General features: G+C 56.0%; 54 protein-coding genes and 2 pseudogenes (1 of these 56 running past the window's edge). 33 read left to right on the top strand and 23 right to left on the bottom strand.

Translation table 11 applies throughout. The annotated features are described in order from the left end of the window. From ACR0DG_RS20415 to ACR0DG_RS20385, 7 genes are all read right to left on the bottom strand, one after another. Positions 1 to 849, bottom strand: the 5' portion of a protein-coding gene (locus ACR0DG_RS20415; protein WP_480700199.1) for a relaxase/mobilization nuclease domain-containing protein. The gene continues 459 nt to the left of window position 1, outside the view; only the first 849 of its 1,308 coding nucleotides appear in the window; the start codon lies at positions 847 to 849; its stop codon lies off the left edge, out of view. 6 nt (positions 850 to 855) lie between these two features. Next, positions 856 to 1,272 (bottom strand): plasmid mobilization protein, encoded by a 417-nt coding sequence (locus ACR0DG_RS20410; RefSeq protein WP_480700198.1) that lies wholly within the window; start codon positions 1,270 to 1,272, stop codon positions 856 to 858. A gap of 324 nt (positions 1,273 to 1,596) precedes the next feature. After that, on the bottom strand, positions 1,597 to 2,328 hold the full coding sequence (locus ACR0DG_RS20405; RefSeq protein ID WP_480700197.1) for an amino acid ABC transporter ATP-binding protein: 732 nt from the start codon (positions 2,326 to 2,328) through the stop codon (positions 1,597 to 1,599). Further along, positions 2,325 to 3,185, bottom strand: a complete 861-nt coding sequence (locus ACR0DG_RS20400; RefSeq protein WP_480700196.1) for an amino acid ABC transporter permease — start codon at positions 3,183 to 3,185, stop codon at positions 2,325 to 2,327. Before ACR0DG_RS20400 ends, ACR0DG_RS20405 begins: the two co-directional genes overlap by 4 nt. Then, the gene (locus ACR0DG_RS20395) at positions 3,186 to 4,010 is read right to left on the bottom strand and encodes an ABC transporter substrate-binding protein (RefSeq protein ID WP_480700195.1); all 825 of its coding nucleotides are present in this window, start codon (positions 4,008 to 4,010) and stop codon (positions 3,186 to 3,188) included. Between the two features lie 97 nt (positions 4,011 to 4,107). Further along, on the bottom strand, positions 4,108 to 4,830 hold the full coding sequence (locus ACR0DG_RS20390) for a glutathione S-transferase family protein (RefSeq protein ID WP_480700194.1): 723 nt from the start codon (positions 4,828 to 4,830) through the stop codon (positions 4,108 to 4,110). Further along, positions 4,817 to 5,425: an NAD(P)H-dependent oxidoreductase gene (locus ACR0DG_RS20385; protein ID WP_480700193.1), complete on the bottom strand. Its 609-nt coding sequence runs from the start codon at positions 5,423 to 5,425 to the stop codon at positions 4,817 to 4,819. Before ACR0DG_RS20385 ends, ACR0DG_RS20390 begins: the two co-directional genes overlap by 14 nt. Before the next feature lie 114 nt (positions 5,426 to 5,539). Between ACR0DG_RS20385 and ACR0DG_RS20380 the strand changes: the two genes are divergently transcribed. From ACR0DG_RS20380 to ACR0DG_RS20360, 5 genes are all read left to right on the top strand, one after another. After that, the gene (locus tag ACR0DG_RS20380; protein ID WP_480700192.1) at positions 5,540 to 5,914 is read left to right on the top strand and encodes a winged helix-turn-helix transcriptional regulator; all 375 of its coding nucleotides are present in this window, start codon (positions 5,540 to 5,542) and stop codon (positions 5,912 to 5,914) included. A 235-nt stretch (positions 5,915 to 6,149) separates the two neighbouring features. Beyond that, positions 6,150 to 7,100, top strand: a complete 951-nt coding sequence (locus ACR0DG_RS20375) for an ABC transporter substrate-binding protein (protein ID WP_480700191.1) — start codon at positions 6,150 to 6,152, stop codon at positions 7,098 to 7,100. 84 nt (positions 7,101 to 7,184) lie between these two features. After that, a complete protein-coding gene (locus ACR0DG_RS20370; RefSeq protein WP_480700190.1) occupies positions 7,185 to 8,222 on the top strand; it encodes a quaternary amine ABC transporter ATP-binding protein in 1,038 nt (345 codons plus the stop codon). Continuing rightward, positions 8,215 to 9,804: an ABC transporter permease gene (locus ACR0DG_RS20365; protein WP_480700189.1), complete on the top strand. Its 1,590-nt coding sequence runs from the start codon at positions 8,215 to 8,217 to the stop codon at positions 9,802 to 9,804. Before ACR0DG_RS20370 ends, ACR0DG_RS20365 begins: the two co-directional genes overlap by 8 nt. A gap of 50 nt (positions 9,805 to 9,854) precedes the next feature. Continuing rightward, positions 9,855 to 10,829 (top strand): arginase family protein, encoded by a 975-nt coding sequence (locus ACR0DG_RS20360; protein WP_480700188.1) that lies wholly within the window; start codon positions 9,855 to 9,857, stop codon positions 10,827 to 10,829. On the opposite strand, the gene ACR0DG_RS20355 is transcribed toward ACR0DG_RS20360, so the two are convergent. Beyond that, the gene (locus ACR0DG_RS20355; protein WP_480700187.1) at positions 10,826 to 11,794 is read right to left on the bottom strand and encodes an agmatinase; all 969 of its coding nucleotides are present in this window, start codon (positions 11,792 to 11,794) and stop codon (positions 10,826 to 10,828) included. The genes ACR0DG_RS20360 and ACR0DG_RS20355 overlap by 4 nt on opposite strands. A 60-nt stretch (positions 11,795 to 11,854) precedes the next feature. After that, the gene (locus ACR0DG_RS20350; RefSeq protein WP_480700186.1) at positions 11,855 to 13,372 is read right to left on the bottom strand and encodes a trimethylamine methyltransferase family protein; all 1,518 of its coding nucleotides are present in this window, start codon (positions 13,370 to 13,372) and stop codon (positions 11,855 to 11,857) included. Between the two features lie 182 nt (positions 13,373 to 13,554). Between ACR0DG_RS20350 and ACR0DG_RS20345 the strand changes: the two genes are divergently transcribed. Further along, positions 13,555 to 15,990, top strand: coding sequence for a GcvT family protein (locus ACR0DG_RS20345; protein WP_480700185.1), 2,436 nt, complete (start codon positions 13,555 to 13,557; stop codon positions 15,988 to 15,990). Between the two features lie 90 nt (positions 15,991 to 16,080). Next, on the top strand, positions 16,081 to 17,052 hold the full coding sequence (locus tag ACR0DG_RS20340; RefSeq protein WP_480700184.1) for a LysR family transcriptional regulator: 972 nt from the start codon (positions 16,081 to 16,083) through the stop codon (positions 17,050 to 17,052). Here ACR0DG_RS20340 and ACR0DG_RS20335 read toward each other — a convergent pair. Then, positions 17,049 to 18,074 (bottom strand): LacI family DNA-binding transcriptional regulator, encoded by a 1,026-nt coding sequence (locus ACR0DG_RS20335; protein ID WP_480700183.1) that lies wholly within the window; start codon positions 18,072 to 18,074, stop codon positions 17,049 to 17,051. The two genes, ACR0DG_RS20340 and ACR0DG_RS20335, sit on opposite strands and share 4 nt — an antisense overlap. A 138-nt stretch (positions 18,075 to 18,212) precedes the next feature. Here ACR0DG_RS20335 and ACR0DG_RS20330 point away from each other — a divergent pair, with 138 nt between their 5' ends. From ACR0DG_RS20330 to ACR0DG_RS20265, 14 genes are all read left to right on the top strand, one after another. Continuing rightward, the gene (locus ACR0DG_RS20330) at positions 18,213 to 18,398 is read left to right on the top strand and encodes a hypothetical protein (protein WP_480700182.1); all 186 of its coding nucleotides are present in this window, start codon (positions 18,213 to 18,215) and stop codon (positions 18,396 to 18,398) included. A 25-nt stretch (positions 18,399 to 18,423) separates the two neighbouring features. Further along, positions 18,424 to 19,569 carry a TRAP transporter substrate-binding protein gene (locus ACR0DG_RS20325; protein ID WP_480700181.1) on the top strand — a complete coding sequence of 382 codons (1,146 nt, stop codon included), beginning with the start codon at positions 18,424 to 18,426 and terminating at the stop codon, positions 19,567 to 19,569. Positions 19,570 to 19,669: 100 nt separating this feature from the next. Further along, on the top strand, positions 19,670 to 20,182 hold the full coding sequence (locus ACR0DG_RS20320) for a TRAP transporter small permease (RefSeq protein ID WP_480700180.1): 513 nt from the start codon (positions 19,670 to 19,672) through the stop codon (positions 20,180 to 20,182). Positions 20,183 to 20,193: 11 nt separating this feature from the next. Continuing rightward, on the top strand, positions 20,194 to 21,522 hold the full coding sequence (locus ACR0DG_RS20315; RefSeq protein WP_480700179.1) for a TRAP transporter large permease: 1,329 nt from the start codon (positions 20,194 to 20,196) through the stop codon (positions 21,520 to 21,522). 12 nt (positions 21,523 to 21,534) lie between these two features. Continuing rightward, positions 21,535 to 22,842 (top strand): histidinol dehydrogenase, encoded by a 1,308-nt coding sequence (gene hisD, locus ACR0DG_RS20310; protein WP_480700178.1) that lies wholly within the window; start codon positions 21,535 to 21,537, stop codon positions 22,840 to 22,842. Next, positions 22,835 to 23,596: an SDR family NAD(P)-dependent oxidoreductase gene (locus ACR0DG_RS20305; protein ID WP_480700246.1), complete on the top strand. Its 762-nt coding sequence runs from the start codon at positions 22,835 to 22,837 to the stop codon at positions 23,594 to 23,596. The genes hisD and ACR0DG_RS20305 overlap by 8 nt, the downstream gene beginning before the upstream one ends. Next, positions 23,593 to 24,573, top strand: a complete 981-nt coding sequence (locus ACR0DG_RS20300) for an alcohol dehydrogenase catalytic domain-containing protein (RefSeq protein WP_480700177.1) — start codon at positions 23,593 to 23,595, stop codon at positions 24,571 to 24,573. The genes ACR0DG_RS20305 and ACR0DG_RS20300 overlap by 4 nt, the downstream gene beginning before the upstream one ends. 23 nt (positions 24,574 to 24,596) lie before the next feature. Next, on the top strand, positions 24,597 to 25,007 hold the full coding sequence (locus ACR0DG_RS20295; RefSeq protein WP_480700176.1) for a universal stress protein: 411 nt from the start codon (positions 24,597 to 24,599) through the stop codon (positions 25,005 to 25,007). Positions 25,008 to 25,057: 50 nt separating this feature from the next. Continuing rightward, positions 25,058 to 25,564 carry a sulfopyruvate decarboxylase subunit alpha gene (comD, locus tag ACR0DG_RS20290; RefSeq protein WP_170385740.1) on the top strand — a complete coding sequence of 169 codons (507 nt, stop codon included), beginning with the start codon at positions 25,058 to 25,060 and terminating at the stop codon, positions 25,562 to 25,564. Continuing rightward, positions 25,561 to 26,115, top strand: coding sequence for a sulfopyruvate decarboxylase subunit beta (gene comE / locus ACR0DG_RS20285; protein ID WP_480700175.1), 555 nt, complete (start codon positions 25,561 to 25,563; stop codon positions 26,113 to 26,115). The genes comD and comE overlap by 4 nt, the downstream gene beginning before the upstream one ends. A gap of 349 nt (positions 26,116 to 26,464) precedes the next feature. Then, entirely contained in the window at positions 26,465 to 27,763 is a 1,299-nt protein-coding gene (locus ACR0DG_RS20280; RefSeq protein ID WP_480700174.1) for a hypothetical protein, read from the top strand. A gap of 15 nt (positions 27,764 to 27,778) precedes the next feature. Beyond that, positions 27,779 to 28,900, top strand: coding sequence for a cytochrome-c peroxidase (locus ACR0DG_RS20275; RefSeq protein WP_480700173.1), 1,122 nt, complete (start codon positions 27,779 to 27,781; stop codon positions 28,898 to 28,900). Next, the gene (locus ACR0DG_RS20270) at positions 28,900 to 29,634 is read left to right on the top strand and encodes an MbnP family protein (RefSeq protein WP_480707305.1); all 735 of its coding nucleotides are present in this window, start codon (positions 28,900 to 28,902) and stop codon (positions 29,632 to 29,634) included. Before ACR0DG_RS20275 ends, ACR0DG_RS20270 begins: the two co-directional genes overlap by 1 nt. Before the next feature lie 178 nt (positions 29,635 to 29,812). Further along, positions 29,813 to 30,268 (top strand): hypothetical protein, encoded by a 456-nt coding sequence (locus tag ACR0DG_RS20265; protein ID WP_480700171.1) that lies wholly within the window; start codon positions 29,813 to 29,815, stop codon positions 30,266 to 30,268. Positions 30,269 to 30,298: 30 nt separating this feature from the next. Here ACR0DG_RS20265 and ACR0DG_RS20260 read toward each other — a convergent pair whose 3' ends face one another. Next, positions 30,299 to 31,051 (bottom strand): porin family protein, encoded by a 753-nt coding sequence (locus ACR0DG_RS20260; protein WP_480700170.1) that lies wholly within the window; start codon positions 31,049 to 31,051, stop codon positions 30,299 to 30,301. Positions 31,052 to 31,090: 39 nt separating this feature from the next. Continuing rightward, positions 31,091 to 32,335: a DUF3179 domain-containing (seleno)protein gene (locus ACR0DG_RS20255; RefSeq protein ID WP_480700169.1), complete on the bottom strand. Its 1,245-nt coding sequence runs from the start codon at positions 32,333 to 32,335 to the stop codon at positions 31,091 to 31,093. Between the two features lie 419 nt (positions 32,336 to 32,754). Between ACR0DG_RS20255 and ACR0DG_RS20250 the strand changes: the two genes are divergently transcribed. After that, positions 32,755 to 32,934 carry a hypothetical protein gene (locus tag ACR0DG_RS20250; RefSeq protein ID WP_480700168.1) on the top strand — a complete coding sequence of 60 codons (180 nt, stop codon included), beginning with the start codon at positions 32,755 to 32,757 and terminating at the stop codon, positions 32,932 to 32,934. Positions 32,935 to 33,047: 113 nt separating this feature from the next. Here the strand turns inward: ACR0DG_RS20250 and ACR0DG_RS20245 are convergent, their stop codons facing one another. The 7 genes from ACR0DG_RS20245 to ACR0DG_RS20215 all read right to left on the bottom strand — a co-directional run bounded on the left by ACR0DG_RS20245 (position 33,048) and on the right by ACR0DG_RS20215 (position 41,660). Next, entirely contained in the window at positions 33,048 to 34,145 is a 1,098-nt protein-coding gene (locus tag ACR0DG_RS20245) for an ABC transporter ATP-binding protein (RefSeq protein ID WP_480700167.1), read from the bottom strand. Then, the gene (locus tag ACR0DG_RS20240; protein WP_480700166.1) at positions 34,142 to 35,152 is read right to left on the bottom strand and encodes an ABC transporter ATP-binding protein; all 1,011 of its coding nucleotides are present in this window, start codon (positions 35,150 to 35,152) and stop codon (positions 34,142 to 34,144) included. The genes ACR0DG_RS20245 and ACR0DG_RS20240 overlap by 4 nt, the downstream gene beginning before the upstream one ends. Position 35,153: 1 nt before the next feature. Next, positions 35,154 to 36,296, bottom strand: a complete 1,143-nt coding sequence (locus ACR0DG_RS20235; RefSeq protein WP_480700165.1) for an ABC transporter permease — start codon at positions 36,294 to 36,296, stop codon at positions 35,154 to 35,156. Positions 36,297 to 36,299: 3 nt separating this feature from the next. Then, complete coding sequence (locus ACR0DG_RS20230; RefSeq protein WP_480700164.1) at positions 36,300 to 37,307, bottom strand: ABC transporter permease; 1,008 nt, start codon at positions 37,305 to 37,307, stop codon at positions 36,300 to 36,302. A gap of 72 nt (positions 37,308 to 37,379) precedes the next feature. Then, on the bottom strand, positions 37,380 to 39,434 hold the full coding sequence (locus ACR0DG_RS20225) for an ABC transporter substrate-binding protein (RefSeq protein ID WP_480700163.1): 2,055 nt from the start codon (positions 39,432 to 39,434) through the stop codon (positions 37,380 to 37,382). A gap of 84 nt (positions 39,435 to 39,518) precedes the next feature. Further along, positions 39,519 to 40,427, bottom strand: coding sequence for a LysR substrate-binding domain-containing protein (locus ACR0DG_RS20220; RefSeq protein WP_480700162.1), 909 nt, complete (start codon positions 40,425 to 40,427; stop codon positions 39,519 to 39,521). A 177-nt stretch (positions 40,428 to 40,604) separates the two neighbouring features. Continuing rightward, complete coding sequence (locus ACR0DG_RS20215) at positions 40,605 to 41,660, bottom strand: LacI family DNA-binding transcriptional regulator (RefSeq protein ID WP_480700161.1); 1,056 nt, start codon at positions 41,658 to 41,660, stop codon at positions 40,605 to 40,607. A gap of 181 nt (positions 41,661 to 41,841) precedes the next feature. Between ACR0DG_RS20215 and ACR0DG_RS20210 the strand changes: the two genes are divergently transcribed. From ACR0DG_RS20210 to ACR0DG_RS20180, 7 genes are all read left to right on the top strand, one after another. Continuing rightward, positions 41,842 to 43,158: an ABC transporter substrate-binding protein gene (locus tag ACR0DG_RS20210; protein ID WP_480700160.1), complete on the top strand. Its 1,317-nt coding sequence runs from the start codon at positions 41,842 to 41,844 to the stop codon at positions 43,156 to 43,158. 128 nt (positions 43,159 to 43,286) lie between these two features. Next, the gene (locus ACR0DG_RS20205) at positions 43,287 to 44,234 is read left to right on the top strand and encodes a carbohydrate ABC transporter permease (RefSeq protein WP_480700159.1); all 948 of its coding nucleotides are present in this window, start codon (positions 43,287 to 43,289) and stop codon (positions 44,232 to 44,234) included. Further along, positions 44,231 to 45,169, top strand: coding sequence for a carbohydrate ABC transporter permease (locus ACR0DG_RS20200; protein ID WP_480700158.1), 939 nt, complete (start codon positions 44,231 to 44,233; stop codon positions 45,167 to 45,169). Before ACR0DG_RS20205 ends, ACR0DG_RS20200 begins: the two co-directional genes overlap by 4 nt. Further along, a complete protein-coding gene (locus ACR0DG_RS20195) occupies positions 45,166 to 45,354 on the top strand; it encodes a hypothetical protein (protein ID WP_480649893.1) in 189 nt (62 codons plus the stop codon). Before ACR0DG_RS20200 ends, ACR0DG_RS20195 begins: the two co-directional genes overlap by 4 nt. Before the next feature lie 4 nt (positions 45,355 to 45,358). Further along, entirely contained in the window at positions 45,359 to 46,456 is a 1,098-nt protein-coding gene (locus ACR0DG_RS20190) for an ABC transporter ATP-binding protein (protein WP_480700157.1), read from the top strand. Next, positions 46,449 to 47,444, top strand: coding sequence for an ABC transporter ATP-binding protein (locus ACR0DG_RS20185; protein ID WP_480700156.1), 996 nt, complete (start codon positions 46,449 to 46,451; stop codon positions 47,442 to 47,444). The genes ACR0DG_RS20190 and ACR0DG_RS20185 overlap by 8 nt, the downstream gene beginning before the upstream one ends. Positions 47,445 to 47,455: 11 nt before the next feature. Further along, positions 47,456 to 49,078, top strand: coding sequence for a dihydroxyacetone kinase subunit DhaK (locus ACR0DG_RS20180; protein WP_480700155.1), 1,623 nt, complete (start codon positions 47,456 to 47,458; stop codon positions 49,076 to 49,078). A gap of 39 nt (positions 49,079 to 49,117) precedes the next feature. On the opposite strand, the gene ACR0DG_RS20175 is transcribed toward ACR0DG_RS20180, so the two are convergent. Next, positions 49,118 to 49,933, bottom strand: coding sequence for a DeoR/GlpR family DNA-binding transcription regulator (locus ACR0DG_RS20175; RefSeq protein ID WP_480700154.1), 816 nt, complete (start codon positions 49,931 to 49,933; stop codon positions 49,118 to 49,120). Positions 49,934 to 50,079: 146 nt separating this feature from the next. Between ACR0DG_RS20175 and pyk the strand changes: the two genes are divergently transcribed. From pyk to eno, 3 genes are read left to right on the top strand one after another with little or no spacing between them, the layout of a single operon-like run. Then, positions 50,080 to 51,528, top strand: a complete 1,449-nt coding sequence (gene pyk, locus ACR0DG_RS20170) for a pyruvate kinase (protein ID WP_480700153.1) — start codon at positions 50,080 to 50,082, stop codon at positions 51,526 to 51,528. Between the two features lie 33 nt (positions 51,529 to 51,561). Further along, the gene (gene gap / locus ACR0DG_RS20165; RefSeq protein WP_480700152.1) at positions 51,562 to 52,563 is read left to right on the top strand and encodes a type I glyceraldehyde-3-phosphate dehydrogenase; all 1,002 of its coding nucleotides are present in this window, start codon (positions 51,562 to 51,564) and stop codon (positions 52,561 to 52,563) included. 11 nt (positions 52,564 to 52,574) lie between these two features. After that, positions 52,575 to 53,852 carry a phosphopyruvate hydratase gene (gene eno, locus ACR0DG_RS20160; protein WP_480707303.1) on the top strand — a complete coding sequence of 426 codons (1,278 nt, stop codon included), beginning with the start codon at positions 52,575 to 52,577 and terminating at the stop codon, positions 53,850 to 53,852. Positions 53,853 to 54,000: 148 nt separating this feature from the next. Here the strand turns inward: eno and ACR0DG_RS20155 are convergent, their stop codons facing one another. The 3 genes and pseudogenes from ACR0DG_RS20155 to ACR0DG_RS20145 form a co-directional block, all read right to left on the bottom strand. Then, positions 54,001 to 55,713: an adenylate/guanylate cyclase domain-containing protein gene (locus ACR0DG_RS20155; protein WP_480700150.1), complete on the bottom strand. Its 1,713-nt coding sequence runs from the start codon at positions 55,711 to 55,713 to the stop codon at positions 54,001 to 54,003. 44 nt (positions 55,714 to 55,757) lie between these two features. Beyond that, on the bottom strand, positions 55,758 to 55,982 hold the full coding sequence (locus ACR0DG_RS20150; RefSeq protein ID WP_480700149.1) for a hypothetical protein: 225 nt from the start codon (positions 55,980 to 55,982) through the stop codon (positions 55,758 to 55,760). Between the two features lie 195 nt (positions 55,983 to 56,177). Continuing rightward, positions 56,178 to 56,462 (bottom strand): annotated as a pseudogene (locus ACR0DG_RS20145) (integrase core domain-containing protein); the annotation flags it as partial. A gap of 78 nt (positions 56,463 to 56,540) precedes the next feature. On the opposite strand from ACR0DG_RS20145, the pseudogene ACR0DG_RS20140 reads away from it, so the two are divergent. Further along, a pseudogene (locus ACR0DG_RS20140) lies at positions 56,541 to 56,642 on the top strand (transposase); the annotation flags it as partial. Between the last annotated feature and the right edge of the window lie 21 nt (positions 56,643 to 56,663).

Genomic DNA, 56,663 nt, shown 5'->3' with positions numbered 1-56,663 from the left:
TTCGACTTTGATGCGCTGGCGTTGTTGTTCTTCGCGCTTGATCTCATCGAGGCGTTCGGCAATCACATCCTTTGCGGCGTGTTGTGCTTGCTGAACCGACGGCAGATCATCAAGATCGCCAATTCGCGCTCGAACTTCTTTGGCCTTCACACCCGACCATCGCGAAACCGGATAAACCTCGCCTTTGAAATCAACCGCGACATGCCCACGCCGATCACCGCGCGCCAGATGAAAGCCGCGTTCACGCAAAGCATTCTCAAATGCCTGCTTTGAGTCCGACATCGCCCAACAATCCTGAAACATCGCCTTGAGTTTGGCAGGGTCTTTCTCGGCGCGCTTGGCTTGTTGCCATTCGGCAAGGCTGTAATTGCGCGGATCACGAAACTCCGTGCGCTCAAACCCGCGCGGCATGGTCCAGCCATGCTCGCGGTATAGCTCTCGCGATAACTCCTGCATTTTGCGCTTGGTGAAAGAAAGCTGGACAGCCCTCATGTTCTCAGTGTCGATCCGACACCAGACCGCATGCGCATGAGTACGCCCATTCTTGGTGTGCAAAACGATTGCGCGCGGCTGACCTGCAAGGCCGAGGCGATCCTCGGCGCGATCCGCCGTGACTTCAAATTCTTCCGCCGACACATCAGCATCATGGGGTGGGTTGAGGCTTAAGCTGAAAAGGTGTTGCTTGCACCGCGTTGCACGCGACATTGCGTAGGATTCCTGAAAGGCTGATTGCAGATCATCCGAAGCAAAGCCACGGATTTGATGAACCTGCACGTGTTCATTCTCATCCTTCATCAAATGAAGGGCGAGGTTCTTGCCTCCACCACGCTGATTGCCAACTAGGATCATGAGCACTCAACCTTTCAGACCGAGCGCTTTAATGAGTTCGGCACGAATAGTGCACACCGTCGTACAGGCATCGCGAATATCGGCTTCCACCTCGGCAGACGCTTCAAGTTTTTGTTGTTCGATAGCCAGCACAAGCGCAGACAAGCTCGTATAGATATCGGAGCGGCCCATGAGGCTAAGTGCCCGTGCCAATGCCTCATAGTCTTTAATAGGGGCTCTGCCGCGCGTTCGGGCGGGTGTGTCGTCTGAAAACAATCGTGCGCGTATATAGCTATTTACCGAGCGCCCCGCAGCATCTCGCGTGAGACGTTCGCGCTCTTCTTCACTCACGCGCACCGATATCGGAGCGGGGCGCTTCTTCTTTACTACCTTGAGTTTTGACGTTTGAGCAAACGATTGAGAAAGGGAAGTGGCGTGCTTCATGGCTCCAGATCCCGCAATTCAACACCGCTTGCTTCGAGCAGTTGCTGGCAGTCTTGGAGTGCTTCAAAGACCTCGTTGATGTCACCATTGAATGCGTTTTGGAGATCGTGTTTGGAGTTCGATGTAGTTCCCTTTGGGGGCACCATTCCCAACAGGTAAGCTACTGTTTCCCTTCAGCTTTAACTGGAGCTGACCAAGGGCGTAGTACATGCTGGAGCACAAAACTGCTCGGATGCCGCCATTAGACTGATATGTTCCGATGGAATCCACAATGTTTGTGAATGTCAAAATACGACACGCCCGAAAAGAACCTTAAACGCCATGCTAAAGAACCCGCGACAAAAACGCCTTGGTGCGCGCTTCGCGTGGGTTGGTGAAAAGCTCTTGGGGTGGGCCTTGTTCCAGGATGCGTCCGGCATCCAGGAAGCACACTTTGTCAGCAAGCTCTCGGGCAAAGCCCATTTCGTGGGTGGCAAGAACCATCGTCATGCCCTGCTTGCGTAAGTCGCGAAGAACGTCCAGGACTTCACCGACCAGTTCGGGATCCAGAGCGCTTGTGATCTCGTCGAAAAGCATGATCTGGGGTTCCATCGCAAGTGCACGAATGATTGCCACGCGCTGCTGCTGACCGCCGGATAGCTGGTCCGGGTAGTGTTGCATCCGGTCGCCCAAGCCAAAGCGTGTGAAAAGCTGCGTCACCTTTGGGCGCAGGGCGTCTCGGCTTAGTCCGTGTACACGTCGGGGGGCAAGCATTACGTTTTCTGCGGCGGTCATGTGAGGGAAGAGGTTATAGCTTTGAAACACAATGCCGATCTTTTGGCGTACGGGTTGGGGATCCAGGCCGGGTTCGGAGATATCAGTTCCATCCAACCAGATCGTCCCGTCATCAATTGGTTCCAGCAGGTTCATGCAGCGCAGAAGTGTGGATTTGCCAGAGCCGGATGCGCCTATCAGGCAGACCATCTCGCCTTCGGCGACATCGAGATCGATGCCCTTACATACCTCGTGATCATCGAACCGCTTTCGAACGCCGCGCAAAGATAGCTTTGCCTTCATGTGCGCGCCTTGTTTTGTTTGTTCATCAGATAGTCAGCGTATCGCGTGGCCGGGATGGTCAGCGCCAGAAAGATCAATGCGGCGCCAACATATGGTGTGAAATTGGCGTACAGGGACTTGTAGACACCGGCCTGACGAAAAATCTCAACCGGGCCGATGAATGACAAAAGTGCCACGTCTTTTTGCAAGGCGATGAACAGGTTCATATTGGCGGGAACCACGTTGCGTATCGCCTGTGGCAACACCACATACCGCATCGTGTCGCTGTCACTTAGGCCGAGCGATGCCGCGGCGGATCGTTGCGATTGATGCACAGAGTCGATGCCAGAACGGATGACCTCTGCCACATAGGCCGAATAGACCAGAACCAGCGCCAGGGTTCCCCAGATATAAGGGCTATTCCAAGGCCGGGGCAGGCCCAGACCCGGAATGCCAAAGCCTATTATGTAGATGACAAGGACGACGGGAAGGCCCCGGAATATGTCGGTATAGGCTATTCCGAACAAACGTAGCGGAAACAAAGCTGGCGCACGTGTGTCCCGGCAAAGTGCGATTGCCAAGCCGGTGATCGCGATAAGCGGCGCAGACCAAGCAAAGATCATCACATTCACTAGAAAAGCGTCCAACAACCCGGGAAAGGTGGCAGCGAACACCCGGCCATTGAAGAACGCGCGCTGAACCGCGTCCCAGCCCGGAGCAAGCGGGATGAGAACGATCAGTGCAACGATAACACTGACTGTCGAGATCAGAGCGATCCGGTTGGATTTTCGTCGTACGCCCGCCTCGTACAGATCCCGGCGCGTTGGCGTCGAGGACGGGTGTTCGGACGAGCCGCTTTGCACTGAGGTTTCGTTCATTTACTTGATGACCGGAACACCCGTCGCCTCGGACAGCCACTGGGCCTCTATTGCGGCAAGCGCGCCGCTTTCGGTCAGTTCCGTAATGGCGGCATCGACGCATTCTTTCAGGGCGTTGCCTTCTTCCATCAGCAGACCGAACTGATCGGGGCTTTCCGATTGATCGGCTGGGAACTGACCCAGCAACGCGCCGCCCTCTACCACCACGGCTGACAGGTACAGTGCAGTTGGCAAATCATAGAGCGCTGCATCAATCTGACCGGCCATAATTGCGGCGTTTACATCAGCATTGTCGTTGTACAATAGCGGATCATCCGACGGTTGGATCACGTCGTTCAGCATGGGAATTGCGGTTGTCGTCGCCACGGCCCCCCATTTCAACCCTTTCAGACCCTCCAGCGTCGCTTGCGCGCCGTTGTCGACAACGTTTTGCGTCGTCAGAACGGCCATGGCAGACGTGTAATAGGGCAGGCTGAAATCGACCATCTCCTCTCTCTCGGGTGTGATCGAGTATTGCTGCATATTGAAGTCAAAGTTCTTTGCGCCGGGTTGAATGGCTTCGTCAAAGCTGGTGCGAACCCAGCTGACGCTGTCTTTGTCAAACCCCATCTTTTCTGCGACGGCATAGGCAACCGCAGCCTCAAACCCTTCGCCGCTTTCCGGCGCGTCGTTCATGACCCAAGGGTAATAGGCTGGGTTGCCCGTGGCGATCGTCAAAGTGCCATCGGTCAAGGTCTTACCTGCCGCACAGGTTTCACCACCTGCGGCAAACGCCGAGGAAGCTGAGAAAACCAAGGCCAGACCCGTCAAAGCAATCCGTTTCATTCAAACGACTCCCTATTTTTTGATTTCGCACAGGTTCTTACGCGCGAACGCATTTGTCTAGGGCGAGGAATGAATGGAACGGGGTGCGGTCATGCGCTTAAGTTTCGGGTTTAACATCGCCTGCAAAACGCGCGGCATTTTCCTTGGCAAAATCTGACGCGTCGGCATTTGCGTCCCAAAACTGCGGGTTCGCCTTCGGAATTGTCAGGGCTTTCTGGACTGCGGGCCGCGCGTCGATACGCTCGAACCAATCGTTCAGATGCGGCAAACCTTCGACCGAAGCGCGTGCCCAGACATAAGCGCGGGCCCACGGGTACAGCATCATGTCTGCGATTGTGTATTCACCTGCCGCGATCCATTCGCGCCCCTCAAGCCGTGCGTCCATCACTTCCAGCAGTCTGCGGCTTTCATCTACATAGCGGCGGATCGAGAATGGCTCATGATGCCCGTTGGGGGCCGCTATGTGTTGAAAATACATGGCCTGCCCCATCATGGGACCGATATGCCCGACCTGAAACAAGAGCCACTGCATGACCTCGGACCGTTTGACCGGATCCGATGGCAGGAACTGTCCGTATTTCTCGGCCAGATGCCATAGGATCGCACCGCTTTCGAAGATCGCGCGGTTTTCCGTTCGGTCATAGATCGCCGGGATCTTGCCATTGGGGTTGAGCGCTAGGAACTCGGGTGTTTTCTGTTCCTGTTTGGAAAAGTTGATATGCGTCAGGTCATACGGCACGCCCGCCTCTTCCAGGAAGATAACCGGTTTGTAACCGTTCATAGTACCTGCGGTGTATAGATGGATATCAGGCTGCGACATGATCGACCTCTTTGAAAATGGTGTTCAGATGTGTTTGGAAACGCGCGAAATCTGCCTCGATCGTCGGGTTCTTCATAACATCGAATGCGGCGAATGTGGGTAATGGCTGCAAAGCCATGAATTTGGCCGTCAGGTGGATCGGTTTCAGCAGATCGTCCACGCTGTCACCGGTAAAGAAGGGCTCGGCCGGGTTTTCAAATGCGTCCCGAGGGGCGTTGAATGTGACTGAGAGCATGTATTTCTTGTCGTGCAACAAGCCACCCGTCCCGTAATTCGCCGTGGGCTCTTGGCAGGTCCGGCCGTCGCCGTTTGCAAAGCGGCCATCCATTGCAGCCGTGTAAATTTCGTCCATGTATTTTTTGAAAACCCATGGAACACCCATCCAGTTTACGGGAAACTGCATGATGATCGTGTCTGCCCGAAGATGCGCATTGATCTCGGATTGGGGGTCATAGCCGTCGGCAACCGTCGTGACCCGGACATTGTGACCCAGGGCCACCAACTGCGCCCGCGCCGCCTCGGTCAAGCTGGCGTTTAGTTTGCCGGGCGCAGAGGGGTAGGGTTGCGTACCGTTTAGAATGAGAATGTTGCTCATGCTTTTGTCCTTGGAAAATAGGCTTAGCCGTTGTTTGTGGAAAGTTGGGGGTGGCGGAGACAAAAAGCAACCAGTATACTTTTGGTAACCTAGCGTCCGAATAAGAGGTATGTCATGCGAGCAAAGGTCAACGCAGACGGAAGCGGGCGGCGTCAAGCTGTTGATGCTTGCCTGGAACCTTGTGCGGTTGAACGTGGCATGCGCATCATAGGTGGCAAATGGACGGGGTCTATTTTGTGGCATCTCAAGGACGGGCCGGTCCGATTTAACGATTTGTCCCGTATGATCGGCGGCGCCAGCAAAAAGATGATCACCGAACGCCTGCGCCAGCTTGAAGCGCAGGGGTTGGTAAGTCGGCAGGTCTTGCAGACCTCACCGGTTTCGGTTGAATATTCGGTTACGGAACTGGGGCGTACAGCGCTGGGTTTTTTGGATGAAATCAGGCGCTGGAGCGAGGCTCTGCCCAGTGCGGTTTCTCAAGAGCGCTGAAAATTTATTCGAAAAAACAAAAACAAATCTATGATAATGCCGGATACACGTTTTTGTCTGACGTAATGCTTGAAGGGTGGCGCATCGCTATGCTTCAATTTTGCTGCCAACCCAGCGTGTAAAGCTGCTGGCCTAATAACCGGGAAGTTGTTGCTTTCCGACACAGTTTGCAAAGTGCGGATCCGACAGCAGTCGAAAAAAACAGCACTGTGAACACCCAACATGGAGATACCAGATGAAAAAACTAGCCACGCTTATGGGAAGCGCAACCGTTATTGCCGCAGGTCCTGCGCTTGCGGCAGATATCGTGATTGGCGTACCGAACTGGGCTTCGGTCAATGCAACTGCGCATATCCTTGAAGCTGTGATCGAAGATAACCTTGGCTTGGACGTTGAACTGCAGAACGGCACAAATCCGATTGTGTTCGAGGCGATGGATTCCGGTGCAATGCACGTTCATCCCGAGGTTTGGATGCCCAACCAGCAGAACCTTCATGACACCTATGTCAAAGACAACGGTACCGTTGTGATGAACGAAAACCCGGTTCAGGCCGAGCAGGGTATGTGCGTTCCCACAAGCATTGCCGAGAAGTATGATATCAAGTCCATCGACGATCTCAGCGATCCGGACAAGATGGCGATCTTTGACACCGACGGCAATGGAACCCCCGAAGTATGGATCGGGGCACCCGGCTGGGCGTCGACCGTAGTGGAAAAAATCCGGGCCAAGTCCTATGGCTATGACCAGATTTTTGATCTGACCGAATATGAAGAAACGATTGCCTATGCCAACCTCGCAAATGCGACAAAGGCGGGTGATCCATGGATCGGGTTCTGCTACAGCCCGCACTACATCTTTGTCACGCAGGATCTGACAGTTCTGGAAGAGCCAGCCCACGACCCTGCAACCTGGACCATCGTCCAGCCCACAGACGATCCGGACTGGTTGGCAAAATCCGAGGCGTCGTCGGCCTGGAATGGCGCCACCCTTCACCTGCATTACGCCAAAGAGCTGGAAGAAAGCTATCCAGAGGTTGCCGCCCTGTTCCGTAACTATCAGATGAACGGCGACGATCTGAGCGCGATGGGCAAGGCGTTGGCCGTGGACAACATGGAAGCTGCTGATTTTGCTCGCGAATGGGTGGCCAATAACGAAGACACCGTTATCGGCTGGCTAACGAACTAAAGTTCAACTCCGAGGGGCCGTCGCGATCAATCGCGGCGGCCCTTTGCTTATAGGTCGGGGGCAAACCCCGCAGATGAGGGGCAAATGGACGATCCTGTCGTAAAACTGGAAAATGTCTGGAAAATCTTTGGCGCGCGCGCCGAAGAGGCCATGGCCGCGGTTCGGAGTGAGGGGATCGGTAAACCCGAAGTTCTGGAAAGATACAACTGCGTCGTCGGTGTTCAGGGCGCAACCTTCGAAGTGCCGCGTGGCGAGATCTTTTGTATCATGGGCCTTTCTGGCTCTGGTAAGTCGACACTGGTGCGCCATGTCAACCGACTGATTGAGCCGACGGCGGGTAAGATCGAAATCATGGGGCAGGATGTCTCGAAGATTTCAGAGGCCGAGCTACGCCGCATCCGTGCTCAGCAGATTGGTATGGTCTTTCAGCACATGGCCCTGATGCCGCACCGGTCGGTGCGCGATAACGTGGCTTACCCGCTGGAAATTCGCAAAGTTTCAAAGTCCAAGCGTTGGGCGGTTTCTGATCACGCGCTGGGACTGGTGGATTTGACAGGTTACGAGGACCGCCTGCCAAAAGAGCTGTCAGGCGGGATGCAGCAACGCGTGGGTATCGCCCGCGCTTTGGCCTCTGACCCCGAGATTTTGTTGATGGACGAGCCGTTCTCGGCCCTCGACCCACTGATCCGGCTGCAATTGCAGGATCAGTTCAAGGCTCTGGTGGCGCAGCTGAAAAAAACCACGTTATTCATTACGCATGATTTGGACGAAGCCATCCGCATCGGCCATCGCATCGCCATTATGAAAGACGGCGTAATCGTGCAGATCGGGACCCCCGAAGATATCGTGATGAACCCGGCCGACGATTACGTGCGCGAGTTCGTGCAGGGAATTTCCAAGCTGAAGCTGGTTAAGGCCCATTCGATCATGGAACCGATGGAGAGCTATTCGGGCAGCCTTGAGGGTGCTCCGCGCGCCGATGAAGGGGCCGATCTGGACCAATTGATCGATCTTGCCGTCAGTTCAGACTTGCCGGTTGTGATAACGGATGCGGGTGGCGACGTGGGCGTTGTCACAAAACCACGTTTGCTGCGCGGTATTCAGGGGGGCAAAAATGACTGATGCAACGACGGAACTAAAGGTCACCGCCGCCTCGGATATCGAAGTCGACCGCGATGCGCTGGATCGCTCGATCCAGGAATTCGCAGGGCCAAACGGCGACTATTACGTCGAGACGTTCCACAAAATCCACGACAACACCAGTTTCTTGCCCCGCACGTTCAATCTGTGGGCTGCGGTTCTGGGCCCGCTTTGGGCGTCATCGCGTGCGATTTGGGGAATGTTCTGGGCCTTTCTGATACTCGAGATCATTGCCTGGGTGCAGATCGGGCGTGGTTTGTGGGGCACGCCGGGGTCTGAATTCCTGGAACGCGCGGCCGCACAGACAGAAACTATGCAACGCCGTCTGGAGCAAGCTGCAGAAGCGACGGACCAGGCCGACATTGATCGCTTTACCAAGCTTGCGGACAACATGCAGCGCGCCATCGATACCAATCTGGAACGGGTCGAGCAGGCGCAGGCCGAAGCAACCGGTATTATGATCACAGGTCTCATAATGCTGGCGTTTTTCAAACTGATTCAGGGGCTCTACGCCAACACCGTTTATGAAAAGCAATACTCTCGCTGGCGGATAGACCCTGACCATACCGAAAGCGGGCGGTCAACGCGTAACGCTGTCTTGGGGGCTGTTCTGACCTTTGCGATCGCACCGCTGGTCATCTATCGCTTTACCGTCAACGCGTCGATGGCCGCGCTTGAGGCTTTTCCGGACCGTCAGGTTTCGGAATACGTATTGGGTGAGGGCAACGGGACACTCTTCAGCGCTGTGGCGTCCTGGATGGAGGTTCGTATCGATGCCGCGGCCATTGCCGGCGACGATGTCTTCGATGGCATCGTCACGGGGGTTCGTACCGTACTGGACGGCTTGACCATCGCATTGAATGAGACCCCATGGCCGGTCGTGATGCTGGTCATTGCCGTGACAGCATGGCGATCAGCGGGTCCGCGCGTGGCGGTATTTACAGTCGCGGCGATGGCTTACATGGCACTGCTTGGGTACTGGGCGCTGGCTATGGAAACGCTGGCTCTGGTCGGGGCCGCGGTGTTGCTGTGTGTTGTGATCGGCATTCCGCTGGGCATTTGGTTCGGCAAGTCGCGACGCGCCTACCGGATGGCCGAACCTGTGCTGGACCTCATGCAGACCTTGCCGGCTTTCGTTTACCTGATCCCCATCATCGCGTTCTTTGGTACCGGCAACCCACCCGGCATTCTGGCCACGATCATTTTCGGAATGCCGCCGGTGATCCGCCTGACTGCGCTTGGGATGCGGGGTGTGCCTGAAAGCATCAAAGAAGCGGCGGATGCCTTTGGCGCGACGCGCTGGCAAAAGCTGAAGGATGTTGAAATACCGCTGGCGCTTCCTTCGATCATGGCGGGTGTGAACCAGACCATTCTGATGTGCCTGTCCATGGTTGTGATCATCTCGCTGATCGGTGGCGGCGGATTGGGGCAGGAAATCCTTGAAGCGTTGCAATTCGCGGCCAAAGGGCCGGGGCTGTTGGGCGGTTTTGCAATTCTGTTCCTGGCAATGGTCATGGACCGGATCATCCAGGGCGCCTTCAGGCGAGAAGACGAAAAAGTCTGAACCAAGCGCCCCCGGTTGCCGGGGGCGTTTTTCTTTGACCGGAGGCAGAGATGGCTGACCGCTATGAACAGTCGATGATGGATAACCTGTACTGGTGGGGTGTGCCGACGTTGTTTCGTTGCCCCAACCAAGGTCCCGAAGGGCAGGATATCGCACTGGTCGGCGTGCCCCATTCGACCGGGAATGGAACGACCGAGCGCGATCAACACCTTGGCCCCCGGGCCCTGCGTCATGTCTCGGCCGTGCAGCGTCGTGTGCATTCTGTTTTTGAAATTGATCCGTGGGCCAGCGCGCGGATTGCTGACGTGGGCGACGTGCCGTTTCCGCGTGCCAATGACAACGAAGATTGCATCGAACAGATCACGACCTTTTTCAAAACAATAGACGCCGCCGGTGCACGACCAGTTTCGGTGGGTGGCGACCACTCAATCACCGGCGGGATTGTTCAGGCCTTGGGGCGCGGTAACTTGGCTGGTGGAGAACCGATCAGCTTTCTGCATCTGGACGCCCATACGGACGTTTTCACCAAGGTCGACCACTTTCTGGGTGCTAAGAAATCTGCGGCTCACTGGGGGGCGTATCTGGCCGATCAGGGGCAGGTTGACCCAACGCGTTCGATGCAGATCGGCTTGCGCGGTCATCCACGCAGCCTGGATTGGCTGCAACCTTCTTATGACTATGGCTATAACATCGTCACAATGCGCGAATTCCGCCAGCGCGGGCTTGAGGACGTGGTGGCGCAGACGCGCGAGGTTCTAGGGGATCGGCCAGTCTATATCACTTTTGATCTCGATTGCCTCGACCCGACCGTAGCGCCTGCAGTGTCAAATCTTGAGCCAGGTGAGAAAGGGTTCGATATTGATGAGGCTGTTGGCATTCTGCGTGCGGCGCGCGGGTTGAATATCGTGGGCGGAGATGTCGTCTGCATGATGCCTACGAAAGACAGCCCCAACAACATCACCGCGCTGACAGCCGCAGCGGTGATGTTCGAGATGATTTCCATGATCGCCGAAAACGTCAGTTAGCGGCGCGCATTGACGGCTTGTGCCAAAACACAAAGCAGTTCGAACATCAGTGATATCCCCAGCCACGCGGTGCCGCCGCTTGAATCAAAGGGGGGCGAGACCTCGACCAGATCAGCCCCCACAAGGTTCACCCCGGTCATCTGTCGTATCACCTGTTGCGCCTGAAAGCTGTTTGGTCCGCCGATCTCGGGTGTGCCCGTTCCGGGGGCAAATGTGGGGTCCACGAAGTCGATATCATAGGTGCAGTAGGTGGGTTCGGAGCCCACGATGCTGCGCACTTCGGCCATAACGTCATCAATGCCGCGGTCGAACAGTTCTTCGATGCGTATGATGCGAATGCCCTGTGCCTCGCCCCATTCGACATCATCGGTGTTGTAGGCGGTGCCGCGAATGCCGACCTGAACGAAACGCTTGGGGTCGATCAGCCCTTCTTCGACTGCGCGACGAAAGGGGGTGCCGTGCGTGAACTTATGCCCGCCGAAATAGCTGTCGAACAGATCGGTGTGACTGTCGAACTGGATCAATCCCAGTGGACCGGATTTAGCCAGTGCACGCAGGACGGGAAGGGTGGTCAAGTGATCCCCCCCGGCGGTCAGAGGGGTAATGCCTTTTGCTGCAAGCTCCGTATAAAAGGCGGTCACACGATGAAGCGTGTCTTCGATATCGACTGGGTTCGGTGCGACGTCACCCAGATCGGCGCAGTTCACCATTGAGAATGGCGAAACCCCGGTTACAGGGTTCATCGCGCGGATCATGGTCGAGTAGTCGCGCAATTGACGCGGCCCATGGCGTGCGCCGGGTCGGTTCGTGGTGCCGCCGTCCCACGGAATTCCGACCAACCCAATATCGACCTCGCCAAACCGCTCATGATCGGTTGTCATTCCGGGCAGGCGCATGAACGTTGGCACGCCCGCAAAGCGTGCGAGTTCCATGGCCGAGACTGGCTGAAAAAAGGGGTCGGTCATATGGGCCTCATTGATCAGACGTTCCCTTGACCCTAGCCGCCGAATGCGCGTTGAGAAAGATCAATTGAGGATACGAAACCGTGCGCGTATCTCGGCATCCTGTGCCTTTGTCAGGTACTTAGGGTGATGTGTGGCAAGAACCTCTCGCGCGCGTTCACGGGCGACGGTCCATGCGTCTGCGGCACCTTCGTCGGCCCATGTGCGGGGCTCGTTTCGGTCGGCCAGTTCCGGATAGTAGTAATCCCGTTCCATGGCGGCATAGGTATGTGTGCTACCCAGAAAATGTCCGTCACCCAGAACGGATTGGCAGATGGCGTCGAACCCAAGGTTTTCCTCAGTCACTTCGATCCCACGCAGCGCGCGGTAGGTGTGGGCATGCATTTCGTTATCCAATACGAAACCTTCGAAACTGGCACCCAACAGGGAAGCAGTCATCCCTGAGCTTTCGTAGATCAAATTGCCCCCGGCCAATGCGGCAGCCAGCGAAGTGATCCCTTTCTCAGCCCCATATTGCGCATCGATGGCCTTGGCGTCGGTCATCGACGCAGCGACCCCCGATGGCAGCCCCAGCCAGTTCGTAATCTGCGCCGAGGCCGCGTTTAGGATCGCGGTTTCACCGCTGCCACCTGCAAAGGATCCTGTGCGTAAGTCCACAATGAACGGCCAGTTGGAAAACACCATCGGAAAACCGGGTTTGATTGTGTTGACCATGACGAGGCTGGCCAGTGTCTCGGCCAGTGATTGCGCCAGAAATCCGGCCAACGTTGCCGGGGCTGTCGCACCTGCCTGAGCAGCGGTTATGCAGGACATGGGGATGTTGTGAGCCACGCATTCATAGACTACATCGACCGCGTCCTCGCCGTAGCGCAAGGGCGAGATAACTGGGCTGATATGAGCCTTCAGGAAAGGGCGCTTGGCGAATTCACCGGGCCCTCCGGCGACAATATCCAAAAGCTCGACGATCGGTGCCACGTGCTCTGCCAGAGTGAACGAGGTTGCGATCGGTTTGGTCGTGTTACGCACCAACGCATAGACCGTGTTGATGTCCAGATCACGAACATCCGGTACATCTGTCGCAACACAGCAGCGGGTAAACCAACTGACATTGGCCAATGTGTCCTGCAATCGCGTGAAATCATGCAGATCGGTCAGCGTGGCCGGTCGATATATCCCGCTGTCGATATCCAGCGTCTGAACCGCTGCACCACCGGTGCCGAAATACACCCGGTCACCACCCACAGTGATCGAGCGCGCGGGATCGCGGCCATGAAAAACAAAGCTTTTTGGCGCGGCGGAAATCGCGGCTTCGACCATGTCGCGGGGAAAAAGCAGGCGACCGGGTTCGCCCGGTTTGGCACCGGCAGCCAACAGATCCCGGGCCAGACGGTCTGGTACGTTACCCATGCCCAGTTTCCCAAGCAAACGAATTGCTGTGTCGTAGATTTGCGTGATCTCGGGCACTGTTAGCGGTTTGAACGCCCCACCGACCTGACCGGGCGGACAGGGATCTATGACAGGTGCAGCGGCGCGCTGCGCGTGCCGGGCACGTCTTCCACTTCTTTTGCCGCCTGCAGTCATGCGGTTCCTTCTCTGTTGCCTTTCGCAAACCCTAAGCGTCGAAATGCAACCTTCGCAAAGGCGAAGTGCAATTTGCAGAATCCGCAATCGCGGTTTCGATTTTTCAATACAAGTGACTGTCCTGTTGTCGCCAGAACCCCTTGTTCCGCAAAACTTGAACCGAAATAGCAGGAGAAAAGCGGATGAAGTCGCGCACCAAGGTGGTTGTGATCGGAGGCGGAATTGCAGGGTGTTCAACGCTCTACCATCTGACGCAGGAAGGCTGGAGCGACGTGGTCCTGGTCGAGCGGAACGAGCTGACGTCGGGGACCACATGGCATTCCGCCGCGCAGGTGACGAATTTCGGTATGAACCAAACCATGGTCGGGCTGAAATCGCATTCGATCCGATTGTATAAAGAACTGGCCGAAGACCCGGACTATCCGATCAACTACCACCACGGCGATGGGGGCATCCGACTGGCCAATACCGAAGCCCAGATGCAGGGGTACCGCCATTTCGCCTCGATGGCGCGGGGTATGGACGTGCAGTTCGAGGTCATCGACGCGGCAGAATGCGCACGCCGTCATCCTTTGATATCGACTGAGAATCTGATCGGCGGGCTGTGGGACCCGCTGGATGGAGACATCGACCCCGCGCAACTGTGTCAGGCGCTGGCGCGACGCGCGCGCAAGGCCGGGGCGGAGGTCTATCGCAACACGCCCGTGATTGGCTTGAGACAACACGCAGACGACACTTGGACCGTCCAGACGGAACATGGTGACATAGACTGCAATATCGTGGTCAACGCCTGTGGCTACCGCGTCAACGAAGTGGGCGCGATGATGGGTGTGCACCATCCGGTATCGTCCATGGAACATCAGTATTTTCTGACTGAAGAAATTCCGGCGATCCGCGACGCTGGTCACCGGATGCCCCTGCTGCGCTGTCCGATCAGCGACTATTATTGCAGGCAGGAAAAGAACGGTTTGCTTTTGGGGTTTTATGAACAGGACTGCAAAACCTGGGGAATGGACGGGATCGATCCCAATTTCGTAAACGCGCTTTGTCCGGACGATCTGGATCGCGTGACGGATGTGCTTGAAGGCGCCTTTGCACGGATGCCTGCCTTGATGGAGGTTGGCGTACACACGGTGGTCAATGGCCCGATCACCTACACGATTGACGGCGCGCCTCTGGTAGGGCCGATCCCCGGCAAGCGAAACGCGTTCTGTATTATCGGGTTGCGCGCAGGGCTGGGCGAAGGGGGTGGTCACGGCTGGCTGTTGGCGCAGCAGATTGTGCACGGCGAGGCGTGCTACGATACTTGGTGCCTTGATCCACGCCGCTTTGCAGGTCACACCAATGTCGAGCTGACGGCGCTAAAGGCCATCGAGGATTATCAGAACGAGTTTCGGTTTCACTTTCCCCATGAACATCGGCCCGCTGGACGACCGGCAAAGACAACCCCTCTGACGCCTGTTCTGGCGGCCGAGGGGGCTGAGTTCACGGTGGTCAACGGATGGGAGAGGGTGGATTACATCAAGCCGTCCGCTGATTTCTCACCGACCCTCAGTTTCGATTTTGACGAAACCTTTGATGTGGTGGCTGCCGAGGTTGAGAATGTGCAATCCGGTGTTGGGATCGCCGAAGTAAACGGTTTCAACAGGATTGAAATAACGGGTGCGGATCGTCACGCGTTTCTGGACAGGCTATTTTGCGGCAAGGTGAACCGCCGTGCTGGGCGTGTTGGATTGGGGTACCTGCTGAACCAACACGGGATGGTCAAGGCTGAGGCTACGGTGGCGAACATACCTGCCAGCGATCGCGGCCCCGAACGTGTCTGGTATGGTTCAGCTGCCGCCAGCGAACTGCATGACATGGACTGGCTGATCCGCCATCGACGCGCCGGAGAAGATGTGCAGATACGCAGTCTGACCAACGAGCATACAATTCTGATACTTGCTGGCCCAAAGGCGCGCGCCGTGCTGTCAGGTTGCGCAAGGGGGGACTGGTCGGCAGAGGCTTTCCCTTGGCTTAGTGTACGCGAGTGTTTCGTCGGCATCGCGCCCGCTGTGGTCATGGGCGTCAGTTTTTCTGGCGAGTTGGCGTATGAAATTCATGTCCCCAACGCGTCTCTGTACGCAGCGTATCTGGCACTTCGGCAGGCCGGAGAGGCGCACGGAATACAGCTTTTTGGCGCACGCGCGGTTGAGTCGATGCGCATGGAAAAAAGCTTCTTGCATTGGAAGGCTGATCTGATCACCGAGTTTGATCCGTTTGAGACTGGGCTGGACCGCTTTGTAAATCTGGAAAAGGACGAGTTTGTCGGTCGCGAAGCCCTTTTGGCCCGTCATGCCGAAGGGCCGCGCAAGAAACTTGTGGTGCTGCAAATTGATTGTGCGCAGGGCCCGGCGCATGCAGGTGCGTCGCTGATGCACGAAGACGGGGTTGTTGGAACGATTACTTCAGGTGAATGGGGGCATCGCACCGGCCTTAACCTAGCACATGGGTTCCTAGCGCCGGAATTCTCTGCCATCGGTTCTGAGTTGGAACTGGACCGGTGCGGCGAACGTGTTCCGGCTCGGGTGATTGACCCGTCACCTTATGACCCTGGTTTCAGTCGGATGAAGTCCTGATCGTTCCTTGCGGCATCTATTTCTTCATTGCCGCAGGGTGCAATCTCTGGTTCCATAGTTTCGACGAAATCGAAACTATGGGTGGCGGATATGTCCAAATCTCTGAGCCTCCGCTGGCTGGAGGTGTTTCAGCTCATTGCCAAGTCGGGCTCAATTCAGCAGGTCGCATCAGAGACGGGGCTGTCGATCAGTACTGTTTCAAACCATCTGCGCAGCCTTGAAAACGCCCTTGGAATTGAGCTGGTCGACCATAGCCGTCGTCCGATGGGTCTGACCCCGGCGGGCGAAGTCTTTGCGCGCTATGTCCGGGACGGTTTGACCACTCTACGGCGAGGCGAGGCCGAGATTCGCACGGGAAACTGGCGCCACGCTACAGACTTGCGACTGGCCTTAATCGACGATTTCGACAATCAAATTGCGCCGGATCTGTTCAGGTTTCTGGCACAAGCCCTGCCGCGCTGTAATTTCCGCCACTTCACACGCCCCAGCCATGAAATCATAGCCAAGCTGCAAGAACACAAATTAGACGCGGGTGTCGCAACGCGCCCGTCCGAGCGAACAGACGGGCTGATTGAATATCCGTTGATGCGCGACCCGTTCATTGTGATCTTGCCCAGCGGCTTCGAAGGCACAGCCGAGGCATTGTTCACCCCAGATGCCGATCTGCCTTTGTTGCGATACTCGCGCGACTACATGATCGGCAAACAGATCGAGATCCAACTGACCCGAAGCAAGTACAACTTGCCGAACCGGTTCGAACTGGAATGCAACCAGTCGATCATTGGCTTGGTCGCCGAAGGTGCCGGCTGGGCCATAACGACGGCTGCTTGTTTTCATCGTGCCCAAAGGTTCCATGACAACGTCCGCGCCATCCCGTTCCCCGGCCGGAACTTTGTGCGTACGGTGTCTCTGTTTACAACCGAAGTGTATCCCGAGACCACGTCGGCTTTGATCCAAAAGGCGATGGGGAAATTAATCCGACAGCACTTCACCGGACCAATGTGCAGCAAACATGAATGGCTGAAGGATGATTTCAGAACGATGGAGGCAGAGGCAGCTTAGACCCGTGAAGGTGGGCCAAGGGATTTTCCGTCAATGATACCGGTCGCCAATTGTTCACCGGTTCCGGCAGATTGATTTTCTACCATTTCCACAAGCTGAAGTGCTGCCTTTCGGCCCATTTCACGATGCGGAACGTGAACCGTGGTCAAGGCAGGCGTGACGATGCGGGCCAGTTCGATGTCGTCGAAACCGGTGATCGATACGTCTTCGGGAACCTTGAAGCCTAGGTCTTGTGCGCGCCGTAGCGCTCCGACCGCAAGCACATCGTTGCCGCATAGAACGGCCGTAGGTGGTTCAGCATCAGCCATAAGCTCAGAAAACGCCTCGGACCCGTGTTCAATTTCGTATGGGGTTTCTTTGATCCGAAGGTCTGCTGGGTCGAGGCCGCTCTGGCGCATTGCATCCTTGACGCCTTCAGCCCTTAGGCGGGCCCGATCGTTGCCAAGGCGAATACCTGAGATCACCGCTAAACGTCGATGACCCAACCCTATGACGCGGTTTGCCAGAGCACACATGGCGGCCCGGTTGTCGAAACCGATGGAGGGTAGGCTTGCGCCCTCCAGATAGGACCAGGCGACCAGGGTCGGGATTTTACGCCGCTCAAGATATTCATAAATTTTGGGGTCGCGGTCGTGGCCGATCAACAGCAAACCATCCACGCCGCGGGCGGTCAGTGTTCGAATTTGTTCTTCTTCGATGTCGGGTTTGTAGGCCGAACTTGACACAAGTAGGGTAAAACCGCGCTGATGCAGTTCTTCCTGAAAGGCTTGCAGACCACGGGCAAAGATTGCGTTCTCCATCGTTGGGATGATTGCGCCGATCGTAAAGCTACGTTTGGCTGCCATGACCCGCGCTGCGAAATTTGGTGTATATCCCAGGGAGTCCACGGCTGACTGGACCTTTTGCCGTGTTTTTTCCACGACGCGATCGGGATTGTTCAGGCAACGAGACACAGTTGCCGTCGAAACACCGGCCATCTTGGCGACATCATCCAGCGTTGGTGTGGACCTTAGTTTCGACATTTCCAAACCCGAAATTCACGTTCTCCAATAACTCTATGCGCAAGCACGGCGTATTGAAAGCAGATATGTAAGCGCTTGCATTTTGTATGTAAGCGCTTACAAATGAAATTGAGCCGAATCCAATAGGGAACCCGGAAGATGTTTCTGTATGCGTCCATGATCGTATTCGTCGTCTATTTTGCGAATGTTTCGATGGGCGCTTTTGCGAACAGTGCATTCCTCGGGGACGTGGGAGAGATGTTGGTTCTATTCGCGGCGTCGATTCTGTTCGTTGTCGCAATTCTGAAAAAGGAGGCTGACCGCGACGAAAAAAGCGACGGCTGAATTTTTTGCTTGGGAGGGCAACTTAATGAACGACGACAGAAAAGAACTTGCATCTGCAGAGCGGCGCAATTTCCTGAAGCTAAGCGCCACTGGTGCTTTTACGGCTGCGTTGGTGGCCGGGGCAGGGGGGGTCTTGTGGTCCTCTGAAGCAGCTGCGCAAACCGCCAAGGAAGAGCGTGAACGCGAGCAGGCCGCAGAACATGTGATGACAATTGCAACAGCTTATGTTCTGGGTGCCTCGCGCAGTTACCCGATCATGCAACTGGACCTGAAAGAGAACATTCAGAACGCGACCAATGGCAAGGTATACGTCAAACTAGCACCGGGCGGTCAGCTGGGTGCAGGCGGATCGCTGGTTCAGAAGGTGCAGGGTGGTACCATTCAGGCGGCACAGCATTCCCTGTCTAACTTTGCTCCGTTCGCGTCGACCGTTGACCTAATCAACATGCCGTACCTTTGCGGTTCGAACCAGAAATTTACCAATCTTGTTCATTCGGACACATGGCAAAACGAGGTGCATCCCAAGGTCGAAGCTGCAGGCTTCAAAGCACTGTTTTATGTGGTGATCGACCCGCGGGTTGTGGCTGTACGCCAAGGTGGAAACGCCATTATCACTCCGGGTGATATGGGCGGCGTCAAGTTCCGTGTGCCGGGCTCTAAGATGCTACAGCAATACTACCGTATGGTCGGAGCGAACCCGACACCCGTCGCTTGGGGAGAGACCCCCTCGGCCATCAAGCAGGGTGTCGCGGATGCGCTGGATCCGTCTGTCGGGGCGCTGTTTGTCTTTGGGTTCAAGGACATCCTCAGCCATGTGACCTTTACGCAGGCCGTTCCGGACAGTCAGGTTTATTCCTGTAACCTTGAATGGTTCAATTCGATGCCAGCCGACGTGCAGGATGGCATCATGTGGGGGTCCGAGATGACCAGCCACCAGAACCTTGCCAAGGTTCCTTCGGCGCGGGCCTATGCAATGGCCGAGTTGAACAAGGCCGGTGTCGAGTTCCATTCTCTCAGTTCGGATCAACTGGCCGAGTGGGAAGATGCTGGCGGATATCAGAACGCAGAATGGGATCCGTTCAAGACAGAACTCGCCGGGTCGATGGACGCGTTCGAAAAGCTGGTCGAGGCGGCCGGTACGCAGGGCAAGTACTACGTCCACGACGCTTGATCCGATCCGGGCGGGCGACCGCCATCACCTCATGCAGTCAGGCCGGTAAAGACCCGGAACAGAAGGCGTGCGCCTGACTGCTCTATCGACGAGGGAACTGATGACCTTACTACAAAACATAGACCGCAACGCCGAACGCTGGCTGCTGCTGGTGTTCTACGTGATGCTGGTCATCACCATGGCCATCGAGGTCCTTCGGCGCGAGATATTCGCATTCTCGTCGATTTGGGGCGAAGAAATCGTCCGCTATTCGTTCATCTATCTGGCGTGGATCGGCGCGGCTGCGGCGGTCAAGGAACGTGCCCATATCCGCATCGATGTGATCATGCATTACCTTGGGCCGCGTCCCAAGGCTCTGCTTTATATCTTCGGTGATCTGGTCATGTTCGTCGTCGCGGTCATCGCGCTCTACTGGTCCTATGAGGCGGTGCATGTCTCGGCCAAATTCGGATCGGTGACCGACGGTCTTCGGGTGTCCAAGGTCTGGTTCCTGATGGCCGTACCGACCGGTTTTGCGCTGATGATCTGGCGGTTGATCCAGTCGCTGATGCGCGACCTGAAATCCCTTCGCGACGGCACGCCCGTTTTCGAAGGCGACAAACTATTTGACTGAGGGAGATCACGATGCTTTGGGGTTCCCTCAATCAAACCGTTGAACTGGGTTGGGATTTCTACCTGCCCGTAATCCTGTTCGTTGGGCTGATCGCACTGGCCGTGCCTGTCTGGGCGGCCATTGGCACCGCCGCAATCGTCATGCTGGTCATGTCCGGCGACCTGCCACTCAGCCTAGTGGGCGAAAGCCTGTTCACCGGCATAGACGCCTTTGCCCTGACCGCCGTGCCGCTGTTCATTTTGACGGGTGACGTGCTGGTCAGAACCGGATTATCCCGAAAATTCCTGGATGTGGCCGAGGCGCTGACCTGTTTCGCCAAAGGCGGGTTTGGATCTGCGACCGTTCTGGTCTGCGGCATGTTCGCCGCGATCTCGGGCTCGGACGCGGCAGGTGCTGCTGCGGTCGGCCGGATGACGATCAACCGTCTGGTCGAAAGCGGCTATCCGCGTCCCTATGCCTGCGCGCTGGTGGCAGCCGGGGCCTGTACCGGCATCCTGATCCCGCCATCAATTGCGTACATCATCATCGGCCTTGTTCTGGGCATTTCCGCCTCGACCCTGTTTTTGGCGGCCCTTATTCCCGGTCTGGCCATTCTGGTCTCGATCCTTGTGACCAACATCATCATGAACCGCATCTATTCCTATGAGGGCGGCGGTATGATGACCATGAGTGAATGGCTGGCCAATCTGGGCAAGGCGCTGAAGTCCGGCTGGTATGCGTTCATCGTGCCGGGGATCATCTTCTACGGCATCTTCTCGGGCCGCCTGACGCCCACCGAGGCGGGCGCGACCGCGGTGGTTGTCACAATCATCATGGGCTTTATCCTGCGCACGCTGACATTAGCGGACTTTCCTTCGATGCTGGTGAGTTCTGCCAAGGTGAACGGGGTAATCCTGCCGATCATCGCCTTTTCAGCCCCGCTTGCCGAGGCTTTGGCGATCATGGGTGTGCCGCAAGGGTTTGTGACAGCCGTGACTTCGCTAACCGAAGACCCCTATCTGTTGATCCTGCTTATGATCGGCATTCTGATCGCCGCCGGCTGCGTCATGGAGACGACACCCAACATTGTTATCCTGGCCCCCATTCTCAAGCCGCTGGCCGACAACATTGGGATGAACGAGATTCAGTTCTGTATCATGATGATTACGGCGCTGGGGGTTGGGTTTATTACTCCGCCGCTTGGGCTAAATCTGTTTGTTGTGTCGGGGATTACCGGTGAGTCCATCCTCAAGATCGCTGCCCGGGCCATACCGTTTGTTTTGACAATGCTCATCGTGGTCATCCTGATTGCCTATGTTCCGGCAGTTTCGACCACGTTGCTTCCTGAAATCTACCAATAGGGTTTTACGATTATGCCGCGTGAGTATCTGAAAAAGGCGACGCTGACCCCGCAATCCCATGCGTCCGAAGTGCATGAGACGGTCAAGACGATCCTTGCCGACATCGAAGTCGGAGGAGACGCCAAAGCGAAAGAATACGCAGCCAAGTTCGACAAATACGATGGCAACGTGTTGATGACCCAAGCCGAGATAGATGCAGCGATTGCAAGGGTTCCTGAAAAGTTGAAAGCGGACATCCGGTTTGCGCATGACAATGTGCGGCGTTTTGCGGAAACGCAGAAAGCCACGGTTTCTGATGTGCAGATGGAGATTGTTCCGGGTTTTGTAGCTGGACAAAAAGCGATCCCTGTGGACGCTGCGGGCTGCTATGTTCCGGGCGGGCGATACAGCCATATCGCCAGCGCAATCATGACGGTTACCACAGCCAAGGTCGCCGGGTGTCGCCATATAACAGCGTGCTCTCCGCCGCGTCCGGGTGAGGGGGTTGCACCAGCCATCGTCTATGCCGCGCATATCTGTGGGGCAGACAGCATTCTGGCCATGGGCGGTGTGCAGGGTGTTGCTGCGATGACCTATGGTCTGTTCGGCCTTCCACGCGCGAATATCCTTGTGGGTCCGGGCAACCAGTTCGTAGCCGAAGCCAAGCGCATTCTCTATGGCAAGGTTGGCATCGATATGATCGCCGGGCCGACCGACAGCCTGATTTTGGCCGACAATTCGGCTGACGCCCATGTTGTCGCCACCGATTTGGTTAGTCAGGCCGAGCATGGCTATAACTCACCCGTTTGGCTGGTCACGGATGATCGCGCGTTGGCGCAAAAGGTTATGGAACTGGTGCCATCGCTGATCGCGGATCTGCCCGAATTGAATCGCGAAAACGCCTCTGCCGCATGGCGCGACTATGCCGAAGTAATCGTCTGTTCGGACCGCGAGGAAATGGCGGCCTGTTCTGACGAATACGCCCCCGAACATCTAACCGTTCAGGCCGAGGATCTGGATTGGTGGCTGGGTCGCCTGACCTGCTATGGATCGCTGTTTCTGGGCGAAGAGACGACCGTTTCTTATGGCGACAAGGCCACCGGCACCAACCACGTGCTGCCGACCTCGGGCGCGGCCAGCTATACGGGCGGGCTGAGTGTCCACAAATACATGAAGATCGTCACGTGGCAGCGCGCCACGCGCGAGGGCTCAAAACCCATCGCCGTGGCCACAGCTCGGATTTCGCGGCTGGAGGGGATGGAGGGGCACGCCCGCGCCGCCGATGTGCGCTTGGCCAAGTATTTCCCCGATGAACAGTTCGATCTATCCGCAGATGGATGACCCAAGGACGCTTTTTGATCTGACGGGCCGTGTCGCTTGTGTGACCGGCGCAAGCTCTGGCTTGGGGCGTCGTACTGTTCAGGTTTTGGTTGCGGCCGGTGCGCGGGTTGTGGGTGTTGCACGGCGTGAGGGCGCATTGAAAGCGCTGCGCGAGGAGGTCGGAGACCGCGTCAAGACGGTCACGGCTGATGTGGCTGACAGGGCCCGTTTGCCTCAGCTTTGCAGTGAGATCAGCGCCTGTTTCGACGCGCCTGATATCGTCGTCCATGCTGCGGGCATCAACACCCGTGAGATCGCAGATGAAGTTACCCATGACGGTTGGGACAAAACACTTGAATTGAACCTGAGCGCGCCGTTCTTTCTAAGCCAGGCATTGGTCCCCGCGATGAAGCGCAAGGGCTGGGGGCGGATCGTCAACTTTGCCTCATTACAGACAACGCGCGCGTTTCCCGGCGGGATCGCCTATGGTGCCACCAAGGCGGGGATCGGGCAGCTAACTCGAGCCATGGCCGAGGCATGGTCACGCGACGGTATCACCGCGAATGCAATCGGACCGGGTTTTTTCCCAACAGAGCTGACACAAGCCGTGTTTGACGACCCCGCACGGGCAGAGAGGAATGCGGCGCAAACCTGTGTCAATCGCAATGGGCGGCTGCAGGACATTGACGGCCCGATCCTGTTTCTGTGTTCGCGTGCGTCTGACTATGTCACGGGGCAAGTCCTGATGGTTGACGGGGGGTTCACGGCGAAATGAAAGCCCTTGTCTATGAAGGTGTCGAACAGCTTGCGTATCGCGATGTCGCGGACACAGTACCGGCATCGGATGAGCATCTTATTCGCGTCGAAGCGGTTGGGATTTGCGGGTCGGATATGCACGCTTATCTTGGGCATGACGAAAGACGCCCTGCGCCGCTTGTTCTTGGTCACGAGGCTGCGGGTGTGGTGGTCGGCGGGCCTTTTGATGGACATCGGGTAACGATCAATCCTTTGGTCACATGCGGTCGCTGCCCGGCCTGCACAGCCGGGCGGGAAAACCTGTGCCCGAACAGGCAGATCATTTCGATGCCGCCTCGTCAGGGTGCGTTTTCCCAGTTTGTTTCGATGCCTGAACGCAATCTGATCCGAGTTCCGGATGCAGTCCCATTGACCCGCGCGGCGTTGGCCGAGCCATTGGCGGTTAGTTGGCACACGGCACGGTTGGCCTTGGCTGCATTGGACCTGTCAATGGATCGGCGTGCGCTCGTGATTGGTGGTGGTGCGATTGGATTGGCCGCGGCGCTGGCCTTGGGCGCGATGGGCGTCAACGATGTGCGCGTGCTTGAACCGAACGAGCTGCGCCGCGCCTTTTTGAAAGATCTAAAGAGTTTTGACGTAGTTGCCGAGACAGCCGATATGTTTCCAATGATCATCGATGCGGTTGGGTATTCTGCGACACGCGCGGTCGCGTCCGAACTCGTATTGCCGGGCGGTGTCATGGCGCATGTCGGTCTGGGTGAGGATGCGGGCGGCTTGGATATCCGAAGGATGACCTTGCAGGAGATCACTTTTATCGGCACCTATACATATACTGCCGATGATTTCCGCCAAACGGCACAGGCAATTTTTGATGGACGCCTTGGTGCCTTGAACTGGCCGGAAGAGAGGGCGCTGTCAGACGGGCCCAAAGCGTTTCAAGATCTTCGCAATGGGGCGGTGGCCGCGCCCAAAATCATCCTGAAGCCTTGGGAATAGGCCCGAAAGAAAGAGAGGGACCAATGTATCAGAAAATTCTCGTACCCATGGCGCTGGACCACGACGTATCACAGCACACGCTGCAAGTTGCTCAGGCCCTTTCTGCTGCTGACGCCGAGGTTGTCGCGCTGCATGTCTACGAAATGCCCCAGGGATCTGTCAGCGCCTATCTGGACAAGGACGTTGTCGCCGAAGGGTTTCGCGCCGCGCGTAACCTCTTGCGCGAAAAGGTTTCGGGTTTGGACGGGGTCAAGCCCGAGATCGTCAAGGGCCACACCGCCCGAACGATCATTGATTTTGCCCATGACAACAATTTCGATTGCATCGTCATAGGGTCCCATAAGCCGGGCTTAAGCGACTATTTCCTTGGCTCGACCGCATCGCGGGTCGTGCGCCATGCAACCTGCGCGGTGCATGTGCATCGCCGAACCTGATCGTCTCAATCGCGCCTGAAGGCGCCTTAAACAGGACTTACAGATACGACATGAACATAGACAAAAAGATCACCGATGATCTGATGGCCAACGATATTTCGTTTGTCACCACTGTCCCGTGCAAGCAATTGGCGGGTGTCATCGCCGAGATTGATGAGCGCGAGGGTATCTACCACATCCCCTCGAACAAGGAAGACGAGGGTATGGGGCTGTGCGCAGGTGCGTGGATGGGCGGCAAGCGCCCTGCCATCATCATGCAGAACACCGCCATTGGGGTGACGATCAACACACTGGCGACGTTGATCCAATACTACCGGATGCCGCTGCCAATGCTGATCTCGTATCGTGGCGAGCTGCGCGAACCCATTGCCTGTCAGGTCGAGATGGCTGTGCACACCAAGGCGCTGCTCGCCCAGTTGAACATCCCAACGTATCACTTCCACCATCAGGCGGATGTCGAGGAGTTGGATGCAATCTTGAAATACACCTTCATGTGCAACAAGCCGGTCGCCATTCTGACCGACGCCAATTTCTGGGGAGGCTATGGCGACCAATGATCCGTTCTGACGTTCTAAAAGAAATCGCCCCGATCCTGCGTGACCAGCTTGTTGTCTGCAATATCGGCATCCCGAGTCAGGAGCTGCACGCGATCGACGATCAGCCCAGCAATTTCTACATGCTGGGCACGATGGGGCTGGCCTCAAGCATCGGTCTGGGCTTGGCGCTGTCGCAGCCCAAACCGGTGATCGTGATCGATGGGGATGGCTCGGTTCTGACCAATCTAGGTACTCTGCCGACCATCGCTAACAACGTGGCGGACAACTACATCCTGCTGATCGTTGACAACGGGTCTTATGGATCGACCGGTGATCAGCCCACCTATGCCGGGCAGAAGACATCGTTGACGAAAATGGCCGAGGCCGCAGGATGCGAGCGCGTCATCGAGTGCGCGGCTGAAGATACAGGCCGGGTCCTGCAAGAGGCGTTGGACGCGGGTCAGATGACCATCATTGTGTCTAAATGCGAGAGCGGAAACGCAAAGATGCCGCCGATCACGATGGATCCGGTGGTGATCCGCGACCGTTTCATGAAGGCCGTTCAGTCCTGATTGACTAAGAGTTTCCGAAAAAGTCGAACTGATATCGCCGCCTCGAAATGTCGAGGCGGCGATTTTTCATTCGGCGTAGCGAATTGAGTCGAAAGGTATTTCCTTACCGGCTTAAAGCACCCGGAATTGTTCTGCGCTGGGCGCAATAATATCTATGCGAGACAATGGGCCTAAATTGCTCGCTCACCGGTTGATAAAGCGCGTAGTTAAACGCTTTACCACCGATGTTTGACCAATCTTCAGCGGACTTCATTTGGCGCAGCTTTCGCTCTGTGTTAATAATTTACGTAAGGTAAAGTGCCTTGAGCGCTACAGTTTTTCGATTCCGCATCATCCGGGGGGAAATGCCATGAGACTGAATTCTGTTGTTCAAACCGTGTTGCTGGGGTTGGGCGTTTCTATCGTCGCATTGTCGCCGGCCCAATCGCAAAACCGGGAAGAAAGTCAGGGGATGGTGCTGCTGCGTGGGTTGCCAACGCTGGACACCAGTCACAGCATTGCGATTGTCGAGCTCGACCCGGAATCTGATCGTTTCGGAGAGATCCTGAGCGAAGTTGAACAACCGGATATCGAACACCCTCTGCACCATTTGTATTACAGCCCGAATGGCAGATTGTATTCGACCGGGCTGGACCCGGCTTGCAGCCTGGCCGAGGTCGGTCTGTCCCGTGACGCGTCCGGCGCGCCCGTAATCAAAGGCTTTACCTGTCTGGATACGCAAGGCCAGATTGTTGGCGAAGACATCATGTGGACCACCTCGAACGGGCAGGAATATATGTTCGTCACCTTTATGGGTGGCACGGGCGGAGACGATGGCGGCTCGGTCGGGGTCTTTGACCCGCAAACCAACAAGGTCGTCAAAATAATCGAGGCGCGCAAAAGCCAGATACCCGAAGGCGAGCCTTATATCATGTACCCTCATGGCATTTCGGCCTTTGAGGACCGCATGGTGGTAACATCAACGGTGCATCCCGACCTTGCGACAGGTGTCGGCAACGTTCTGACGATTATTGACCTGAACACGTTGGAGCCGATTCAAAACATCACTGTCGAAAATGAGAAGCCACTGAATTTTCCATCCTCACCGGTCGAGGTTCTGTTTGCGCGTCCCACTATTCACCCCGATATCGAACCGGCAATTCTGGCGAATACGATGTTCGGCTTTGAAACCTGGAAAGTGCCTTATGATGCGTCCTCTAAGACATTTGGAACGCCCGAGGTTATCTATAGCGGCGTTGCAAATGACACTGCTGTTCCGCTGGAATTCTACGGCACCGAGGATGAACTGTTTGTTTCGCATGCCTTGCCCGGCGTGGTGAAGCGGTACGAACTGGCAGCCTTGCCTGAACTCGTGTCCAGCGGGCCTGATATCGTCGCGGATCCCGGTGCCCATCACATGATCTTTTTCACCTCGGCATCCGGCCGGGATCTGATCGCGATCCAAAACAATCTTCTGAACCTTGGGAACGGCGCGGAAGATGACCCGACGGATGTGGATTTTATCGCCAGTCTGAATGCCCACACGATATCAGTGCACGATCTTGAAACGGGCGAGCGTATCGCGACCGTCGACTTCAAAGAACGCTACAACAAAGGCGTTGAAAACGTCGAAGGTCTGTTCGGTTCGGGTTTTGTACATCACCACTAAGGGGCCGAGAACGCAATGAACCGTGTGCTGGTCCTGTTGATCGCTGTCTTGATCTGTGCGGCGACAGGGTGGTTGATCTGGGATCGCACACGCGTGCCGCAAACTACTCCGATCGCGGATTTTTCGGCGCCTTTTGTTTTCGGCCGCTTTAGTGTTCCGCCGGATAACCCATTGACCGAGGAAAGCTTTGCGCTTGGTCGGCACCTGTTTTACGACCCGATTTTGTCGGGCAACAATCAGGTATCCTGCGCGACCTGCCACGTGCAGGCGCTTGCGTTCACAGATGGCCGGGCCAAGGCCCCGGCTTTGTCAGGCGGTGAGTTGGAATTCAGCTCGATGAGCTTAACAAACCTGCTTTGGGGGCAGGAAAGGTTCTTTTGGGACGGGCGTGCGACGTCACTGGAGCAACAGGCGCTAATGCCAATCCAGCACCCCGAGGAAATGGGACAGGACATCGACGCGCTGGTTGATGAGCTTTCCGCGTCGCGCATGTACCGAAGGATGTTTCGGGCCGCATATGGCGATGTCAGTGCTGATAACATAGCGCGGGCCCTGTCGAACTTTATGCGAATGCTGATCTCGGCTGATTCAAAATACGATCGGTTTCTACGCGGAGAAGCCCGCCTGACCCCGCAAGAAGAACATGGGCGTAAACTGTTTATGGCGCACCCCGACACCAAGGTTTCATTGCGTGGGGGCAATTGCATTGATTGCCACAGCCAGTTTCTGACTTCCGGATTTCGCGACGCTCTGGATGGCTTTTCAAACAACGGCCTCGACAGTGATGAAGACCTAGCGCCAGGTCTGATGGCTGTGACAGGCAACGCCGCGCACAAAGGGTTTTTCAAGGTGCCCAGCCTGCGCAACATCGCGGTAACCGGGCCCTATATGCATGACGGACGTTTCGAAACGCTCGAGGATGTCATGGCGCACTACAATGACGGCATCGTCGCCAGCGACACACTCAGCCCGCTGATCCTTGAGGCGGATAATGCGCCCGATACCCCAGACGGTACGATCGGATTGCGGATGACACCCGAGGAAATCACCGCGATCATCGCCTTTCTGCATACGCTGACGGACGAAACCTTTTTGACGGATCCAAAATTCTCTGATCCGTTCGACGGAGGCACATGATGCAACGACCTCAGATCATGACCGGAGTCGCCGTTGTTTTGACCGTTATCATCGGTGCCTGGGTCGCGATGGCTATGCGGGAAACAAAGCCCAAGACCGTGACGCTGATCTTCCATGCGGAAATGGACGACTCTCCATTGGTTTTCGACCAATTTGTTTATGAAAATCCCGGCGGGGAAGGGACATTCCGAATTCGCGATTTCCGTTTTTACGTCAGCAACTTGTCTCTGTCTGGCGGCAACGAAACTTATGCAGTACCGGACAGCTACCATCTTTTACGTTTTGATAATGCAGACGGGTCACATTCGGTCACTGTGCCGGACGTTCCGATACGGGCTGTAGAGGGATTACAGTTCTTGATTGGCGTAGACCCAAACGCCAATAGCTCTATCGAGGTGCGCGGAGACCTTGATCCCAACAGCCAGATGGCTTGGAATTGGGAAGTCGGCTATAAATTCGTCGTGTTCGAAGGTGCCTTACAAGTGGGGGATGTGGTATCCCCGCTTGTGTATCATGTCGGATTTTCTGAAAACGCCCGCGAAGTTTCTTTCACTTTGCCTGCTGAGGTATCAGAGGACGCCAACCCTGAAATCCATCTGAACGTTGATCTGTCCCAGCTGTTTTCCGGGCCCTATGATATCGACATGCAAAAACTGCCATCCGTTAAATTCGATCGCGACGACGCGCGTATGCTTGCCGACAATTATACGCAGATGATTTCACTCAAGAAATAACGGCTCCCTCGTGTTCAACGCGACGGTTTCGAGGCAACTTTTCGCGTTTCAAGGTCCACCAGCATGCCAATACGCAGTGCCGTACAAGGACAAAGTCAAACTTCCGCCCTTATTTCGTCAGATCAACCGCAAAATCACGGCTCACAAAGACGTTGTACACAGTCAGAGGGTCTTCGTGGTGAAGCGGGTCTTTAAACATCTCGATCAGGAAAAACGAAGACTGTATTCGATCGCGTTTCTGGCGTTTGCTGCGGGTTATGTCCTTTACGCTCATATTGACGCAACCCGCATGGGTTTGCCGCTGCCGGTTCTGACCGGTTTGATCTACATGGGAGCCATCGTGATCGCGACAGCGTTTACAAGCTATTTCCTGCCCGGTTTGACTCGCGTGACGGATGCCGTCGCCATCACCCGTCTTGGATTTGCATTGTGGATCGCCAGCACGCATAGCCACGACCTTGCGGCCTCACCAGTATTAGGCGCGACAATTGTTGTAGGTGGGGCGATGGTCTTGCTGCAGCTTTGCACGTGGTCACAGCTTGCAGCACAGAAACTGCCGCAAGCGCTTCCCAACTTCTTTATGCCTGGATTGACCCAACAGCGCCTAGCTGTTCAAACCGTCAGAGCGGTTTGAACAACACTTGGTTGATTTTGGACTGACGTTTCAGAACCGATAGGTGGCGCCGAAGACAGGTCCGGACTGATCGAACGAAAAGTCATTTCCGTCAATCTCATGGTCGAATGAGATATAGCGATAGCCAAACCGCAGAAGCCAACTGGTGTTGATCTCATAATCAGCAGTCAGCAAAACCTGCCAGGTCTCGCTACCGCTGCGAAATCCGCCATAGTCGAAAAACCCGGTTCCTGACCAACGTTCAGTCAACTGTGTCTGCGTGCGTATTCCGATCACCGGATCGGTCCAATTCTCGCTGATATTCACCGAGCGACCGGGGGCCGCTCCGGGGGTTACGGTCAGATCGGTTTCCGTTTTGAACCAGCGAAAGCCACCAGCCAGATCGACCTTGGATTTGTCGGTGGTTAATACACGATACCCGACATAGCCGCTAAAGAACTGTGTCGTCAGTGAGGTGTTTAGCTCAGCATTACCCGGTCCGGGGGCGTTATTGCTGAACGACAAGTCCGTGTAATTGTAATCAGCCAACAGGGACCATCGTCCGTTGCTTGCCGAAAACGCGCCCATAAAGGCCAGATCAAGGTTCTCCAGCGCGTCTGAAAAACTGAGCGTGCCTTCCAGTTCCCCAGCAGCGGTTTCTTGCGAAACGTTGGTTTCGGGCGTGAACAGGTAAATCGTAGCCTGATAAGACCAGTCCGATTGTTGGGCAGCAAGTGCGGTCGGAACACCGGCTGAAATGGCCGCACCCAACGCCGCGTTTATGATTTTTGAAAAGCGATGCATATCTTTGCTCCAAATTTTAATGCTTTGCATCAATGTCGGTTAAGCGACCGTTTCCGTTCCTAGTTCCCGATTGCGATTGATGCGATTGATGTCTGTGTCGGGGAAAAACTCGGACCAGACATGCCAAAAGACACCCGCCCGAAGGGTTTCAACCCGGCTTAGTCTGCCCTGATCCGACATGCCCCAAAAATCGCAACGGGATACGGGCTGACCGCTGTTATTATACCAGACACCAAGGCTTTCGTATCTTGGGTCAAGGCTTACGACGACGTCCCGGCCACCTACCTGGGCATTAACAAGCCAGTTGTTTGCAATAACGAAATCATCGGTCCAGCACGTCGCGTCCTTGCCGATTGTGATGCCCCAAACATAGGTCTTGTTGGGCAGCCGGGTGTCCGAACGCTCCATGTTATCCATGACGGGTGCGTCTTCCTGATGCTGTCGCGCAATGCCCCAGCCAAAGGTGATCTCGGTCACCAGATCCAGCAACCTCAGGACAGGGTTCGGCGAAGGTCTGTTCAGGAAAACCTCACCGTTGGGAAAGGCTTTTTGGAACCCGCGAAACGTCATCCGATATGTCGGCCACGGTTTCATCTGAGCCTCTGGCCGCAACGGGCAGGCAGCACCTTCTGCTGCGAGGTCCTGATCGGCTTCTCGAAACCCGTAGATATGCTGGATTGGTTCCCGGCTTTCGTTGTCTCGCAGGATCAGGTTGTTTCCATGCTGGGCCAGAACCTCAAGGTCCAGCCGTTTTCCCTCGATCCGGGGGGCATATCCCTGTCCAAGATTGGCCATCGCGCAATAGGTCATCACGATGTCTTCTCCGCCCAGCCCATCCGAGTCACCTGCCAAATGTGGGCGCATGATCTGAGCGTCCGGATGCGCGCGGGCATGCCCGTTGTTTTCGATCACGATTACTGGCGCTGTGGGCCCCACATATTTGCGCGCTTCGTCGATTGGGAAAAAAGCGGCGCTGTTGAGCTGGTTGCGAAGCCCCAAATGCACCCAAACATACGGAAACCCATAAAGAACAAGCGTGAGCAACGCACTGATAAACCAAATCCAGAATGGACCGCCGCCCAGAAATAAGAACGACAGCGTCGCAACAGCGAACCCACCCAAGCCGATGGCGATCAACCGGTATTCATGTCGAATGAAACGCACCATGTTCTGGCGCTTTACCTTCAGCAGCATTTGAGACACGTCGCCCAAATCCCTGAAATAGACAAAGCCGATCCCAAGCGACACGATCAGTCCAAGTGCAAAAAGAATACTTCCGGTCATTTATGTATCCTGTGTCAACGGCATTGCGGTCGTTCGTCAGAACCGGGACCGGCGCTGGCGGAGGGAACTCAAAGAGCCCTCCCTTGTTTTTCGACAGTCTGAAAAGACCGTTCCAGGCGCATTTCACATTGAAACATCGCGATGTGAATTGAGCAAGTCTTTTAACGGAAAGAACATTTTGGACTATGAGGCGCTGTTTTGCGGATCTGGCGCAAAAATCGTCGGAATAATCCATAGGTTGAGTGCTGGTTCGTTCATAATTAGTGAACAACGCGCCGATCCCATTGAAATTATCCCCGCTATGTCGTCAAAAACCGGGATAATCCTGCCAAAACCTACGCGTTCACATTGGGTTAAAGCAGCGCTAGATATTTTGTATTTGTGGTTAAAGTAACGAGTTGAATATGTTGAAGCAGATCATGAGAGAGCCGTTTCCATCATCCCTGAAAACTGCGATCGCAGTGCGTATCGGGAACGGCTCTCCCAAATCCAAAAAAGACGCGCTGGAAATGATCGCTCCGCTAGTTATTTGCGTAGGGTTGTTGGCGTATTACCTGCATAAAGCATCTGTAGAAAGCTACGTCTCTGTCTTGATGTAAGCACTGTAAACGTAATTATTTACAATCGCTTAACGCCCTTTCTGTTCTGAGTAATAGCCCGTTTTCTGGGATCACCGCGCAATCTTGCCCGTGATCCCAACACACCAGACACCTCACCTTCGACTAAAGTCAAACGTGTCGGCAAAATGGCACGCAACAAAGTGCTCTTTGTCCACCTCACGCCACTCTGGCACTTCGGCTTTGCAACGGTCTTTTGCAAAAGGGCAACGTGTGTGAAAGCGACACCCAGATGGGGCGTCCAACGGGTTTGGAATTTCACCTTGCAGGCGGATCGGTTCAAAACTGGCATCAGGGTCAGCAGTTGGAATAGCGCTGAGCAATGCGTGGGTGTATGGATGCTTAGGGTTGAAAAACAGCTTTTCTGTTGGGGCGTATTCGACGAATTTCCCTACATATAGCACGGCAACCCGATGCGACATCTGCGCGACGACACTCAGATCATGGGCAATGAACAAAAAGGACACGCCCATCTCTTCTTGGAGGTCCTTCAGCAAATTGACGATTTCTGCCTGAATCGAAACATCCAATGCAGAAACGCTTTCATCACACACGACGAATTTCGGTTTTGATACCAAAGCCCGGGCGATGCAGATACGCTGGCGCTGCCCGCCGGAAAACGCATGCGGGAACCGCCGCAGATGTTCCAGGTTTAGCTTACAACGCGCGGCGATCTCGCGCACACGCGCATCAATCTTTTCCCGATTCTTGAATTTACCGGACGCAACCAAAGGTTCGGCGATAATGTCGCGCACCGTCATACGCGGATTCAGCGATGAGTAGGGGTCTTGAAAAACAAGGCTCATCTCTGGCCTGAAAGCGCGCAGCACGTCACCTGCCAATGTATGCACCTGGATCCCACCTTCGCTGAAGGCCATGTTCATCTTGGAACGGACCTTGCGCAGCTCGGCCTCGGACGCATGGGCCAGATCAATGTCGCCCTTTTTCTTACGATGGAAAATCACCTCGCCATCGGTCGGGTCAATCGCCCGCAGGATCGCGCGCCCGACGGTGGTTTTACCGGATCCGGATTCGCCAACCAGACCAACGGTTTCGCCGCGTTTGATGTCAAAGGTTACGCCATCCACTGCACGCAGCATCTGGACTTGGGTCTTGAACATCTTGCGGGTCTTGATCGGGAAATGAACCGAAAGGTCCTTTACTTCGATCAGGGTGTCGTCTTTCGGGGTCATGCCGCGCTCCGATCTTTTTGGTCGTGCAGCCAGCAACGGACAGAGCGGCCGGGCAGTGGTGTCGTTTCAGCAGGTTCACGCACGTCGCATGTGCCGGCGATGCTATGCGCGCAGCGAGTGTGAAAGGGGCATCCGGTAGGGCGTGCTGTCGGACTTGGAATGTCGCCCGGAACTGGCTTCAACCGATCGTGCAGGTGGTCGACGCTTGGGATCGCGTCAAGCAGACCCTGTGTGTAGGGATGTTGCGGGTTGCGGATAACGTCGCGTGCTGGTCCACGTTCGACAATGGTGCCCAAGTACATGACGGCCACATCGTCCGCAATTTGTGCGATCACACCAAGATCATGGGTGATAAAGATCATGCCCATACCTAAATCGCGCTGCAGATCACGCATCAAATCAAGCACTTGCGCCTGAATTGTTACGTCCAGAGCAGTGGTTGGTTCGTCCGCGATCAACAGGGCAGGGCCTGCGGACAAAGTGAGTGCAATCATCGCGCGCTGGCGCATTCCCCCTGACAATTCGTGCGGATACTGGTCGACGCGCGCAGCTGCGTTGGAAATGCCCACTTTGTTCAGCATTTCGATCGCGTATTCCCGTGCCTCGCGTTTTTTGAGGCCACGGTGCAGCATGATGGCCTCCATCATCTGGTTGCCAATCGTGTATACCGGCGAAAAGCTGGCCATCGGTTCCTGAAAGATCATCCCGATCTCACCACCCCGGATACGCCGAAGCTCTTTGCTGCCGGGTTTGAGATTGCCCAAGGTGATCTCTTTCCCGTTCTTGTCGGTATAGGTCAATCGCGTGTCATGACCCAGCGAAGCATTGCCAGGCAGCAATTGCATCAGGGCTTTGGTCGATATGGATTTACCTGAACCGGATTCACCCACTAGGCCGAGTGTCTTACCGGCCTCGACGCCGAAGGACACACCCTGAACGGGGGTAATGACACCTTCGCCTGTATTGAATGAGATCGACAGGTTTTCCACGCTTAACATCTTCGACATGTCAGTTCGCCTCCGAATAGGGATCAGCCGCATCACGCAGGCCATCGCCAATGACGGTGAAGGCGAGAACGGCGACCACAACGAAAATTGCGGGAATAAACAGCCAGGGCGTCTGCTCGATGGCGCGGACGGATTGTGCCTGTTGCAGCAGAACGCCCCATGACACCGATGGCGGGCGCAGGCCGAGGCCTACGAAAGACAGGGCCGTTTCCGACAGGATCATGTAGGGGAAGCTGATCACAAGATCGACGATGATAAAGCTTGTAAAGCTTGGCAGCATATGCTGCGCGATGATCCGGCGCGGGCGTGCGCCTGCCAGCCGCGCTGCAACCACATAGTCTTCGTGCCGGATCGACAGCAGCTGTGACCGTATTCGCCGCGCCAGCGTGGGCCAGCCAAACAGGCCAAGGATAAGCGTCATCGCGAAATAGACCTGCGTGGTCGACCATTCCTTGGGCATGGCGGCGGCTAAACCCATATAGAGCGGGATGATGGGTACAACGCGGATCACCTCGGTTACGCGCTGTATGACATTGTCGATCATGCCACTGAAATACCCGGCAACACCGCCAATAATCAGCGCCAGAACGAAAGAAATCATAACCCCGATAACCCCAATCGATAGCGAGGTGCGCGTGGCATAGATGGTGCGACTGAACACGTCGCGTCCCAAATCGTCGGTGCCCCAGAAGTGGATTTTCTGGTCCACATCGGGGCTGAGCCCGACCAAATGCCGGTCAATTGGGATAAAGCCCAACAGTTTTACGGGCTCTCCCTTGACGAAGAATTTGATGTAGTGGCGCACTTCGGGGTCCGGCACCGAGATCGCGCGCAGGGTGACAGGGTCACGTTCGGTTTTTGTGCCATTCACGAAGGGAAAAGCCGAACATCCTTGCGCATCACAGAAGCGCGGTACTTGTGGCGCGCCTTCGATATAGTTCGTGTCTCGGGTCACTGGACCATAGGGCGCAACGAATTCGGCAAAGATACCAGCCAGCGCCATCAGGCCCAAAAGCGAAGCCGCGATCATGGCTGCACGGTGGCGACGGAAGCGCCACCAGATCAGCGTCCACTGTGAGGCTGAATAGTACTTTAGCCGCGCTTCTTCGGCCTTGGAATCCACTTGGTGAGTTGCATCTGTCATGGATCAGGCCCCCAGTTTGATGCGCGGGTCCAGCCACGCCAGCAAAAGGTCGGAAATGAAGTTCATGAACACAATTGCAAAGGTCAGCATCAGCAAGATCGCCCCGGCTACGTTCATGTCGAGGTCCAGATAGGCGCGCAGCAACAGCTCTCCCAGCTCGGTCAGGCCGAGCACGACAGCGACGATTGGCAACTCGGAAAAGATACGGTTGACGTCAAACCCGATGGTCGAGACGACGGGGTTGATTGCCAGTCGCGTCGGGTATTTGATCAGCAACTTCATCTCGGGTACACCGCGGGCGCGGGCGGCGGTGACGGAAAGCTTATTCAGCTCATCCGACATAGTGGCACGAACCGTCTGGATCTGGATCGCGACGGCTGACCATGCCAGGACGACTGCGGGCAGCCAAAGGTGTTTGAGCATGTCCCAGAACTTGGCCATCGACCAGGGCGCGTCACGGTACTGATCTGAAAACAACCCACCGATATCGGCGCCGAACCAGCGGTTCGCGAAATACAGCATGACCAAGGCCATCAGGAAATTCGGCAATGCGAGACCCAGGTATGAAAACACGGTCAGCCCATAATCGACTGCTGACCCACGTCGTACCGCAGCAAAGATGCCGATGGGGATCGATACGATGTAGGTCAGCAGCAAGGTTGAGAACAAGATACCGGCGGTCAGCCAAACCTTGTCCCCGATCACTTTGGTCACCGAAGTTTCAAAAGCGAAAGCCTGTCCAAAATCCCAATGCAGAACGATGCCGCCGATCCAGTCGAAGTAGCGCAGCAACATGGGTTTATCCAAACCCAGATCGCGCCGAATGGCCTCGATATCCGCTTCGGTAACATTCACCCCCGTTCCCGAGTATTTGCGGAAAGCATAGCGATCTGCGTAATCGCCTGGTGGCAATTCCATGATCAGGAAGACCATTACCGATACCAACAGCATCGTGACGATCATTCCGATGAAACGCTCGAGAGTGAATCTTAGCAAAACGGTGTCCCCCATCAGGCCCCTCAGGGCCGAAACCGGAACGCAGACGGGCTGCGTTCCGGCATCAATTTCAGGCTGTTGCCTTTGTTATTGTTCCAGCCACCACTGCGACGGGCGGTATGGATAGGTCCAGTAGAAGTCGTAGGTCTTCGACTTGATCGGCTTCACGTTCTGGAGGTCGTTGCGATACAGGAACGGGGCCACAATGTCGCCAACGGTGCCGATTTTCAGCATGTTGTCGGTGTGGATCTTGACGATCTCTTCGCCCAACTGGTTGCTTTCATCGGTACCCATTTCGACCTGGATGAACTTTTCGCTCAGGTCCCACAGCTTCTTGATGTCAGCTGGCGGCTCGATGCCTTCGCTGCCACCGCTGGTTTTCCACGCGGCCCAGCCAAACCCGGTGCCGGGGTTGAAGTAGTCACCAAAGGGCGGAACGAAAACGGTCACGTCCTGGCTGATGGTCGGGCCGGCATTGCCGTCATATTTCCATACGGTCAGGTCCAGATCGTTGTTGTTGCCCGAGGCGCGGTATTCGTCCGAGGTAACCTCTTTCAGGTCAACGCGCACGCCGACCGCCGACCAGTAGTCGCGCACCAGTTCCTGCATCTTCACCGGAGCACCCTGCGACGAGTAGACCAGACGCACAACCAGCGGCTTGCCATCGGGGCGTTCCAGCGTGCCGTCTCCATCCGCGTCGGTCAGGCCCATCTCGGCCAACAGCGCCTTGGCGGCTGCGGGATCATAGGCGATGTCGCGGTTCAGAACTTCGTCCGAGACAAAGGACACAGTTTTGGGTTCCGCAGGCACACCCTGCATCGGGGTGCCCTGACCCAGATAGACAATCTCGTTGATCTCGTCGCGGTTCATCGCCATCGACATGGCGCGGTTAAAGCGAACGTCGTTGAAGATTTCGCGCAGAACCGGGTCCTGATGGGTGCGGTTGAACGAATAGAATACGTTCTCACCAAAGGTGGGGGCAAAGTTGATGGTGTAACCACCATTGCCTTCGTTTTCCTTTAGCAGCGGGAAGTCTTCGAGGAAGACAGCCTGCTGTTTCCAGACAACGTCGCCGTTCATGATCTTGAGGTTCTGCACCTCTTTGTCGCCCACATAGGTCTCAACGATTTCGTTGATATAGGGCAGCTGGTTACCTGCGGTGTCGACCTGGTGGAAATATGGGTTGGCCACCAATTTACGGCCTTCGGCTGTTTCTTCGACAACGATATAGCTTTCCAGCGTCGGCACGACGGCGCGACCGATCTTGGCAGCTTTTTCAGCGTCTTTCAGCAGCGGGCTGGGCACGTCTTTCCAGTCGGAACCACCATAGTAGAAATCAACCGCGGCAGCAGCGTTTTCAAAGCCGTATTCCTGCGCCAGCGATTCTGCGTTCTCGTTGTGCTTGGGCATGAACTGGCCCAGGAAGTGCTTGGGCTGGAACGGCTGACCGTAGTCGACGGCAAAGCGATTCAGAATGCCAGGTGTCGGAACAGGGAAGGTGAATTTGACGGTGGTGTCGTCGACAGCCTCTACCTGAGCCTGCTCGCCCGCGAACAGCCAACGATCTGGTGTTTTGTCATAAACGTCGGGGTTGTAGATGACGTCGTTCAGCCAGAACTCGACATCGCTTGCAGTGAAAGGCGCGCCATCGGACCATTTGTGACCTTCACGCAGCACGATTGTCAGCTGAGTGTAGTCGTCATTCCACGACCATGCTTTGGCGATGTTGGGAACGACAGTCTGCAGGTCATCGGCGTAACGCACGAAGTTCACGTGACGCACCGACAAAAGGTCCGAGGTGCCCGATTCCGTGCCTTTGGACAGGCCGGTGATGGTGCCGCCATACTGACCAATGGTGTCGTAAGGCATAACAACAAGCGGCTCAGTAGGCAGGCGGTCTGCCACAGGAGCCAGATCAGCGTTGCCCAGGATGCGCGCGTTCAGATCAGCGATCGATGGGTTTTCTGCAAAACCCAGTTCGCATGATGCTGCGTTCTGCAGTTCAGCCAGTTCCAACTGTTGTGGGAATACAGGCTCCAGACCCATTGGGTCGGCGACGGTTGCAATGGGGCAAGCGGCCAGAGCGGGTGTTCCCAGTGCGGCCAATGCGGTGAAAGAAAGAAGAGAGGTGCGAAGCTTCATAGCCATCCCTGCGTTTGTGTGACGAGAGAGCGCTAGTGCTGGAAGTTAACAAAATTATGATGGTTATTTATAAATAGGAAAAAGCTATGATGCATCCGCTGACATGAAAGCATCACAATCCCGCATTTCTTCTGCGATCTTGAAAAAATTCGACACAGCGGATGTGTGGCGCATTGCTGGTAAACAGGCCAGAAAATGATGCGCTTTCAGGTTTCTGTCCTGAACGGGCACGAATTTAACGCCCGGCTCATCTTTGCATTCCTGAGCGAAAGCAACGCCGACGCCGACGCCCGATGTGACTAGCGTCCGAATGGATCCCCAGGAGCCAAGACCCAGAATCGTTGTGAGGTTTACCCGAGACACTCGGGCCGCTGCGTCGAAAATCTGGCGTGTGGAAGAACTGGGTTCACGCTGAATCAGTTTTAGCTGTGCAACATCGGCCCAGGTCACCTTGGCCGAGTCGGCCAGTGGATGATCATGGGGTAGAACTAGGCCAATTTGGGTTTCAGATATTTTGGTTCCCGCCAGATCGGGTGGCAGTTCTTTGGCCGTGATCAACCCAACATCGAATTCGCCCGTGTAAAGCAAAGGCATTAGATCATGAGATGCCAACGTGCGTGCTGTCACTTCGACCGAGGGAAAGGATCGTACGAACTCGGATATCAGCGGCATCGCGATCTGATATGTGGAATAGCCAATCTGAAAGTTCCCGGAATGCAGGTTTCGTGCGGCAGACAGCTGATCGTCAATGTCGTTGCGCAGGGCAATCAGGGCTTTAATGTCGCCCCGAATCTTATTCAAAAGGTCCGTGGACGTAATAACTGAACCAGAGCGATCTAGTAATCGGCACTGATATTGCTGTTCCAGGGAATTGACCAGATTGGATACTGTGGGTTGAGATACGCCAAGCTCTTTTGCGGCCTGGGTAAAGCTGCCTAAACGCACAACGGTTTCAAGGGCCTGTAATTGTTTGAGGCTGATCTTAGATCTCATGCATCTGTCCGCTATAGTCTGTCCCTGGCGTCTTAAGATGGTAAGACGTTTGATGGGATCTGCGCCCGTCTCTCACTAATCCTCTGCGAAGCGTGGATTTTCAACGGTTTTTTGAAACTTGGGGACGGTAAGCTGTCTTTCCTGCGCAAGTCGCGGTTTCTTGTCGTGGGCCGTCCGTCAATCGACTGAGTTTGAGGGGTCTTCCATACTCTGTAGCGGCAGCAGGTTTTCCTGAATCAGGATTTCGATGCGGATTTGTTCCTGCGTCTTCATGATTTTTCTTTTGTCACACCGTGCCCGCAAAAGCCGGACTGAACTGCGCACCAGGTGACCCGGGTTCTGTGCGATGACGGCATCCAATTCGCCGTCCAGTAACCCCTGACGCGTGCGTCGCGTCAATTCGTGGGCAACGACGGTCAGCGCCTTGGGATCTGTCTTTTGACATAGCGCATCGAGCGGCGTCCGCGCTTCTGAGCTCATGATATAGGCGGCAACGATGCCCGAGTTGTTTTTTAGCGTATTCGCGATGATCTCATGGGCGCGAGCCTCATCCCCGTGCGTTTCAAGCGAGGGCAGGGCAGTCAGGTTAGGGTAGTCCTGTGTCAGCACCTGATCAAAGCCGCGACGTCGTTCAAGGCTATCACGGGCGTTCATCGTTTCAGACACAACGACGATCTTACCCTCGCGTCCACAAATGAAACGGCCCAAAAGCCGGGCTGCGGTCGCGCCTGCGGCGTGGTTGTCAATCCCGACGAAATCCGTATCGCGCTGACCGGAAATCAGATTAACCACCTGAACGCCTTTTTCCTGTAGCCGAACAGTTGCGTCGCGTACCTGCGGAGATTCCGGGGCCATGAGGGCAACACCGTCAACCTCTTCGGGCCGGACCTTCAAAAGGGTCTGCGCAATCAGGTGGGGGTCTGCCTGAGAGATTTCGCGATGCGATACTTCCAGCCCCTCGGCGGAAAGGCCCATATTGGTCTCAGAAATACGGTCGCGCAGTTCCGCGATGAACAGGTCACCGCGTCGGGGCAGCAAAAACTGAAACCTGTAATGTTTGCTCTTGGCTAGATTGGCGGCCGAAAGATTGCGGACGAAACCGATCTCCTCAATCGCCTTGTTGACGGCTTCGACCGTCTTTTTTCGAACGCCGGGCCGTTCGTTCAAAACGCGATCAACCGTAGCCAGGCTAACGCCTGCGGCTTTTGCCAGATCTTTGGTTGTAGGTCGCATGGCGTGTTCTTCACTCGAAAATCCAAGGAAATATTTGCTGAAACAAAAGGCGCATGCAAGCGAAATGAGGTACGTGCCTCAAAAAAGTCTTGATCTGAGGTACGTACCTCAAATATCAAGGGTGTCACACACGAGTCGCCGCTTGAATCATCGGCGCAGATCATTTGGGAGGAACCAACAAATGAAAGCGAACTTGAAATACACCGTGGCGGCAGCCGCCTTGATTGGTGCATCGGGGGCCGCACAGGCCGAAGATCTGACGCTTTGCTGGGCGTCTTGGGACCCTGCAAATGCACTGATCGAATTGAGCAAGGACTTTGAGGAAAAGTCAGGTCACAACATGAATTTCGAATTCGTGCCGTGGCCCAATTTTGCGGACCGGATGCTGAACGAGCTGAACTCGGGCGGTAAGCTGTGCGACTTGATGATTGGCGACAGTCAGTGGATCGGCGGCGGTGCCGAGAACGGGCACTACGTCAAGCTGAACGACTTTTTCGACGCTGAAGGCATCACAATGGATGACTTCATCCCGGCCACTGTGACGGGTTACGCGGAATGGCCAAAGAACACGCCGAATTACTGGGCGCTGCCCGCATTTGGTGACGTTGTGGGTTGGACCTATCGCAAAGACTGGTTCGAACGCCCCGAACTGCAGGCTGAATTCAAAGAAAAATATGGTCGCGATCTGGATGTTCCGGCGTCATTGGATGAACTGAAGGATATCGCCCAGTTCTTCCAAGGACGTGATATCGACGGCACCACAGTTTACGGGGCTGCGATCTATACCGAGCGTGGGTCCGAGGGCATCACAATGGGCGTGACGAACGCGCTCTACAATTACGGGTTCGAATACGGTAACCCTGACAGCCCCTATGAGCTGGACGGTTTCGTGAACTCGGATGAAGCCGTTGCGGGGCTGGAATTCTACAAAGAGCTGTATGACACAGCGACGCCTCCGGGGTCTTCCAACTGGTACATGGGCGAGAATATCGATGCCTATAAATCCGGTCAGGTCGCGTTGCAGATGAACTTTGCCTTCATCTGGCCCGGGGTCGAGGCCGACCCGAATGTGGGTGGCGGCAAGTCCGGCTACTTCCCGAACCCCGCAGGTCCGAACGGCCAGTTTGCGCAACTGGGTGGTCAGGGTATTTCGGTCGTATCCTACTCGGATAAGCAAGACGCGGCCCTTGAGTACATCAAGTGGTTTGCGCAGCCTGAAATTCAGGCCCGCTGGTGGGAGCTGGGCGGCTACTCGGCCCTCAAGGCAGTGGTCGAAGATCCCGAATTCGCGACCAGCCAGCCTTACGCGCAGACATTCCTGGACTCGATGGCAATCGTAAAGGATTTCTGGGCAGAACCGGCCTATGCCGAATTGCTGCTGGCGATGCAGCAGCGCGTTCATGACTATGTCATCGCGGGCAACGGAACGGCCAAGGATGCTTTGGATGGTTTGGTCGACGATTGGACCGAGACCTTCGAAGACGAAGGCAAAATCTAAGCTCAAAACTCCCTGCCGGGCCTCTGCTTGGGCCCGGCTCTCCCTCTCCCGGTTGGTATGGCATCAACCGGGAGCAATCTGCCAACTTCGGTGGCCGTTTACCTGCCCGCCGATGAAGGACCAAAACCATGATACATACACCGATGGATAAGATCGCCAAAGCGACGCCCGAGCCGATGGCCCGGAAAGTGCGCGGGTTGTCTGATCGGGCCATCGCCTGGATTTTTGTAGCGCCGTCCATTTTCCTGCTGTTGGCCGTCAACATCTTTCCTCTGATCTGGACCATCCGGCTGAGCTTTACCAACTACAGGGTGAACCGGCCCAACCGTGAAATCGACTTTGTCGGCTTGCGCAATTACGAGCGTATCCTGACCGACAGCGATACGTGGATGACGATGCAGGCCACGGCCCATTTCCTGATCTGGACAATTGTCCTGCAGGTTCTGATCGGCTTTGCGCTGGCTTATCTGCTGAACATGAAGTTCAAGGGCAACGACATGTGGACCACGATCATCGTGTTCCCGATGATGCTTAGCCCCGCGGTTGTCGGAAACTTCTGGACGTTCCTGTACCAGCCGCAAATCGGTCTGTTCAACTATGTGGTGACGTTCTTCACTGGCGGCGATCCGGCCAGCTTTTCGATGATCGGGGATGTCAATCTGGCCCCTTGGGCGATTGTGATCGCTGATACGTGGATGTGGACGCCCTTTGTGATGCTGATCTGTCTGGCGGGTCTGCGTTCGATCCCGGACTCGATCTATGAAGCCGCAGAATGCGACCGCGCAAGCAAATGGCGGCAGTTCTGGACCATCACCATTCCCATGGCGCTGCCCTTCCTTATGCTGGCCGTTCTTTTCCGGGGCATCGAAAACTTCAAGATGTTCGACCTGGTGGTGCAATTGACCGGCGGCGGGCCGGGCAACACGACCACGCTGACGTCGATCGACCTGAAGCGTGAAGCGTTCGAGAAATGGCGCACCGGCTATTCCTCGGCTTATGCGGTCATCCTGTTCGTCACCGTCTTTGGACTGGCTTCGATCTACGTCAAAGCCCTGAACAAGGTAAAAGAAAGATGAGCTTTTCTGTTACAGAACCGTCCAACCGGACGAAGTGGGTCGCGGGAAGTGCCGTCGTACTTTACGCCATCATCACGATCCTACCTCTGGTGTGGATTATTGCCACCGGGTTCAAATCGCCCGCAGATTCCATCGCTTACCCGCCGAAGGTCGTGTTCGAGCCGACGCTGGAAGGCTACGTCAACCTGTTCACCCAGCGGACGCGTATGAACGAAGACGATCTGGCCGCGCTGCCGCCGCCTGAGACTTGGTACGATGAAATGGTGCGTGAGCAGGGGCAGGTGATCACCGGCGCGTCGCGCTATGGTGAGCGGTTTCTGAATTCGGTCATCATCGGGTTTGGATCGACCTTCCTTTGTATGGTGCTGGGCACCGCTGCGGCATATGCGTTCAGCCGGTTCCGCGTGCCACTCAAGGACGATCTGTTGTTTTTCATCCTGTCGACCCGGATGATGCCGCCTATTGCCGTGGCGATCCCGATCTTTCTGATGTTCCGGCAATTGGGGCTGAACGACACGCATCTGGGCATGATCCTGCTCTATACTGCGGTGAACCTGTCATTGTCGGTCTGGTTGCTGAAAGGGTTCATCGACGAAATCCCGGTCGAGTATGAAGAGGCCGCGCTGATCGACGGATACACCCGCTTTCAGGCCTTCTACAAAGTGGTACTGCCGCAGGCCGCAACTGGCATCGCCTCGACCGCGATCTTCTGCCTGATCTTTGCGTGGAACGAATACGCTTTTGCTGTCCTGCTGACCTCGGGCACCGCGCAAACCGCGCCGCCCTTTATCCCGACCATCATCGGGGTTGGCGGCAAGGACTGGCCCGCCGTGGCCGCCGGGGCGACGATCTTCCTGGTGCCGGTCATGGTCTTCACCATCCTTCTGCGCAAGCACCTGTTGCGTGGCATTACATTCGGAGCGGTACGCAAATGAGTAGCTTTATCAATGGCCTGCTGCGGCTGCGCCGTGGCCCTTGGGAAATGGTGGCCTCGATCCTTATCGCATTGGGTGTGATCATGCTGATGCAGCCTTTCGTGCTGGCCCTGTTCTCCTATTCCTTCATTGTCACGCTGATTGGCACGGTGATGTTCATCATCGTCAGCCACTTCCCGGAGTAAACACATGGCACAGATCAGAATTGAAAACGTGCGCAAGGATTTCGGGACTTTCACCGCAGTGCAGTCGTCGAGTTTCACAATCGAAGATGGTGAGTTCTTCATGCTGCTTGGCCCCTCAGGCTGCGGCAAGACCACCACGTTGCGCATGATGGCCGGGCTTGAACTGCCGACCAGCGGCGAGATTTACATCGACGGCGAGGAGGTGGGCATGAAGCCCGCCAGCCAGCGTGATATCGCCTTTGTGTTCCAGATGTTCGCGCTCTACCCACATATGAACGTCGGCAAGAACATCAGCTATCCATTGCTGAGCCAGGGAATGCCCAAGGCACAAGTGAAAAAGAAGGTGGATGAGGTCGCCCAGATTCTGGGAATTACCGACATCCTGAAGAAACCAGTTGGCGGCCTGTCTGGAGGAGACCGCCAGCGTGTGGCCTTGGGGCGTGCCATTGTGCGCGATCCCAAGGCGTTTTTCATGGACGAGCCACTGGGCGCACTGGACGCAGAATTCCGCGAGCATATGTCCGAGGAATTGCGCGCACTGCATGATCGGATGGGAGCCACCACGGTTTACGTGACCCATGATCAATTAGAGGCGATGCAGATGGGCGACAAGATCGTGGTCATGAACCACGGCGTAGTCGAACAGTTTGGTGTGCCGCAGGATATTTACGATTGGCCCGCGACGATGTTCGTGGCCAGCTTCATCGGCTCGCCCGCGATGAATTTCCTGAATTTCCACGGCATTGTCGGCAGTGGCACAACCTCGGTCAGTCTGGCTGATAGCGAGATCCGCATTCCCGAACAGCATGGCGGTGCGCGCGGAGATTTGGCTTTGGGCGTGCGCCCTGAACATGTGCATCTGGATGACGGCTCCAGCTATCGCGGTGAGGTGATGGCGACCGAATACCTAGGCACAACCCAAATCGTGACGCTGAATACGCCCAACGGTGAAATCAAGGCTCGGGTCCCGTCCAGTGACCGGGTAGAGGTCGGTGAAAAGACGGGTTTACGTTTTGATGAACGCACGATCACCGTGTTCGATACCGAAAAGGGCAGGGCAGTGTTGTCCGCCGGAAACGAAGGAGTTCTGAGCCATGGCTGAGGTCGAGCTTAGAAATGTGACGAAAACCTATGGCGACACGGTCGCGTTGGACGGCGTTTCGATGACGATCCCGGACGGTGCGTTTGTGGTGTTACTTGGGCCGACCGGCGCGGGCAAAACCACCACGCTGCGTATGGTGTCGGGGCTGGACAACCCCGACGAAGGTGATGTGTTGATGGATGGCCAGTCGCTGAACGGGTTGACACCGGCACAACGCAACGTGGCGATGGTGTTCCAGCAATACTCGCTGTACCCACATCTGACGGTCTATGAAAATCTGGCCTTTCCGCTGCGCTCGCCGCTGCTGAAAACGCCCGAGGATGAGATCAAGATCAAGGTGCATCGTGTCGCTGAGACGTTGCAGATCGGGCATAAGCTGGAAAACAAAGCCACGGCGCTTTCTGGTGGTGAGATGCAGCGTGTTTCGATTGGCCGCGCATTGGTGCGCAACCCCGAAGTCTACCTGATGGACGAACCTCTCAGCTCATTGGACGCAAAGCTGCGTGCAGACCTGCGGGTCGAGCTTAAAAGCATTCAGGCGGACAGCGGCGCAACGCTTTTGTATGTCACGCATGACCAGATCGAAGCGATGACCATGGCCACGCATGTCGGCGTCCTGGACCACGGCAAACTGGTTCAATTCGGCACCCCGCGCGAGATTTACGAAGACCCGGTCAGTATCTACGCGGCCAGCCGCCTCGGTCAGCCACGGATCAACATTCTGCCAGCCGATATCTTTGGTCACGCCCCGACAGGGGCCAAATCCATCGGGCTGCGGCCAGAACAGATTGGTCAGGGCGATGGTCAGGACAGTTTGGTGACCCGCGTCGAACATCTGGGCGATCAGACGCGTTTGCATCTGTCTTTCAAAGATCATGACCTGATCACGGTTACCGATGCCCATACCCCGCTGAAATCAGGCGATATCGTCAAGATCGCCCCGAATAACCCGTTTTTCTTTGACGCCTCTGGCGCTCGGATCCAGTGAAAGAGATCGACATGACCCATTTCATAAACAAAAAAGAAGACATCGTTGCCGAGGCAGTAGATGGAGAAATAGCAACATCTGGTGGTCGGCTGGCGCGGTTGGACGGCTATCCGCATATTCGCGTTGTCGTGCGAACCGATTGGGACAAGTCCAAAGTCGCTCTGGTTTCTGGTGGTGGTTCCGGGCACGAGCCCGCGCATGCGGGGTTCGTGGGCGAAGGCATGCTGACGGCTGCGGTTTGTGGGGACGTCTTTGCCTCACCTTCGGTTGATGCGGTTCTTGCGGGCATTCTGGCTGTGACAGGACCGGCAGGGTGCCTTTTGATCGTCAAGAACTACACCGGTGACCGGCTGAATTTTGGTTTAGCGGCCGAGCGTGCACGCGCATTCGGGCTGAACGTTAACATCGTGATCGTTGACGACGATGTCGCCCTGCCTGATCTGCCGCAGGCACGCGGCGTCGCGGGAACCCTGTTTGTGCATAAAGTCGCCGGGGCACTGGCGGAAAACGGGGCTGATCTGGCCTCTGTGACGGCTGCCGCGGAAAGAGTCATTGCGGGTACGTGTTCGATTGGCATGTCGTTGGACACCTGCACGATCCCCGGTGCCCCGAAAGAGGATCGGATCCCCCGGGGCAAGGCCGAACTTGGTTTGGGTATCCATGGTGAGGCTGGCATAGAACAGGTTGACTACTCAGACGCGAAAACGGCGATCGGGATGATGGTCGACAAGCTAAGTTCAAAGATGGAACCCGGTCAGCGTTATGTCGCGTTGTTGAACAACCTTGGCGGTGCATCCGTTCTCGAGATGTCCATTCTGGCGCATGAATTGACCAACTCGTCTATTGCATCGCAGATCAGTCACATCGTGGGGCCAGCCGCAATGATGACATCTCTTGAAATGCGCGGTTTCTCGATTTCACTTTTCCCGGCTTCGGCCGAGGACCTGATGGCTCTGCAAGCCAAAACGCCTCTGAGCGCGTGGCCGGGTGTAAACGCGGTGGTTGAGGTGCCCGTGCTGGATCTGCCAGACGGGCTGAAGCCGATCAAGCCGCTCGCGTCGGACCACCCCGAAACGCGTTCATTCCTGACGCGATGCTGCGAGATCCTGATCGCTGCCGAAGCGGATCTGAATGCATTGGATGCCAAGTCTGGCGATGGCGATACAGGATCGACGCTGGCCGGTGCGGCCCGCGCGTTGATTGCGGCGATGGACAGGTTGCCATTGGCGGATCACACACAGCTCTACCGCGCAATCGGGCAAGAGCTTAGCCAGACAATGGGTGGTTCATCCGGCGTATTGCTGGCGATCTTCTTTGCGGCGGCGGGTGATGCGGCCTCCAGCGGTCAGACGATGCGGGACTCTTTGCACGTTGGTCTAAATCGCATGCAGGAAATCGGGGGTGCGCAACCGGGTGACCGGACGATGATTGACGCGCTGAAACCTGCATTGGACAAGTTGGAGAATGGCCTTCCTGATGCGGCTGTGGCTGCCCGGGCGGGCGCCGACAAAACCGCAACGATGCTACGCGCGCGCGCTGGGCGGGCATCCTACATCAACGCCGACCAGCTGCGCGGGCATGTCGATCCGGGCGCAGAAGCGGTCGCGCGGCTGTTTGAGCGGTTGGCCAGTTAACACTGCGCCGGGGTTGCTTTGGCGGCCCCGGCGTTGTCCTCAGGACGCAGCGATCACTATGGAAGTATCAAGCTCGGCCGAACGCTGGGCCATGTCAGGCGGGAGCGGAGCGTCTGTGAACAACGTATCTGCGTCGCCAAGATTACCAATCCGACCCGGAGCAGAGCGCAGCAGTTTCGAGCTGTCGGCCACAACAAATGTGGACTTGGTTTGGCGTATGATGGATTTGGTCGCGCGGACTTCCTGGAAGTCGAAATCCAACAGATCAAAGTCCGCATCAATACCAGCGCAGCTAATAATAGCATGATCAAACTTGAATAGATCAACCACTTGCGTCGTGAGATTGCCCAGCAACCCGCCATCCGTTCGACGTAGTGATCCACCTGCGACTACAATCTCGATATTAGGGTTTGAGGCCAGAATATTTGCCGTGTTCAGGCTGTTGGTCACCACAAGCAGGTCTTTGTGGGTCAGCATCTCACGCGCTACGGCCTCGGTCGTTGTGCCGATATTGATAAAGACGGTCGACCCATTGGGAATGTGGCGCGCGCATTCCCGACCAATGCGCGCTTTGCCTTCGGTGTTGCGGTTGCGGCGCTGCACATAGTCCAGATTGCCAATACCAGAAGACAAGACTGCACCGCCGTGAACGCGTTCCAGCTGGCCTGCTTCGGACAATTGCGCCAAATCTCGGCGAATTGTCTGTTCGGCAACCTCAAAACGGCTGGCAAGATCTTCGACACGGATTGTGCCTTCGTCTTGCGCGATACGTAGGATTTCGGATTTTCGGTTTCGGCTGAGCATGAATTTGGCCTCGGTTTCAGCGAAAATGCGCGAATAAGCAGGTAATCGCAAGTGAATTTCCAAAAATAGAACATAAATACTCACATTTCGCGCACAGATGACCGTTTTTAGTGAGCGACTATGTTGACTTTTTGCGCGATACTTGTTTGTTAGCGGTAACGGGCGTGCCCGCGAAAGAAGCGAAAGCCGGAGGTCTCATGACCAGAACCAGAAGTGTAAAAGTTGTCGCAACGCTCGGACCGGCCTCGAATTCATACGAAACCATTCGCGCGTTGAAGACTGAAGGGGCGGATGTTTTTCGCCTGAACATGAGCCACGGCCAGCACGAGGATATCGCCATGCTTCACGCAACGATCCGTAAGGTCGAGGCGGATATGGGATCTCCAATTTGTATTCTGGCGGATTTGCAGGGCCCCAAACTGCGCTGTGGCGTATTCAGTCAAGGCAGTGAAGCGCTCGTCGACGGGCAAACGTTTCGATTTGACCTGAATGATGCGCCGGGCGACGCGACACGCGTTCAGCTACCGCACCCTGAAATTTTTGCGGCTTTGGCGCCGGGGGCCACCTTGTTGGTCAATGACGGTCTGATCCGCCTGTCAGTGGAAGACTGCGGCGAAAATTACGCAGATTGTCGTGTTGTGGTCGGAGGGCAAATCTCGAACCGCAAGGGTGTAAATGTGCCGGACGTGGTTTTGCCGCTGGCGGCACTGTCCGAAAAAGATCGCGCGGACCTTGAGTTCGTGTGCGAGCTTGGTGTCGAGTGGTTGGCTTTATCCTTTGTGCAGCGTGCTGCCGATGTCGATGAGGCCCGCGAACTAGCCAAGGGTCGTGCGAAAATACTCAGCAAGATCGAAAAGCCGGCGGCGGTGGATAGTTTCAACGAAATCCTGACGGCATCAGACGCAATAATGGTTGCGCGCGGCGATCTGGGTGTTGAACTGCCTGTGCAGAAGGTGCCGTCGATCCAAAAGCAACTCGTGCGTGCTTGTCGCGATGCAGGCAAACCGGTCATCGTCGCAACGCAGATGCTGGAGAGCATGACCAGCAGCCCGGTGCCAACACGGGCCGAAGTGTCAGATGTGGCCTCTGCAATTTATGACGGTGCGGATGCGGTGATGCTGTCTGCCGAGTCTGCTGCCGGCCAGTTTCCCATTGCTGCGGTTCAAATGATGAACGCGGTTGCTGAAGAAACAGAGCAGGACCCGGGCTATCGAGAGACGATAGAGGCAACCAGAACCCCATGCAGAAACACAGTGTCCGAGGCGATCACATCGGCGGCGCGTGAAATTGCTGAAACGACCGAGTTGAAAACGATCTGCTGTTACACGCGGTCGGGGTCGACGGCTGCTTTGGCCGCGCGCGAACGCCCGCGGGTTCCAATACTGGCGCTGACGCCTGACCAGTCTGTCGCGCGGTCGCTGGGGTTGGTGTGGGGATTGTCCTGCGCGCCGGTTGACCCGGCGGTGCGCTTCAAAGGTGCTGTGCGCGCTGCGGTCAACGCCGCGCGCGAGGCGGGGCTGGCCGATGGAGATGACCGCATTGCCGTAACAGCCGGTCTGCCTTTTTACACCGCGGGAACAACCAACATTCTGCGCGTTGTCGCAATGTCCGAAACACTGGATACGCCCACCGAAGCGGCGTTCTGATCCTCATAAAGTCAAGAATTCAGGAGAAATGAAATGGCGGTAAAAGTCGCAATTAACGGGTTTGGACGTATTGGTCGCAGTGTATTGCGGTCATTGGTTGAATCGGGTCGGAACGATGTGGACGTCGTCGCGATCAATGATTTGGGGCCGGTGGAAACAAACGCGCATTTGCTGAAGTATGACAGCGTCCACGGCCGCCTGAACTCTGAGGTCGAAGTGGATGGCAACACGCTATTGGTCGGCGGACGAGAAATCCGTGTCAGCGCCGAGCGGGACCCGGCGAAACTGGCGTGGCAGGGCGTAGATGTTGCCTTGGAATGCACGGGTTTGTTCACCAAACGCGAGAGCGCAATTCAGCATCTGGGAAATGGGTCAAAGAAAGTGCTGGTATCGGCACCTGCAACAGATGCGGATAAGACAATCGTCTTTGGCGTCAACCACGAGACCCTGACGGGTAAAGAGCTTGTTGTTTCGAATGCCAGCTGCACGACAAACTGCCTGTCTCCGGTTGCCAAGGTGCTCGACGATGCCTTCGGAATTGAAACGGGGTATATGACGACAGTGCACTCCTATACCGGTGATCAACCGACGCTGGATACAATGCACAAAGACCTTTACCGTGCACGGGCGGCTGCAATGTCGATGATCCCTACATCCACAGGTGCCGCGCGCGCAGTGGGCGAAGTTCTGCCCCAACTCAAGGGTAAGCTGGACGGGTCTGCAATTCGCGTGCCGACCCCCAATGTTTCGGCCGTGGATTTCTGTTTCATGCCAAAACGCGACGTCACAGTTGATGAGATCAATGATGCGATCCGGGCCGCGGCCTCGGGCAGTATGCGTGGCGTTCTGGCAGTAACGGATGAACCGCTGGTGTCCGCAGACTTCAACCATGATCCGCATTCGTCGATCTTTGCGACAGAGCAAACGCGCCTGACCGACGGTGGTATGGTTCGTATTCTCAGCTGGTACGACAACGAATGGGGCTTTTCCAACCGGATGTTGGACACGGCCTGTGCCATGGCAAATCTGGGTTGAGGGTCAAATCAATGAGCACGATCATCGACATACATGCGCGGGAGATACTTGATAGTCGGGGCAATCCGACGGTTGAGGTTGACGTAGTACTGGAGGACGGCACGATGGGCCGTGCTGCGGTGCCTTCAGGTGCGTCAACGGGCGCGTATGAGGCGGTTGAAAAGCGCGACGGTGACACCGCGCGTTACATGGGCAAAGGCGTGCTCGAGGCCGTTGCCGCCGTGAACGGTGAGATCGCCGAGGAGCTGGTGGGCTTTGACGCTACCGAACAGGTGGCCATCGACCAGGCGATGATCGAACTGGACGGGACCGAGAACAAGGGCCGTCTGGGCGCAAACGCCATTCTGGGTGTCTCGCTGGCCACCGCCAAGGCGGCCGCGGATTTCACCACGCAGCCTCTGTACCGCTATGTGGGCGGAACTTCGGCCCGCGTTCTGCCGGTGCCGATGATGAACATCATCAATGGTGGTGAGCATGCCGACAATCCGATCGACATTCAGGAATTCATGATCATGCCGGTCTCGGCCAGCAACATCCGCGAGGCGGTGCGCATGGGGTCCGAGGTGTTCCACACCTTGAAGAAAGAGCTGTCGGCGGCGGGGCTGGCCACTGGTGTCGGTGACGAGGGCGGCTTTGCGCCCAACATCGCCAGCACCCGTGAGGCGCTGGATTTCATCCTCAAGTCTATCGAGAAGGCGGGCTACAAACCGGGCGAGGAAATCCACCTCGCGCTGGATTGCGCCGCAACCGAATACTACAAGGACGGCAAATATGTGCTGGCCGGTGAGGGCACGACGCTCACCTCTGAGGAAAACGCGGCCTATCTGGCGGCGCTGGTGAACGACTATCCGATCATTTCCATCGAAGACGGTATGTCCGAGGATGACTGGGATGGTTGGAAAGCGCTGACCGACACCATCGGCGACAAGGTGCAGCTGGTGGGCGACGACCTGTTCGTGACCAACCCCGCGCGTCTGGCAGAAGGGATCGAGCGCGGCTGCGCGAACTCGATGCTGGTCAAAGTGAACCAGATCGGCTCGCTGACTGAAACGCTGCGCGCCGTCGATATGGCCCACCGTGCACGGTATACCAATGTGATGTCGCACCGCTCGGGCGAAACCGAGGACGCCACGATTGCCGATCTGGCGGTGGCGACGAACTGCGGTCAGATCAAAACCGGCTCATTGGCGCGGTCGGATCGGTTGGCCAAGTACAACCAGCTGATCCGCATCGAAGAAACCCTGGGCGAAATCGCCGAATACGCAGGCGCGTCGATCCTAAAGCGATAACAGCACCAGCAGATTTAGCCAAAGCCCGGTTTTCTCAAAGAAAGCCGGGTGTTTTCTTGTAAAGCTGCGCGAAGACGTCGTCTTGCAATGGGCAAAGCCCTTTGCCGCCAAGTCTTATCCCAAAACTGGGAAAACTGGCGTAACCGGATCAAGATGGTAATCCAGCGTTTTCCCATCCTTGACGCCACGCTTGCGCGCAGGCGGGAACGGTGAATATGGGTATTTGGGTCTGGGCGGAGGCAATTGTGATGTCGGGGCGTAAAGTCTGCAAATCGGCCACTGCAGCGCGCGCCGCATCGGCATCAGGCAAATGCCCAAGCGAAGCAATCAGCATCAGGTGGCTCATGACAAAGCTTGAACGTACCGCAAGCGCCTCGCGACAGGCATTCGCGGCCTGATCATAATGTCCCAAGTGAAACAGTGCGCTTGCTTTGGCAAGGTATCCGGCATAGCGCAACGGGTCATGAGGGCTAAGCTCAATAGACTGCGTGGCGTGTTCAAACGCTTCGTCTGGACGGTTCAGAAGAAACAAATTGATCGACGCCAACATGTGCACCGTTGCGGCATTTGGGTTTTCACTCAGCGCCTGTTTGAATGCCGCCCGGGCGCGGGGCAAGTCGCGCGCCAGCATTGAAATAGAGTGCGCCGCATACGCCATCGCAACCCCATCCGCACGATCACTCAGCAGTACTTTTTCCGCAGCGGCCACCGCATCTTTGGGACCTTGGCCGACCGGCTCCAGACCCTGGACCATACGTTGAATGTGCAACCACGCCAGCAACCCGGCTGCGGAGGCGTAGGTCGGATCACGTTCCAGCGCGAGCGTCGTCAGCCGAATAGCTTCGCGGTTGTCGGCATCAGTCAGCAGGTGAAAATGCGACTGCGCTCTGAGGTACAGCTCATAGGCTTCCAAATTCTCGGTGGGTTTTGCGCGTGCCCGGTTGGTCTCGGCGTGCCGCAGCGAAGGTTCGATGGCGGTCACGACTTCAAGCGTGACTTTGTCCTGCAGATCAAAAATGTCGTCCAGCACTCCATCGAAACGATCGGCCCATAGATGGCTGCCGTTTTCCGCGTCGATTAGCTGCCCTGTGATGCGCACACGCTGGCCGGCCCGCCTGACTGATCCTTCCAGTACATAGCGCACACCAAGTGCACGGCCAACTTCGCGTATATCTGTGCTTTTGCCTTTGAACGTGAAAGACGAGTTCCGAGCAACCACCATGAGCCAGCGAAATCGGGAAAGTTCAGTGATGATGTCCTCGGTCATACCGTCGGCAAAGAACTCTTGCTCGGGATCACCAGACATATTGTCGAAGGGCAGCACGGCAATGCCGGGCCGAACATCCAACGGAGCGGAAAGGTTGGCTGATGTTCCTTTGGGCCAACACCATACACCAATACGACGAGTAATATTCTTAAGCTCGGTCTGTTCGCCGCCGTCGAACAAGGCAGCGTCTCCACGGTCAAGACTATTGTGTGAGGTGTCGGACAGCAGGATTTGATCGGGTTCGGCCAAAGCTTCAAGTCGAGCGGCAATGTTGATCCCATCGCCGAAAATATCATCCCCGTCGGTGACAACTTCTCCGGTATGGATGCCAATCCGGAGTTTGATTTTCGTCGATTTCTGTGCCGACTGTATCGCAATCGCGCAATCAGCCGCGTCCGATGTCGATTGAAACTCGACAATCCATCCATCGCCCATGCTCTTGATCAATGTGCCGTTATGCGCGTCCAGCAGGGGCCGCAGAGTTTCTTCGCGAAATGATCTGAGACCGGCGACGGTGTCTTCGCGATCTTGGTCCATCAAGGCCGAGTAGCCGACAATATCTGCCGCCAGCACCGTAGTTAACCGTCTTTCCATTCACGCCCCCATTTTTCAAAGCTTAACGCGGGTGGGAGCAACTGTCAGCCCGTCAGCAAGGTTTGGATCATGTGAGAGTTGATCAGGCTTAATGACCGACCGGTTTTATCGACGTTGGTAAATGGTTGAAGGCCATCCTGGTCGTATGCTTGATAGTTCCATTTACTTTGCGAATGGGGATTCCCGAAGGTGTTGGGGTTTACATCTGACTGATTAGCCGCCGCAGCTTTTTTACAAAGTCTGGGCAGTTTAAGAAGCTTCAGGATCATTTCTACCCGTCAGCGATAAGGCAGCTGATAACTTCAGTTTTTTGCAAAACCACTTTACTCTACATCCCAAGGTGAAGGGTTTTTTGAGAGATTGGACCGCAAATCAGCCTTTCAATTTTCAGATTGATAGTGGCCAATTTGACACTGGGTTCCAACAACGAATATTACGTTTCCACATGGCTGTTGCATTGCTGATCAGCCCCACTTGTGTGGTCCAATTTGATTGTCAGTGCATGAGACCGGCCGTTGGTCTATTTGAACGATGGTTTGCGGGGCTGGCGCTTTATATCCAAGAGCACTGTGCGGTCGTTTTGTGTTGTAGTGTCTCCTCCATTCTTCGATCAAAATTTGCGTTTCTCTTGGATTGTAGAAGACTTCTCTATTCAGGAACTCATCTTTGAACCTCGCATTGAAACTTTCACAATAACCGTTCTCCCATGGGCTGCCTGGCTCGATGTATGCGGTCTTTGCTCCAACTGCCTCGGTCCCATTGACCTGCCCCCGAAACTTCGCTCGTTGTGATGTAGAGTTTGCTCAATCTTTTGAAGGAGCAAACGAATGCGAAAGAGCCGTTTCACGGAAGCCCAGATCATTGGGATGATCAAAGAACAGGAAGCCGGGATGCCGACTGCGGAGGTGTGCCGCAAGCACGGTCTCAGCTAGGGCACGTTCTACAAATAC

It is taken from the genome of Ruegeria sp. BG8 (genome assembly GCF_056538325.1).
Note: the sequence above shows the minus strand (reverse complement) of the source record. Positions and strands in the feature narration are given on the sequence as shown.

Excerpts from the sequence above, each read along its gene's own strand:
- ACR0DG_RS20410 (WP_480700198.1), bottom strand. The coding sequence starts at position 1,272 with ATGAAGCACGCCACTTCCCTTTCTCAATCGTTTGCTCAAACGTCAAAA.
- ACR0DG_RS20405 (WP_480700197.1), bottom strand. The coding sequence starts at position 2,328 with ATGAAGGCAAAGCTATCTTTGCGCGGCGTTCGAAAGCGGTTCGATGAT.
- ACR0DG_RS20400 (WP_480700196.1), bottom strand. The coding sequence starts at position 3,185 with ATGAACGAAACCTCAGTGCAAAGCGGCTCGTCCGAACACCCGTCCTCG.
- ACR0DG_RS20395 (WP_480700195.1), bottom strand. The coding sequence starts at position 4,010 with ATGAAACGGATTGCTTTGACGGGTCTGGCCTTGGTTTTCTCAGCTTCC.
- ACR0DG_RS20390 (WP_480700194.1), bottom strand. The coding sequence starts at position 4,830 with ATGTCGCAGCCTGATATCCATCTATACACCGCAGGTACTATGAACGGT.
- ACR0DG_RS20385 (WP_480700193.1), bottom strand. The coding sequence starts at position 5,425 with ATGAGCAACATTCTCATTCTAAACGGTACGCAACCCTACCCCTCTGCG.
- ACR0DG_RS20380 (WP_480700192.1), top strand. The coding sequence starts at position 5,540 with ATGCGAGCAAAGGTCAACGCAGACGGAAGCGGGCGGCGTCAAGCTGTT.
- ACR0DG_RS20375 (WP_480700191.1), top strand. The coding sequence starts at position 6,150 with ATGAAAAAACTAGCCACGCTTATGGGAAGCGCAACCGTTATTGCCGCA.
- ACR0DG_RS20370 (WP_480700190.1), top strand. The coding sequence starts at position 7,185 with ATGGACGATCCTGTCGTAAAACTGGAAAATGTCTGGAAAATCTTTGGC.
- ACR0DG_RS20365 (WP_480700189.1), top strand. The coding sequence starts at position 8,215 with ATGACTGATGCAACGACGGAACTAAAGGTCACCGCCGCCTCGGATATC.
- ACR0DG_RS20360 (WP_480700188.1), top strand. The coding sequence starts at position 9,855 with ATGGCTGACCGCTATGAACAGTCGATGATGGATAACCTGTACTGGTGG.
- ACR0DG_RS20355 (WP_480700187.1), bottom strand. The coding sequence starts at position 11,794 with ATGACCGACCCCTTTTTTCAGCCAGTCTCGGCCATGGAACTCGCACGC.
- ACR0DG_RS20350 (WP_480700186.1), bottom strand. The coding sequence starts at position 13,372 with ATGACTGCAGGCGGCAAAAGAAGTGGAAGACGTGCCCGGCACGCGCAG.
- ACR0DG_RS20345 (WP_480700185.1), top strand. The coding sequence starts at position 13,555 with ATGAAGTCGCGCACCAAGGTGGTTGTGATCGGAGGCGGAATTGCAGGG.
- ACR0DG_RS20340 (WP_480700184.1), top strand. The coding sequence starts at position 16,081 with ATGTCCAAATCTCTGAGCCTCCGCTGGCTGGAGGTGTTTCAGCTCATT.
- ACR0DG_RS20335 (WP_480700183.1), bottom strand. The coding sequence starts at position 18,074 with ATGTCGAAACTAAGGTCCACACCAACGCTGGATGATGTCGCCAAGATG.
- ACR0DG_RS20330 (WP_480700182.1), top strand. The coding sequence starts at position 18,213 with ATGTTTCTGTATGCGTCCATGATCGTATTCGTCGTCTATTTTGCGAAT.
- ACR0DG_RS20325 (WP_480700181.1), top strand. The coding sequence starts at position 18,424 with ATGAACGACGACAGAAAAGAACTTGCATCTGCAGAGCGGCGCAATTTC.
- ACR0DG_RS20320 (WP_480700180.1), top strand. The coding sequence starts at position 19,670 with ATGACCTTACTACAAAACATAGACCGCAACGCCGAACGCTGGCTGCTG.
- ACR0DG_RS20315 (WP_480700179.1), top strand. The coding sequence starts at position 20,194 with ATGCTTTGGGGTTCCCTCAATCAAACCGTTGAACTGGGTTGGGATTTC.
- hisD (WP_480700178.1), top strand. The coding sequence starts at position 21,535 with ATGCCGCGTGAGTATCTGAAAAAGGCGACGCTGACCCCGCAATCCCAT.
- ACR0DG_RS20305 (WP_480700246.1), top strand. The coding sequence starts at position 22,835 with ATGGATGACCCAAGGACGCTTTTTGATCTGACGGGCCGTGTCGCTTGT.
- ACR0DG_RS20300 (WP_480700177.1), top strand. The coding sequence starts at position 23,593 with ATGAAAGCCCTTGTCTATGAAGGTGTCGAACAGCTTGCGTATCGCGAT.
- ACR0DG_RS20295 (WP_480700176.1), top strand. The coding sequence starts at position 24,597 with ATGTATCAGAAAATTCTCGTACCCATGGCGCTGGACCACGACGTATCA.
- comD (WP_170385740.1), top strand. The coding sequence starts at position 25,058 with ATGAACATAGACAAAAAGATCACCGATGATCTGATGGCCAACGATATT.
- comE (WP_480700175.1), top strand. The coding sequence starts at position 25,561 with ATGATCCGTTCTGACGTTCTAAAAGAAATCGCCCCGATCCTGCGTGAC.
- ACR0DG_RS20280 (WP_480700174.1), top strand. The coding sequence starts at position 26,465 with ATGAGACTGAATTCTGTTGTTCAAACCGTGTTGCTGGGGTTGGGCGTT.
- ACR0DG_RS20275 (WP_480700173.1), top strand. The coding sequence starts at position 27,779 with ATGAACCGTGTGCTGGTCCTGTTGATCGCTGTCTTGATCTGTGCGGCG.
- ACR0DG_RS20270 (WP_480707305.1), top strand. The coding sequence starts at position 28,900 with ATGCAACGACCTCAGATCATGACCGGAGTCGCCGTTGTTTTGACCGTT.
- ACR0DG_RS20260 (WP_480700170.1), bottom strand. The coding sequence starts at position 31,051 with ATGCATCGCTTTTCAAAAATCATAAACGCGGCGTTGGGTGCGGCCATT.
- ACR0DG_RS20255 (WP_480700169.1), bottom strand. The coding sequence starts at position 32,335 with ATGACCGGAAGTATTCTTTTTGCACTTGGACTGATCGTGTCGCTTGGG.
- ACR0DG_RS20250 (WP_480700168.1), top strand. The coding sequence starts at position 32,755 with ATGAGAGAGCCGTTTCCATCATCCCTGAAAACTGCGATCGCAGTGCGT.
- ACR0DG_RS20245 (WP_480700167.1), bottom strand. The coding sequence starts at position 34,145 with ATGACCCCGAAAGACGACACCCTGATCGAAGTAAAGGACCTTTCGGTT.
- ACR0DG_RS20240 (WP_480700166.1), bottom strand. The coding sequence starts at position 35,152 with ATGTCGAAGATGTTAAGCGTGGAAAACCTGTCGATCTCATTCAATACA.
- ACR0DG_RS20235 (WP_480700165.1), bottom strand. The coding sequence starts at position 36,296 with ATGACAGATGCAACTCACCAAGTGGATTCCAAGGCCGAAGAAGCGCGG.
- ACR0DG_RS20230 (WP_480700164.1), bottom strand. The coding sequence starts at position 37,307 with ATGGGGGACACCGTTTTGCTAAGATTCACTCTCGAGCGTTTCATCGGA.
- ACR0DG_RS20225 (WP_480700163.1), bottom strand. The coding sequence starts at position 39,434 with ATGAAGCTTCGCACCTCTCTTCTTTCTTTCACCGCATTGGCCGCACTG.
- ACR0DG_RS20220 (WP_480700162.1), bottom strand. The coding sequence starts at position 40,427 with ATGAGATCTAAGATCAGCCTCAAACAATTACAGGCCCTTGAAACCGTT.
- ACR0DG_RS20215 (WP_480700161.1), bottom strand. The coding sequence starts at position 41,660 with ATGCGACCTACAACCAAAGATCTGGCAAAAGCCGCAGGCGTTAGCCTG.
- ACR0DG_RS20210 (WP_480700160.1), top strand. The coding sequence starts at position 41,842 with ATGAAAGCGAACTTGAAATACACCGTGGCGGCAGCCGCCTTGATTGGT.
- ACR0DG_RS20205 (WP_480700159.1), top strand. The coding sequence starts at position 43,287 with ATGATACATACACCGATGGATAAGATCGCCAAAGCGACGCCCGAGCCG.
- ACR0DG_RS20200 (WP_480700158.1), top strand. The coding sequence starts at position 44,231 with ATGAGCTTTTCTGTTACAGAACCGTCCAACCGGACGAAGTGGGTCGCG.
- ACR0DG_RS20195 (WP_480649893.1), top strand. The coding sequence starts at position 45,166 with ATGAGTAGCTTTATCAATGGCCTGCTGCGGCTGCGCCGTGGCCCTTGG.
- ACR0DG_RS20190 (WP_480700157.1), top strand. The coding sequence starts at position 45,359 with ATGGCACAGATCAGAATTGAAAACGTGCGCAAGGATTTCGGGACTTTC.
- ACR0DG_RS20185 (WP_480700156.1), top strand. The coding sequence starts at position 46,449 with ATGGCTGAGGTCGAGCTTAGAAATGTGACGAAAACCTATGGCGACACG.
- ACR0DG_RS20180 (WP_480700155.1), top strand. The coding sequence starts at position 47,456 with ATGACCCATTTCATAAACAAAAAAGAAGACATCGTTGCCGAGGCAGTA.
- pyk (WP_480700153.1), top strand. The coding sequence starts at position 50,080 with ATGACCAGAACCAGAAGTGTAAAAGTTGTCGCAACGCTCGGACCGGCC.
- gap (WP_480700152.1), top strand. The coding sequence starts at position 51,562 with ATGGCGGTAAAAGTCGCAATTAACGGGTTTGGACGTATTGGTCGCAGT.
- eno (WP_480707303.1), top strand. The coding sequence starts at position 52,575 with ATGAGCACGATCATCGACATACATGCGCGGGAGATACTTGATAGTCGG.
- ACR0DG_RS20155 (WP_480700150.1), bottom strand. The coding sequence starts at position 55,713 with ATGGAAAGACGGTTAACTACGGTGCTGGCGGCAGATATTGTCGGCTAC.
- ACR0DG_RS20150 (WP_480700149.1), bottom strand. The coding sequence starts at position 55,982 with ATGATCCTGAAGCTTCTTAAACTGCCCAGACTTTGTAAAAAAGCTGCG.